Source organism: Paenibacillus eucommiae, from assembly GCF_017874215.1.
Taxonomy (GTDB): Bacteria; Bacillota; Bacilli; order Paenibacillales; family NBRC-103111; genus Paenibacillus_AI; species Paenibacillus_AI eucommiae.
The window spans coordinates 1-49,258 of record NZ_JAGGLB010000053.1 but is presented as its reverse complement, the minus strand read 5'-3'; the positions used below and the strand labels follow the sequence as shown (position 1 = coordinate 49,258).

Genomic DNA, 49,258 nt, shown 5'->3' with positions numbered 1-49,258 from the left:
CTCTTGTGGATCTGGACAATTCCGAGAGTATACCCTACCATTTTTGTCTTGGAAACACTCCAATTTTTGGTACACAGACTATTTTACGCCACCGGACCCAGTGCTTTTAACGATGAAAAACATCGTTAAAGTAGCAGGCAGGGGACTCTTCCCCCTTCTTTATTTCTTCTTCGTTCCTAGCGCTGCGTTCGCTAGGAAATCCCCTTCTAATCAAGAGAAAAACCCTTGCTGGCTGTTCGTTTGAGCTTGATGTTCGTGTGATTCGTGCGATTGTAACTAAAGAGAGGGGATGGCTGTGGGCGGAAGAGCGGTAGCGTCCGCATTTAAAGATTTGTTCCACCCTTCACATCCATTACAATCAAAGGAACAAATCTTTAACAGCGGCTGGAGCCCACAGCCATTTCCTCCGCAACGCACCAAAGCCATGAACACGCTCATCAATGGACGCCGCAAGGCGTTTTTCACATTATAAATAATCATCATTGGCAATGCTTAAATTGAACTTCACCCGATCCCCAAGCCATATGGTAGACGAGTATTCCAGAGGTGTCTGATCGGCCAGGAAAGATGTGCTTTTAATCAGCATGGCTGGAGATAAGTAGTTAATGTTCAATGTCTTCATATCGGAAGCATCGGGAATAATGGCTTGAATGGAATTCTCCATGCTTTTTGGTTTAAGGCTATACACATTGGCAAGAGTCAGGCTTAGCCGATTTTCTATTAAAAGATTTTCCGTAATTCTCGGCACTTTCGAATTTGCAAGCCAAGAGCGGTTGAGGCCAATGGGCTTATTGTTGAAAATAAAAACTCGTTTGATGTAAGCCAGCTGTTCTTTGTCATCCAATTTCAAAATCTTGTTAATGTAGGGAATGGGCTCGGATAGATGAGAGGAAAGGATCAGCGGCGTGATATTGATGCCGTTCTCCTGCATACGGCTGCTGAGTGTGGATGGCAGACTAAAGTCATGGAGCACTGGCTGCGGATTTTTTTGAACAAATACTCCCCGTCCTTGCTCCTTCTTGATAATCCCCTCAGCATGCAAAGCATCTAAAGATTTTCTTAAGGTGACCCTGCTAATGCCGTATTCTTCGGTTAATTGGTTTTCGGATGGAATCTTCTCATTAACTTCCCACTCATTATTCGTAATTCTCTCTCTAATACTTGAGGCTACTTGATAATATATCGGAATGGGTGAGTCTTTATCAATGTTTATCGTAATGGAATGATTATTCATCGGGAATCATCGCCTGCTTTCTGAACAGCTTGTATCTATATATATACAATACATTTTTAAATGAAAAAAGTAAAACAAAAAAATCATCAAGTGTTTCGATTCGATATCAAGCAGGTATAGGATTTCAACTACTGTTGGACTGCTGTTTGAATAAGACCTGAAGAAAAATGATTGCGTTAACATGTATGGTTGTGTTATTCTCAATACAAGTTAGCGAAGACAAACTAAAGGGGGGAATCATCTTTGGGGAATTACGATCATGCAATGAGGAGACAAGTATTTAGTCTGCCAGAGCTGATGAAGCAGCAATATGAGGATCTGGAGCCTAAAACAAGAAAAGTTTTATCCACACCTGAAATTTTTTCCATTCAAAGAATCATATTAACGGGTTGTGGCGATTCCTATGCCGCAGGATTGGCAACGAAGCATATTTTTGAATTATTGACAGGCATTCCGACAGAGGTAGTAACTTCCATTGAATTGGCCAGGCTTTATGATAAGAAGCAATTGGGTTTTTCGCCCAACAATCCATTAGTTATCGCTGTGAGTCATTCGGGAAGTGTGGCAAGAGTAGGCGAGTCTGTAGAACGGGCCAATAAATACGGCGCTTTAACGTTAGGTGTAACCTCCAATCGGGAATCCTATCTGGGCCGATCGAGCCAAAAAATATTGGATGTGGACATTCCAGCATTTGAACCGTCGCCTGGTGTGAGAAGCTATATGGTTTCTGTACTCGCGCTATTGCTGCTGGCTATCAGATTTGGTGAGGTTCGCGGCAGCTACACGATGGATACGGCGATGAGTTACCGGGCTGATATTGCAGCTCAAGCGGAGGCATTGGAGAAGATGCTGCCTTCCATCGATCAGTCTATAGCAGCTTTAGCAGCGGAATGGTCACAGCTGGAAGCTTTTGATTTTACCGGAGTGGGCTTTGATTATGCAGCAGCTTGGTATGGACATGCGAAGATGTTCGAAGCAGCCGGTAAATACGCCATGCACGTGAATACGGAGGAATGGCTTCACTTGAATTTCTTTATGAGGAACTTCGACAAAATCGGAACCGTGATGTTTGCAAATGCCTCCAATCCGGGATTATCCCGGGCAAAAGAAGCGATCGCTCACGCCGCAGATGATTTGGGACGTCCTACCTTGGTGGTTTCAGATATAGCTGCCTCGGAATTCTCAGAAAAATGTACAGTAGTCGCTACGCCAACAACCCGATTCCCAATAACAATACCGCTCACTCAGTTCGTACCAGCTGCGCTTTTAAGCGGGTATATTGCCACAATTATTGGTGAAGATGATGGAAGAGGTACGAAGGATAATTGGTCTTTTGCGCAGAATGGTCATGCCGTGAAAAACAGTGAAATTATTATAGATTAATAGGGAGAAACTATGCTGAGAAATTTTAAATTAAAGACGAAAGAAAAAGATGTGGTCAAGCTCAATGAGGAGATCGTTCAGTTCGTGAAGGAAAGTGGCGTGGAAAGCGGAACATGCACCATTTATACACCGCATACAACAGCCGGACTAACGATTACATCGTTCTGGGATCCAAGAGGTCTGGAAGATCTGCAGGATGAAATTTGCCGGATCGTTCCGACAAGGATTGATTTCAAGCATCAGCATGATACCCCGCAGGACGCAGCCGGACATATCAAATCCTCGTTAATTGGAGTCACAATGACTTTAATTATTCATCAGGGAGAGCTGCTGGTCGGGCATTCACAAGGGATTTATTTTATGGAATTCGACGGACCTAGAACTAGAGAATATTATGTGAAAATACAAGCTGATTAATGATGCTGGAGGGAAAATGAAATGAAACATAAATGGCAGATCGTTGTTGGATTGCTGATGGTCATCATGCTTGCTGCTTGTTCTTCGTCGAATGGTGAAACGGAAAAAGGAAAAGAAAAGCTGACATTATGGTTCTGGGGAGCAGCCCCTGAATATCAGGCAACGATGAATAAAGTGTTGGTGGACAAGTATAATCAGTCCCAGGACAAATATGAATTAGTGGTTGAATTCAGAAACTCTGTGGATAAAGATATATCCGTTGCCTTATCAGCTGGCCAAGGTCCTGATATTGTGTACGGCTCAGGCCCTTCATTTGTCATTCCTTATGCAGAAGCGGGAAAAATTGAACCTTTGGATACCTACGCTGAGAAGTATGGCTGGAAAGATCGGATTATCGACTCCGTATATGAATCCGGGACGGTTAATGGCAAGCTGTACAGCTTGGGCAACTCCCTGAATACAGAAGGAATCTTTTACAATAAAAAAGTACTAAAGGATAACAACTGGGAAGTTCCTAAAACGGTAGAAGATATTGAAAAAATCATGGACGAAGCGATGAAAAAAGGCATGTATGGCTCTGTAACGGGCAATAAAGGATGGAAGCCGGTAAACGAAAACTATACGTCTATTTTCCTGACCCATTTTGCGGGTAGAAACACGGTGTATGAGGCATTGACTGGCAGTAAGAAATGGACAGATCCCGCGATAGTTGGCGCACTTGATAAATCTAAAGAATGGTACAAAAAAGGATACCTTGCCGGTAACGACTACACGAATTTAACATTTAATGAAGCTATTCAACTGCTGGCTGATGAGAAGTCACCTTTCTTCTTTGGACCTTCTCTTGTGTTTCAATTTGCAGCGCAATCTTTCACAGATGATATTGTAGATAATCTAGGATTTATGCCATTCCCGACAATGGGCGGTTCTCCGGATGAGCCTGACTATACGTTAGGAGTTACAGCATCGCTATCTATTAATGCAAATTCCAAGCATAAAGAGGGTGCGGCAGAAGTCCTCGATATGATGATGACCAATGCATTTATGAATGAAATGACCATAAGCTGGCCTGGATATTGGGGAGTTCCGTTAAAAGACCTGAAGATCGAGACGGACAAAATGTCTGCGCTTTCAAAGCTTTATGCAGAAAGTATTTACGATATGATCGATGGAGTAAATAAAGGCCATTTTGGCTACTATGCAGGTGTGTTTCTACCGCCAGCAGCCAAGCAGGTTTTCCTCGATATTGATTCTGTCTGGCAGGATCAAACGACAAGTCAGGCGTTAATGGAGAAGGCGCAGACCGAGTTTGATAAAGATGTGCAAAAAGGCCTGCTGCCGCCAATTCCAAAACCAGCAAAATAAATTTCTGCAGCAGGGGATTTCATTAGAGCTTGCCAGGATCCCCTGCTCTTTCTTTAAGTCCTGTAAGAAGAGGGGAAGAGTTGCAGATGAGAAAAGCAATTAATTATGTCTTAATAGCTCCAGCTCTATTAATTAGTCTCTTAGTCGTTTTTATACCTGGAGTATTAACGATGCTTGCCGCATTTACAGATTGGAATGGAGTATCCACTTCTCCAAAATTTATTGGTTTACAGAACTTTATAGAAATTTTCGATGATAAAATCTTTTGGAAAGCGATATTCAACAACGCCCAATGGACCGTCTTGTTTATTACAATTCCAGTAGTCATAGGGCTATTAACCGCGATGCTGTTATTGAAACGTAAAAATAGCCGAAGCGCATATCAGTTGGTTTTCTTGTTTCCCTATGTGCTGGCACCAGCGACGAATGCGATGCTCTGGTTGAACATTATTTTCAATCCGGTATCCGGTGTTGTTGGATATTTGAAAAATAACTTGGGATTGCCTATAACTTCACCGCTCTCCTCTGTAAACTCAGCGCTCTATGCTGTTGCAGCCGTTGATATATGGCATTACTGGGGGTTTCTAACGGTGGTCTATCTCGCAGCACTTCGCCAAACTCCGAAGGAACAGCTTGAAGCTGCGGAACTGGAAGGGTGTAACGGCTGGCAGCTATTCAGATATGTATACTTCCCATCTATTAAACCGACATTTAGTATTATGCTTGTCATGATCATTATCTTCTCATTTTTGACTTTCGACTATGTGTATTTATTAACAGGCGGTGGTCCGGCTCACTCCACTGAAATGCTGAGCACTTATGCTTATACGTTTGCATTCTCTACATTTCAGGTAGGCAAGGCAGCATCTGTAGCCCTGTTCATGAGTGTATTGGGTCTGCTTGCTTCATGCCTGTATATTTGGTTGAGTAAGAACGAGTTGAAAGGCTGAGGGAGTGCTTCAATGAGTATAAACCTAAAAAAGAAAAAAAATGCTGTTGTATCGCATACCATATTAATTTTGTTTGCTTTAACGGCTTTGCTGCCGCTTGCCTTAGTACTGCTGAATAGCTTTAAGGACCAAAGATCGATCGTGAAAAATCCCTTATCCTGGCCGCAAATGTGGCAGTTCTCTAACTATGTGGATGCTTGGAAGGCTGCGCATTTTAGCACTGGATTTGTGAATAGTCTCTTATTGACGGGTACGACCATTATTATTGTACTGCTCGCTGCATCGTTAGCCGGCTACGTGTTGGCAGGAAATAGAATAAAAGGTACAATGCTTGTCACTATTTATTTTATGGTAGCCATGACGGTTCCGATTCAATTGTTTTTATTTCCGCTTTATTTTGTTATGGCGAAGTTGGGATTATTGGGTAACGTATTTGCTGTCGGGTTTATTTTGGCTGCTGTTAATATGCCGCTTTCGATTTTTCTGATGCGGACGTTCTTTGTTAATATTCCTGTTGAATTGGAAGAAGCAGCGCGGATGGACGGGGCAACAACGATGCAGCTCATTTCGAAGGTCATGATCCCGCTTGTGCGTCCCGGTTTGTTAACCGTCAGTATCATTGTGGGTATATCTGCGTGGAACGAGTTTCTTATTACATCTACCTTTTTGCAAGGGCAGGATAGTTTCACAGCAACGCTTGGATTTCTTTCATTGAATAATACGTACAACACGAACCAGGGCTTAATGATGGCGGCATCCGTGATCATGATCGGTCCATTAATCATTTTCTTTCTTGGGGTTCAGAAATACTTTATTGACGGATTGGTCAGTGGTTCTGTTAAAGGGTGAGGTGAAAAATGACTGTTGCACAATATAAAAATCAAATCTATGCAGGCGTACTGGGGAAAATCATTGGTGTTTATTTAGGACGGCCCATTGAAGGCTGGACGTATGAGGCGATACGGGATTCCTTTTGTGATGTTAATTATTTTGTGAACAAAAAGGTGGGTGTCCCGCTGATTGTCCCGGATGACGATATTTCTGGCACCTTCGTTTTCTTCAGATCCCTGGAGGACAATCACTTTCCGGCGGATTTATCTGCTGCGCAAATCGGCGATACGTGGCTGAATTATATTATTGAAAACAAAACGGTCCTCTGGTGGGGAGGCCTCTCACGATCAACGGAACATACGGCGTTCTTACGATTGAAGAATGGCATCAAAGCTCCTGAAAGCGGCTCAAGCCTGCTCAACGGAAGAAGCATTTCCGAGCAAATCGGGGCGCAGATCTTTATTGATGCCTGGGCGCTGGCTTGTCCGAATCAGCCTGAACGGGCCATAACACTGGCTCGTCATGCAGCAAGTGTCAGCCATGACGGAATTGCTGTTGACGCGGCCTGCTTCCTGGCGTATATGGAAGCAAGTGCTTTTGAAGAAAAGAGCCTTCATAAGCTTATAGATAGGGGACTCTCAAGAGTCAATAATCCCTTACTCACGGAGCTTGTTAACGATCTAAGAAGAGAGTGTGAGCAAACGGATGATTGGCGCATTGTCAGGGAATGGATAGCGGTCAATCATGGATACGACAAATATCCTGGCAGCTGCCCTATGGTCACCAATCATTTAGCGGTTATGATGGCCTTGCTTATGGCCGGAGATGATTTTCAGAAATCCATCATGATCGCTTCCTCAGCCGGATGGGATACCGATTGCAATGCCGGAAATGTCGGCTGTTTAAATGGCATTCGCCTCGGCTTGGAGGGAATCGGCCAAGGGCCTGATTTCAGGAAAGCGATTAGCGACCGGATTTATGTGGTGTCTGCGGATGGAGGCAGCTGCATCACAGATGCTGTTATCGAAACCCGCAAAATCGTCAAAGCAGCGGCTGCATGGATGGGAGAAGAGAGTCCGGCTGAATCAAGCCGCTTTGCTTTCGAATATCCCGGCTCAACGCAAGGGTTCATTCCTTATACAGATACACTTGAAGAACAGGCGGACACCACCCTGTATAACTTAAATCTGATTGAACAAGAGAATGGACTGGTCATCGAATACCATCATCTGGCTAAAGGCAATTCTTCCATGGTTGCTGTCGATACATTTGTTGAGCTGCAGTCAAGAGGAAAAGAAGGAACGAGCTATTTTGAGGTCTTGGCTTCCCCTAGTCTATATGCCACACAAACCGTAAATATGGAAGTGCTATTCAGAGAGGAACAAGCCCCACAATTCAAAATGTTCATCGATGTGTATGGGAAAGAAGATGTGATTTATAAAATCTACAGCCCGGAGTTTTCCCTCAACAAAGCTATCAATCATTTAAGTTGGGAGCTGCCCAATACAAACGGTCATGCCATATACAGATTCGGGATCGAGTTAACGAGCGATAAGCGTCTCGATGGGAGTGTAATTATCAAGAGTATTGACTGGAAAGGTGCTCCCAAGCATTTTGAAATGAAAAGAGCAATTGACTTAACGCCAAGCTTATCACCTTGGACAACCAATACAACCTGGATTAAATCTTTTATGAGCTCCATAGATAACTTTAACCCGGACTTCGCGGAAACCTTTTCGATCTCTCATCCTACAACCAATGGTGTTGCAACGATCGGTGGAACGGATTGGGACAATTACTGCGTATCTTCACAGTTGATATGTACCAATCAGGAATCAGCCGGACTTATAGCAAGGGCCAAGGGGCATCGAAGATATTATGCCGCCAAGTTCACGAAGGATAAATTGCAGATTTGCAAAAATAAAGATGATTGCTCCATACAATTGGCGGCTGTAGATTTCGATTTGCAGTTGGATAGAAGATATGAGGTTTCCTTTTATGTAAAGAAAGAGCTGCTAAGCGTCGCGGTAGACGGAGAGGTCATTATCTCCATCGAAGATCATGAATATACATCCGGAGGAGCCGGGTTCCTGGTTGAATCGGGTGCCATATTGGCAAATGGATTTAAAGTTGAAGCCATTGTTTGATAAGCGATTGAGGAATTCAGGAGGGAGATCCATGACTGTTAAAGATTATTCGGAAGCTATCTACGCAGGTGTGCTGGGTAAAATAATTGGGGTTTATCTCGGACGGCCTGTTGAGGGTTGGGATTACAAAAAAATTCAAGAAGAGTTTGGTGAGCTTCATTATTATGTTCATGAACAATGCGGTGTTCCATTAATCGTTTCAGATGATGATATTTCAGGGACTTTTGGATTTTTTAAAACGCTCAAAGATAATAATTACCAAAATTTAACATCCAAACAATTCGGGAACTCATGGTTAAATTATATTATTGAAGACAAAACCGTCCTCTGGTGGGGAGGTCTAGGACGTTCCACAGAGCATACCGCCTTTTTAAGATTGAAAAATGGGGTGGAGGCACCGCTGAGTGGTTCGATTGCCTATAACGGTACCACCTTGGCCGAGCAGATTGGGGCGCAGATTTTTATCGATGCTCTTGCCATGTCATGTCCGGATGATCCGGATCTGGCGGTCAAGCTGATTAAAGCATCGGCAAGTGTGAGTCATGATGGCATGGCCGTTGAAGCCGCGTGTTTCCTTGGTGCGATGCAGGCCATGGCTTTCTCCGAGAAGAATATGGATACGCTTATGGATAATGGGATGAAATATTTGTCCAGTGAGCTGCTGATTAAAGCGATCCAGGATGTAAGGGAGATTTGTTCCAAGGAAACGGATTGGCGCAAAGTAAGAGCTTATATGGAGCCCAAATATGGATATGAAGTTTATCCGGGCTGCTGTCACATCATTCCCAACCATCTCATGGTGATCGCTTCCTTATTACTGGGCGGGGATGATTTTCAAAAGTCGATTATGATTGCAGCTTCTGCTGGCTGGGATACGGACTGCAATGCAGGCAATGTCGGCTGTCTGAATGGCATTCGTCTCGGATTGGACGGCATAGATAAAGGCGCGAATTTCAGAAAGCCGGTTTCTGACCTGATGTATGTGGTAACCGCTGATGGGGGCTCGGTCGTCACAGATGCTGTGAAAGAAGCCCATAAAATTATTGAAGCCAGCTATCGGCTGAAGGGTCAGGATTATGAGGGACAGCCTAAGAAGTACACCTTCGATTTTAAAGGATCTACGCAAGGCTTTGAGCCCTGCCCGCATGCTGAGCCTAAATGGGATATCGTGCAATTATCAAATAGTAATGAAACACTGTCTCAGAATGGACTACTCATTTCTTTCCATCATCTGGCTAAGGGAATGGCCGGACGCATTTCGACGCCAACTTTTATTGATTTTGACAAGCTGGCAGCAAACTTCTCAACCGTTGCAAGTCCAACCCTCTATTCCACACAAAAAGTAGAAGCGACATTTATTAATCCCAATCATGAGTCTATTCAAGTAAGACAATACGCGCTTTATTATGATAAGGATGATACGGTCCATACAGCATATGGGGAATGGCAAAGTCTTGAGAGCGGAGAGTCTACGTATACTTGGTCGGTTCCGGATACAAAGGGAATGCCAATTTTTAGAATCGGGTATGAATTTGGCTCGGATCAGCGATTTAATAAGCAAATAATCTTGAAGGATATGGATTGGAAGGGGGCACCAAAGCTCTTCTATCAAACCGGCATGATGATGACCTCGATCTGGAAAACGAATCCTTTCTGGCTGCAGACCTGGACAAGCTCGGCCAAGCATTTTGCTGCTGATTTTAAATATACATTCTGCATCTCGCATCATGAGGCGAACGGAATTGCAACAATTGGCTCCAAGGATTGGGATCATTATTCGGTTGAATCCCGGTTAATTTTCAGTCTTCATGGCAGGGCGGGATTGGTAGCGAGAAGCAATGGTCATAGAAGGTATTATGCCGCTGTGTATGAAGGTGGCAATCAGGTTTCCATTATCGCAAGGAAAGACCATGAGGTGAAGGTGCTGGCTTCTGCCCCATTCTCCTATGAAGAAGATCGGCTGTACCATACCCGATTTAATGTAATTGGAAATCAGCTTTCATTAGTCGTTGAAGGCGAAGAGCTGATATCTGTAACAGATGATGACAATCTCTATTCCAGTGGAGCAGCGGGCTTCTTGATGGAAAAGGGAACCATGGTAGCAGATGGATTTATGATCAAAAGCTAAGGGTTAGGAGTCCTGCAGGATGAAGTATGTAATGGTTTCGACAGCCGTGACGGATCTGACTTATCCCTATGGCCATACCGATCCAACTGCCGCTCTTGGCGGGGCAGGCACTTATGCGCTTGCAGGGGCGAAGGTATGGACAGATGATGTTACGCTTGTGACAGGAGTAGGGGCAGATTTTGCTGGTGCGCATGGGCACTGGTTTGAGACGAATGAGATCAGCATGAATCATATTCTTGTAAAAGACGTCCATACGCCTACCACGTTAATTCATTATTTCAAAGATGGGGAAAGGAAAGAAACATCGGCCTTTGGAAGTGAGCATTATCGCCTGATGGAAGCTGGAACGGATGACATTCAGGCTGCCTTGGGCCCGGATGTGAAGGGTGTTTATATTTTCAAAGAAGCCATTTTGGAATATTGGCAGGCTGTCAGCTCGATGAAGCAGGCATATGGATGTACAGTGCTTTGGGAAATCAATGCCGATTCAGCGGCGTACAGCCAGATGGATCATGTAAGAAAAATTGCAGAAATGATTGATATTTTTTCGATTAATATGACGGAAGCCAGATCGCTCCTTAACCTGCATACGGTAGACGAGATCGTTGAACAGTTCCGTTCGTGGAAAACGCCGCTCGTATTTTTAAGGGATGGCGGAAGAGGGGCGTACATGATTGCCAGGGATGAATATGTTCATGTGCCACCCGTCCAAGATGTGAATGTTGTCGATGCAACTGGCGGGGGAAACAGCTCCTCAGCTGGAGTTTTATATGGCATATGTGAAGGCTATTCGCTCTATGATGCCGGTGTTATTGGAAGTATATCCGCTTCGATCTGCTTGGAACAACAGGGGGTACCAGAGTTCCTGGATGCAGATTTGAGAAAACGGGCTAACCGGCTATTAGAAAATATGAGGAGGAAGTAAAATGACTGTTAAAAAAGTAATTATTGATTGTGATCCAGGTATGGACGATTCATTGGCCCTGATTTTGGCTTGCAAGAGCAAGGAATTGGATGTTAAAGCTATCACTACAGTTTCTGGAAACTATCATGTAGATATTACTTCTGTCAATGCATTGAAAACGATGGAGTTAATTGACCGCACGGATATTCCGGTTGCGAGAGGGATGGCCAAGCCATTGGTTCGTCCGCTTGCTTCGGACCCGTTCACGCATGGCAGCGATGGTCAGGCAGAAGCCTTTCTGCCTGCACCAACCAAGCAGGTTGTAGATATGCATGCTGCGGACGTCATTATTGAAACCGTAAAGAAGTATCCGAATGAACTTTATTTGATTGCGCTGGCGCCATTATCGAATATCGCTTTGGCCTTAATGAAATGTCCGGAAATCAAAGATATGATTAAAGGGATTTACGCGATCGCAGGCGCCTATGGGTTAAACAAATATTCATCGGCCAACGCTACAGGAGATAACCCGCAAAGCGAATGGAACGTATATGTGGACCCCGAAGCCGCGGAAATCATATTTAGCTCTGGCATCCCGATAATGGCGATCGGACTTGATGTGGCAACTCATTTTGACGTTAATTTCTCCGAAGAGGATTTAGAATTGTTGAGAAAATCGGATAAGAAAGAAGCCAAGTTTCTACTCAACATGATTGAGTTTGTTACGAATCGCGGATTTGAATCCTATTGTGTTCTAATTGATTCCATGGCGGTTGCCGCGGCAATCGATGAGACACTCATTCAGACGATCAAAGGAAGAGTAGGCGTTGAAACGAAGGGGAATCTGACGCTGGGCATGACCATTTTGGACACAAGGCATCATCACACCTGGAACGACCTCCCTGAAATCCAAGTCGCTGCAGAAGCTGACTATAAAAGATTTAATGATTTAGTGCTGGAACGTATTCTGCTGTAATACTCAAGTGAAATCACAAAGTGAACCATTAAGGGTGATCAATTATGATGAAAAGTAAAATTCTGGTTATTGGCAGTATTAACATAGACTTCGTAATCAGAGTCCCTTACATTCCGATAATAGGGGAAACTATTATGGGACAATCTATCGAGAGAATAGCAGGTGGAAAAGGAGCGAATCAAGCCTTTACCGCTGCAAAGTTAGGTGCGAGTGTCACTATGCTGGGAAAGGTCGGAGGGGACGAATTCGGAGCTCCTTTAATTAAGAATTTGCAGCAGGTTGGCGTTCATACTGATTATATTCATACCGAAGCGGGAGCATCATCGGGACTTGCCATCATCAATGTGAATGATGAAGGTGACAATAGCATCGTTGTTTTATCTGGTGCAAATGAGCTTTGCGATACATCTTATATCAGGGCCCATGAACACTTATTTCAGGAAGCTGAAGTGGTTATTCTACAAATGGAGATACCTGAAGAGACTGTTTATCAGGCTATTGATCTTGCGCGAAAATACAATTCTGTTGTTATATTAAACCCAGCACCGGCTCCTGATTCTATTCATGCTGATGTGTGGAGTAAGATTGATTATTTGATCCCCAATGAGACTGAGCTTCAGAAATTATCGGGAATGGATGTTCATTCTATAGATACAGCGGAATTAGCTGCAAAAAAACTTTTATCCCAAGGTGTGAAACAAATTATTGTCACTCTCGGGAGCAAAGGGTCATTGTTCGTAAATGCGAATGAAACCATTCATTTTCCTGCTCCAATCGTCAAGGTTGTGGATACGACAGCAGCTGGCGACTCCTTTGTTGCTGCTTTTGCGGTAGGATTGACCGAAGGTAAAAGTGAGAAGGATGCGATTGCTTTTGCCATTCAAGTATCTTCGATGGTGGTCACCCGAGCAGGGGCACAACGATCCATACCAGATAGAAAAGAAGTGGATGCGGTAGACTGATATCCCTATCGGAAGGTGAGAGGTCGGAAGGTCGGAAGGAAGAGAGGAGCGTCAGCCTGGGATGAAGATAAGCGAGCCTAGCGGGACTAAATGGTCCCGAAAGATTGCTGCAGCCGCAAAAAGAGAGCTGGCCGATATTGTCATCATAAACGGACGGATCATCGATGTGTTTAATCAGACCATCATAAGCGGCGATGTTGCCATTACAGATGGCCTTATTGTAGGTATAGGCGAATATGAAGGACATGTTACGATTGATGCCAAGGACAGGTTCATCTGTCCAGGTTTTATTGATGGCCATGTGCATATAGAGTCAGCGATGCTTCCTCCAAACGAATTTGCGAAGGTTGTATTGCCGCATGGCGTTACCACCGTGATTGCCGATCCGCATGAAATTGCCAATGTTTGTGGTGAAGCGGGGCTTGATTATATGATTGCCTCATCTGAAGATATCCCGCTGGAGGTGTATTTCATGCTGCCCTCCTGTGTCCCGGCAACTCCGTTTGAGAATGCTGGAGCTAGGCTGGATGCGGAACAGTTGGCTCCCTATTACAAGCATGGGCGAGTGCTTGGTTTAGGAGAGGTTATGAATGCACCAGCAGTAATAAGCGGTGAAGCGGCGATGCTGGATAAGCTGATATCCGCATCATCACAAGGGAAATTGATTGATGGACATGCTGCTGGTTTACATGCGGATGCCATCAATGTTTACATGACCGCAGATATCCGGACAGATCATGAATGCACGGAGCCGGCGGAAGTTCTTGATCGTCTAAGCCGCGGGATGTATGTTATGCTCCGTGAAGGCTCGGCAGCGAAGAATCTTAAGCAGCTTAGCAAAGCAGTCAATTCGAAGAATGCCAGGCGCTGCCTGTTTGTTACGGATGATAGGCACTTGGATGACCTTATGGAAGAGGGAAGTATTGATCACTGTGTCCGTCTCGCCATAGCAGAGGGAATAGAGCCTTTGCTAGCGATTCAAATGGCTACGTTGAACGCAGCTGAATGCTTTGGTTTGAGGAATAAAGGAGCTATAGCCCCAGGTTATGCCGCGGACCTTATATTCCTGCACCAACTAGAGGAAGTAACGATATCCCAGGTGTATAAAGCAGGCAAGCTTGTTGCTGATGAGGGCGAGTTTCTGGAAAGCTGCACGCCATCTCCAGCGGTTCAAGCGCCTATGGGGCTGATGGATAGTATCAGGATGCTGCCGGTATCCGGGCAAGATCTGCAAATAACATTTCAGAATATCCCGGCTGTAGCGAATATCATCGAAATCATTCCGAACAGCATCCTGACCAGACATTTGGTTGAGGAAGTAGATATAGCAGATACAGCAGATACGGGTGGAGGGCGTCGTTTTCAGCCGTCTACAGTTAAAGACCAGCTGAAGATGATCGTCGTGGAACGGCATAAGGCTACGGGAAATGTGGGCGTAGGGATACTAAAAGGATTAGGCATCGCCTCCGGGGCCATTGTTTCCACGATTGCTCATGATTCACATAATGTTGTAGCGGCCGGGACCAATGACGCGGATTTACTATTGGGGCTTCACACCATCCAGGAAATAAAGGGTGGAATTGTAGTGATAGATAAGGGGAAGGTACTCGCTTCCCTTTCGCTACCTGTTGCCGGATTACTATCCGATCAGGATCATCGTTTGGTTTCCAAGCAGCTTACTGCCTTAAACGATGCCCTCCGCAGCATTGGATTCCAGGGGGATTTCAATCCTTTTCTTACCTTGTCGTTTCTGGCTTTGCCCGTAATTCCAGAAATTAAGCTGACGGATAGGGGTTTGTTTCATGTCAGGAATTTTGAGCCTATTGGTGTAGAGGTATAACTTTACGCTACTGTGTCTGCCATTTTAATATCCAAGGCCATATCCCATAGCTCTCGCACCGTCAACATGAGGAGAGCTATGCTGGATATGGCTTTTTTCCATTTTCTCATTCCAACGACCTTATGACCTTTACAAATTATTCATCCCAGGTTAACACTCGCGTAATAGTCAGTCCATATAATCAAAATGAACAATATCACGCAGAAACAAATAAATATGAACATTGATTGTTTGGAATTGCGCGCAAGGAAATGGATTGTTATCTATTCAAATGAACATAAGATGAGGTTGTGAAGTGTACCATGACAGAGAATATAGACGGCTTTGTGATTGATTTGGATGGCACTGTGTATAAGGGGAGGCAAGTAATTGAAGGTGCTGCTGATACTATTAATCGGTTGAAGCGTCTGGGGAAGCGGCTCGTATTTTTAAGCAATCGGGGGAATATTTCCAGAAAAATGTGCCATGCCAGGCTGACTGAAATGGGCCTGAACGTACAGGAAGATGAAATACTTCTTACCTCCACGGTATCTGCAAACTATTTAAAAAAGCATTATGAAAAAAGTCAGGTATGGGTGCTTGGTGAACAGGGGCTTAAAGATGAGTTGGCAGTAGCGGGTGTGATGCTGGCGGACAAGCCGGAGTCTGCTGACTGGCTATTGATTACTTTACATGAGTCGCTCACTTACAGGGAGTTGAATGATGCATTCCGTGCTGTTCGGCACGGCGCCCGGATTATGGCTACGAATGCGGATAAAACCTTCCCGGGAGACAACGGGGACTGCATAGACGTCGCGGGAATGATTGGTGCGATTACAGCATCAACCGGCAGGGAAGTGGATGTGGTGATAGGGAAGCCTTCCAAGCTTATGGCTGATGCTGCTTTGGAGGTTTTGGGACTTCCTCCTGAGCGCTGCATGGTTATTGGCGACAGCATGGAATCGGACATACAGCTCGGCAAAAATGCCGGGATGAGAACTGCCCTTGTTTTAACAGGCTCCATCAAACGGGCTGATGTTGAGGCCAGCAGTGTGAAGCCAGATTGGGTATGGGACTCAATCGCCATTTTGTGAGAAAAATGACTTGCGGCGTCCTTTGAGAAGTATGTTCGAAACTTGGGAGCGTTACGGAAGGGAATGGCTGTGGGCTCCAGCCGCTGTTAAAGATTTGTTCCTTGAATGGAATGGATGTCGGGGGTGGAACAAATCTTTAAAGGCGGACGCTATCGCTCTTCCACCCACAGCCATTCCCTCCTCCAGCTACAATTGCACGAATCACTTGAACACCCAGCTCAAACGGACTGCCAATGAGCATTTTCTCTTGGCTGAAGGAGATTTCCTAACGGGTGCGGGCGCTGGGGGTGAAGAAGGGAGAAGAAAGGGTGAGGAAGGGATGAGGAGCCCCCTGCCTGCTACTTTAGCGATGTTTTTCATCGTTAAAGGACTTGGTCGGCCTCACAACCTTACTTTAACGATGAAAAACATCGTTAAAACCCCCTTTAACCGCCATGAGAGGCCATTCGTACCCATTTAGCGATGAAAAACATCATTAAAGTGGCTGATTGACTGGGAAACACTTACTTTAACGATGAAAAACATCATTAAGTAGAAAGTACCACTCAATTTGTGGGTGTTGAGATATTACTTTTTCAGTTCTGGAAAAAAAGACGAGCGTGGGAGAAGGTCAAAACAGATGAAGACAACAATCACGGCTTTATTAGCTGAAATCAAACTCGCTGCAGCAGGCAGCAAGGACCATGCACGGAAAGCTATTGAGCTTGATTTGATCAAGATAGAACCGGGAGCCATCCAGAAGGTAGCCCCATACTTGGGGAGTAAAAGTTACCAAAAAATTAGTATTGTAGCCGATGTCACTACTTTTGACGTGGCAGGCAAGCAGCTGATGACGATTCTTGAAGGTTCAGCCTTTAGCGTATATGTAACGATCATCAAGCCTGATCGCCAAGGCGATGTGATGGCTGACGAAGCTTCATTGATCCAACTTATAACGGATATGAAGAAAAATGAGGCTGAGGTATTGATCGCGGTAGGCGGTGGTACGATTCATGATATTGCCAGGTACTCTGCATACATTTCCGGAGTTCCCTTTATCTCCGTGCCCACAGCTCCATCGGTAGATGGATTTAATTCCATGGGAGCGCCGGTCCTTCTGAGAGGAGAGAAGACAACAATCCCGGCGATGGGCCCGAGTGCTCTTTTTGCCGATCTTGACGTGCTTGTCAAAGCCCCGGCGGCTTTGGTGGCAGCGGGGTTTGGCGATATGCTGGGAAAATATACATCGCTGTTCGATTGGAAATTCGGGTCGATTACTGCAGGAGAGCCCTATATGCAAGCTGCTGCGGATATTACCAAATCTGCTCTGCTGCAATGCGTGGAGCAAGTGGATTTAATTGCCGAAAGGCAGGAAGAGGGTATCCGTACATTAATGAGCGCGTTAATTGAATCCGGCCTTGCCATGCTGTTGTTCGGCCAATCACATCCGGCCTCGGGGGCAGAGCATCATTTATCGCATTACTGGGAAATGGAGCACATTCGCCTTGGCAAAAGGCAGCTGCTGCATGGAGCTAAGGTAGGTGTGGCAAGTATCGAAATCTCCAGGCTGTATCACCGTATTGCCAAGGAGGGGGCTGGATATTGGAGGGGTGTACTTTCGAGGGGGGTACCTTCATCTATGGCAGGAGCAGGGACGGAATTCAATCTAATCGCAGCTCATTGGGAGGACATACAGCGGGAGATTTCTGAAATTCCCGACGAAGAGACGCTTAGCCGGCTTTTGCATAAATTAGGTGGCCCTGTAGCTGCTGAAGATCTGCAAATTAACCCTGAGCTGTTGAATCGAAGTCTGGAGGAAGCCTGGCGGGTTCGTCCTAACCGATTTACTCTTTTGCGTGCATACAACGAACGTGCCTTTACGTATTCTTCACGCTCATATAACACTGACGTAACGATTCATCCTTACAATCAATATGAACGGAAATAAACGAAAGCGGGCGTAAATCCGCAAATTTAAACAGCAAGTAAACATCAGAACACCACAACAGTACAATATGCAGCAAAGGCAGGGGTGGCATTGTTACCAGTTCAGAGAAAAATTCAGATTGTAGAATATGTAAGGCAGTACCGTACAGCAACGATTGCCGTGCTTGCGAAGGAGTTTAATGTTCACGAGGCGACAATCCGCAGGGATTTGACGGAAATTGAACAGGAAGGTCTGTTAAAGCGAACCCATGGCGGAGTGATTGTGGAGCAGTGGACGCATGATGAGCCTCCTTTTAACGAGAGGACGAATCAGTCGCTGGATCAAAAGATGAGAATCGGGAAGATGGCGGCAAGCCTGGTGGAGGATGGGGAGAACATTATCATCGACTCTGGGACGACAACGCTGCACATCGCGAGAAACCTGGTTCACCGGTCCAACATTACAGTGGTGACGAACGATATGAATGTGGCAGCCGAGCTGCGTGATGCTCCGCGAATTAAAGTTATATTGACAGGCGGCGAGCTGTATCCTTCCAGTTATATGCTCAACGGTATGTTTACAGATTATGTGCTCGGATCGCTGCATGTTGAAAAAGCATTTATCGGAACTCCGGCCCTGCATCCGCAGCACGGTTTAATGCATCCGGAAGCCCGGCTGGTGCCTGCCAAGCAGGGTATGATCAAAGTGGCGAGCGAAATTATTGTAGTTACGGATGACAGTAAAATCGGCAAGCTTTCCCTGCATTCGGTCGCGCCAAACACGTCGATTCATACGCTCATTACCGGGAAAGAGGCATCCGATTTCGACCTTAAACCTTTCCAGGATTGGGGCATTACGGTGATTACGGTTTGAATGCTGTAGAGAAAAGGAGGGATTCCTTATGGCATCCATTGAATTTGCAGGGGTTACAAAGTTGTTTGACAAGCATGCAGTCATTAAAAATTTGGGTTTAAAGATTGAGGACGGCAAATTTACCGTATTGGTAGGGCCATCAGGCTGCGGAAAAACTACGCTTCTGCGCATGATTGCAGGTATCGACCCCCAAACCTCCGGTTCCGTGCTGATCGATGGCAAGGATGTCACACGTATTGCGCCTGGGCAAAGAGGTGTAGCGATGGTTTTCCAAAATTATGCCCTTTACCCGACGATGTCTGTACGCGAAAACATTGAATTCGGCTTAAAAAACAATAAGGTCGGCAAAGAGGAAAGAACCCAGCTCGTAGAAAGCATCAGCGCTACGGTTGGCTTGAAGGATTATCTGGACCGCAAGCCGTCTACATTATCCGGCGGTCAACGCCAGCGTGTGGCTCTGGCCCGTGCCATGGTAAAAAAGCCGTCGGTGTTTCTGATGGACGAACCGCTTTCCAATCTGGATGCCAAGCTCAGAGCGCAGATGCGGATCGAATTGATTGAGCTGCACAAAAAGCTGGGCACTACCTTTGTCTATGTGACCCACGATCAAGTGGAAGCCATGTCGATGGCCGACACGATCGTTCTGATGAATCAAGGGCTGATTCAGCAAGAGGCTCCGCCGGATATCATCTATCGTCAGCCTAACAATCTGTTTGCTGCACAGTTTATCGGCGTTCCGCCGATGAATGTAGGCGATTTGGGGGTGGAAGGGGTGAAGTTCGGGTTTCGACCGGAGAGTGCTGTGTTATCTGGTGATCCTGTATTATCCGGTTATCCTGCAAGCCTGGAAAGTCTGGAAAGCCCAGACAACCAGGAGAAGCACCACTATTCGGTCCGGGGCGTGATTGCTACCAGGGAAATGCTCGGCTCTGAAACCCTTTATCAGGTGCGGGCCGGAAGTCATTCTTTTATGATCAAATGCACGGAAGATTTATATTTCGTTGATCAAGAGGTAAGGCTCGGTGTTTCTGCCGATAAGATGTATTTCTTTGGAGCAGACGAAAAGCGGATCGATAAGGATGATGTCCGTTTTCAGGATTATTTGCAGGTGTTGCGAGGACAGCAGCATGGATAGAACTACAATTTGGGAAAAGCTTCGATCCTACCTGATGATCGCTCCTGCTATGGCCGGCATTTTTCTTTTTGTGATTTATCCTGTCTTGTACTTAGTTTATTTAAGCTTCTTTAAATACAACCTGATGAATAAAGCCAAGAGCAAGTTTATCGGGCTGGATAATTTCAAACAAATTTTCACCCGTGATGATTTTTATCAGGCGCTTTCCAATACTTTGATTTATACGGTTGGTGTAGTCGTACTAACGATGTTGATCTCACTGCTTATGGCTCTATGGCTCAGCAAAAGGAAGCGGCTCAATGCTGTTGTACAAGCGGGCATGTTTACGCCTCATATCGTTTCTATTGTTTCTGTCTCACTAGTTTGGCTTTGGCTTATGGAACCGAATTATGGCTTGCTTAACTTTTTGCTGAAGCTTGCGGGTTTATCGCCATCCCAGTGGCTGCAAAGCTCCAGTACGGCCATGCTGTCAGTCATTATCGTATCCGTGTGGCAAAGTATCGGTTATTTCACTTTAATTATTGTAGCAGCGCTGCAAAGTGTCCCGCCAAGTCTATATGAAGCGGCTGCGCTCGACAATGCAAGCAAATTAAAAGTGTTCTACAAAATTACTTTGCCGTTTATTTCGCCGCAGCTGTTTTTCATCCTGATCATTATGACGATTGGTTCCTTTAAGGTATTTGATACAGTAAAAGTCATGACAGGTGGGGGGCCAAACGGTGCTACGAATACGCTGGTTTACTACATTTATGAATATCGGACAACGAATATTGGGTATTCGGCTGCTACCGGAGTTGTGTTGATGGCGATCATCGGACTGCTCACTTTCATCTATTTTCGGATCCTGTCCAAAAAGGTGCATTATCAATAAAAGGCCCATAGGACAGAGCCAAAAGGGGACTTCCTACTTGAACACATATCCATTCAAATATTTGCGGCTGACCTTGGAGTTTGTTTTGAAAGCAGCGGTTTTGATGATCTTTATTTTCCCTTTCCTATGGATGATTTCAACCTCACTCCAGACCTTTCGGGAGACCATGACATTTCCTCCGACGATGATTCCGGCATGGCCCCAATGGGTGAACTATGCAGATGCTATGAAGGCGGGTCCATTTCTGACCTATGCGAAAAATTCCGTTATCATCACACTTTCCATTATTGTGCTGCAGATGGTGGTGATGATCCCTGCCGCTTACGCCTTTGCCAAGTATAAATTTGCCGGAAAAACACTATTTTTTGGCCTGGTGCTGCTGGCATTTATGATACCAAACCAGATAACCTTTATTCCTGTGTATTTAATGCTGGCAGACTGGGGAATCAGCAAGACATTGCTGCCGCAAATCATTCCGTTCATGTCTAATGCATTTGGTATCTTCCTTCTGCGGCAATATTTCATGCAAATACCAGAGGAGATTATTGAAGCGGGCAGACTGGATAACGCCAGTGAGCTCAAGATTTTATGGCATATCATGCTCCCTATGTCGAAGGCGGCGCTGGCTACGATTGCGCTATTCAGCTTTGTCAGTCATTGGAACGACTACTTCTGGCCTTTGATTATGACCGATTCAGCTTCGCTTCGGCCGCTGACTGTTGGCATTGCGATGCTTAGGGAGACGGAGGGAATCAGCAACTGGCACATTATTATGGCAGGAAACGTCATCCTGGTCGTGCCTATTCTTATTGTTTATCTGTTTTGCTCCAAGCAAATCGTTAAGGCTTTTGTTTACTCGGGGATTAAATAACGATTAGTTCCCTTTCAAATAAAAAAATCAGACAAGCGGAGGCTATTACAAATGAGAAAAAAGTTGTTTAAGATGTTAGCTGTACCTATGGTGCTAGGTTTACTGGCAGGTTGTGCCGGAGGTACTACACAGCCGTCTTCATCAGAGCCAGCAAAGTCCACCACTGAGCCAGTGAATTCTACAGACCCTGCTAAAACCGACAAGGTTACCATTCAGTTCTGGCATTCCTTAGGCGGTAAGAACGGTGAATACACAGATGCTATGATCAAACGTTTTAATGAAAGCCACAAGGATATAGAGGTTGTAGGAACGTTCCAAGGAAACTATGACGAAACGGTAACCAAGCTTCAGCAAGCAATTGCTTCCAAGAATGTTCCGGATGTGGCCATGATAGAGCGGGCCTACGTGGAGCTGTTTGCGGACGCGGACGTATTGGAGGACTTGAATCCCCATCTTAAAGCTTCCGGACTGAGCACCGATTTATTTAATTCCGGTTTAATGGGACATTCGACCTTCCATGATAAACTGGTATCCTTACCTTTAAACCGCTCGACTCCGATTATGCATATTAATAAAACGATGCTGGATGAGAAAGGACTTGCAGTACCTACAACCTGGGATGAATTGAAGACAGCTGCCGAAGCTTTAACGATCAAAGAAAATGGTGCCTATACTCGCTATGGCATGACGATGCCTTATGACACCTGGTATCCTATTGCAATGATTACACAGGCTGAAGGCAAATTCTTTAGTGATGACAATAAGACGATTGGCTTTTATGATAATGGAGTAGGCGCGAAAGTATTTAACTACATGAAGGACCTTCAAAGCACAGGCGCTCTGTACTACCCTCCAGCTCAGGATTCCGGAAATATTACCTCGCAGATGTTTGCGGACGGTAAGGTTGGTATCATGTTCGGATCTACCGGCAGCATTGGCGGTCTTGCGAACTCCGTTCAGTTCGATTATGTCACTGCCTATCTGCCAAAAGATAAAGTGCATGCGAACCCTACCGGAGGTGCCAACGTGGCCATGCTTGCTGATTCTAAGAATAAAGAAGCCGCTTGGGAATTCTTGCGTTGGATGGAAACCGATCCTCAAGGTGCTCTGCCTTTCATTTTGCAAACAGGTTACCTGCCGTTTACGAAGGCAATGACGGAGTCCAAGGACATGCAGGAGCTGTGGGCGAAAGAGCCTAACCGCAAGGTAGCTTATGACCAGCTTCAATATGCTGTCGATACGAATAAGGATTTAGCTTGGCCAGAGGTTATGAAGGAATTTTTCAAGGCTATAGAGGCTATTATGTATGACAGTGAAAATGTACAGACAACACTAGATACCTTCAAGAAGGAAGCGGATAGAATATTGAAGAAATAAGCTGATAACCTGGATAATCTGAATGATGCACTTCGAAATAAGAAGCGTATGATTAAAAAGGCTCGGAGGAGAGGGTAAAATGTCAGTTGAGGATAATAAAGGAGTGAATCGTAAGGTTCATTGGCAGTCCCATCAAAGCTCAAATGCTGAAATGCCAGAAAATACGCTAGCCGCCATACTGGATGCCTGGGAACTGGGAGGCATTCCGGAGGTCGATATCAGGCAAACCATGGATGGTGTCATCATTGGCATGCATGACGAAACGCCGAAGCGAACGACTTCGGCTCCCGCTGCAGACCAGGACCGGCTTATTTCCGAATGTACCTTTGAGCAGGTTCAGACTTGGGATGCAGGCGTGAAATTCAGCGCAAAGTACCGAGGAGAAAGGGTACCTTCACTGGAGGAGGTCTTGGTTATTTTAACCAGGCATCCTGAACGTGAGCTCTATCTGGATTACAAGCAAGTCGATTTGGAGAAGCTGGCTGAGCTTGTTCAACAATATGGCGTCGGGAAGCAGATTATTTTCTGCCACAAGGATCATGAGAACTGCAAAGCAATAAAACGGCTAGCTCCGGAAATCCGGACCATGCTTTGGATTCCTGATGGAGAGACTGCACGCAGCTTTGAAGCAGCACGGGCGAGCGGATTCGAAGCGCTGGATATCATCCAGCTTCATCTCAAGGATGCCGAGGGTGACGAGGGTTGGAGATATAAGCTAGGGAAGGATTATCTGCAACATGTACAGGAGCAGTTAACTGAAGCGGGCTTGGAGCTTGAAGTTTTGCCTTTTTATTTTGATCAAAGCTCCATGTTTCGTTTGCTGGATATCGGTATCCGCCGCTTCGCTGTTGATGAGCCAAGAGTATTTGTAGCAACCTTAAACGATTATGATTTTGACAAGGCATCTTTTATATAACATTTCTTTCCCTTGACATTCATTAGAATGATTATGTAATATCTATAGCATAAACAAAACCATAACTAAACAATCAGGCATTGACCAAAGATATGATTTCCTGCACGGACTGTCCAGAGAGAGGAGTTTAGGCTGAAAGCTTCTCCAGAAACCGGTTGTGAAATTACCCCTTTGCAGCTGTGGCGTTGAACCCATCGATCTTTTTTTCGCGGCAGTACGCGGCACCGTCTTATCCACGATACTGGATACCAATGAGGTCCTTGCATGTGTTACTTAGGCTAACAGCCCAAGTAAGGCATTCTGCAGGTCGAATTAGGGTGGAACCACGAGCTGAACGCACTCGTCCCTTTGTGGGGGAGATGCGTTTTTTTGCGTTCAAAAATATTGGAAAAAGTAGGAATGGAGGAATAATCATGGGAATTCAAGTAACATTGCCCGATGGAACAATTAGGAGGTACCCGCAGGGTACGACAATCGAACAAGTGGCCGAATCCATTAGCTCAGGCTTGAAGAAAAATGCGGTAGCCGGCAAAATAAACGGTAAATCCGTCGATATTCACCAGCCTATTGAACAGGATAGCCATATTGAAATTGTAACTCTGGACAGCAGAGATGGTCTGGAGATCTATAGGCACAGCACAGCGCATTTGATGGCTCAAGCGATTAAACGTATTTATGGGGATAGAGCCGTCAAGCTCGGCATTGGACCGGTTATTGAAGACGGGTTTTATTATGACATCGATATCGAAAAGCCACTATCCAGTGAAGACCTTGCCGCAATTGAAAAAGAGATGGAGAACATCACAAAGGAGAACCTGCCTATTGTGCGTCGGGTCGTCAGTCGGGAAGATGCGATACAAACTTTCGAGGGGCTTGAGGAGCCGTTAAAGCTGGAGCTTATTCGCGATCTACCGGAGGATTCTGTTTTAACGATTTATGATCAGGGTGAGTTTTTTGACCTGTGCCGGGGGCCGCATCTTCCGTCTACAGGCAGGATCAAGGCGTTTAAGCTGCTCAGCGTAGCGGGTGCTTACTGGCGGGGAGACTCTAATAACAAGATGCTGCAGCGTATTTATGGGACTTCATTTCCGAAGAAAGCTCAGCTGGAAGAGCATTTACATTTTCTTGAGGAAGCCAAGAAGCGTGATCACCGCAAGCTCGGCAAAGAACTTGAATTGTTTATGTTTTCAGAAGAAGCACCAGGAATGCCTTTCTATCTCCCGAAGGGAATGACAATTCGTACAGAGCTTGAGAACTTCGCGCGTGAATTACAGCGGCAGCGGGAGTACGATGAAGTACGTACACCGCTTATGATGAATAATCGGCTTTGGGAGCAATCCGGACATTGGGACCATTACAAAGACAATATGTACTTCACTAATGTGGACGAAACGAAATTCGCGCTTAAGCCTATGAACTGCCCGGGACACATGCTCATTTTCAAAAACAGCTTGCATTCCTATCGGGAATTACCTATCCGAATTGCGGAATTTGGTCAAGTGCACCGCCATGAATTTTCCGGAGCTCTTAACGGGATGATGCGGGTCCGCACATTTTGTCAGGATGATGCTCACCTGTTCGTATTGCCTGAACAAATTGAGGATGAAATTAGCCGCGTTATTGAACTGATTGACCATATTTACCAAGTATTCGGGTTCGAATACAAGATCGAGCTGTCCACACGCCCGGAAGATTATATGGGTTCAGAGGAGTTATGGGATCAGGCAGAAGCGTCTTTGCAAAATGTTCTGGATAAACGCGGCATCAAGTACCGTGTCAATGAAGGCGATGGAGCCTTCTACGGTCCTAAGATTGATTTTCATATTCTAGATGCGCTTAAACGAAGCTGGCAGTGCGGCACAATACAACTTGATTTCCAAATGCCCGAAAAATTTGATCTCTCTTACATCGGCGAGGACAACCAAAAGCACCGTCCAGTCGTTATCCATCGCGCTGTTTATGGATCGATTGATCGCTTTATGGGGATTTTAACCGAGCATTATACAGGTGCTTTCCCATTATGGCTCGCACCCGTCCAGGTGAAGCTGTTACCTGTTTCAGAAAATTATGTAGACTATGCTTATGAGGTTAAGAAATCTTTAAAAGAGGCGGGTATACGAGTCGAAGTAGATGGACGTAATGAAAAGCTCGGATACAAAATTCGTGAAGCCCAGCTGGAAAAAGTCCCCTACATGCTTGTACTCGGCGAGAACGAGAAAAATTCAGGTAGTGTGTCGGTGAGAAAACGCGGCGAAGGCGATCTTGGGTCCAAAAGTATTGCGGAAATTATTGGGGAGATTTGTGCGGGAATTGACGCTAAAAAATAAGATGAACAACTAATTTGTATCTTTGCCGCATAAACTGGATCATGCTCAGAAGCTTTGCTGGAAATAGTTCGGGGAATGTTAATACATTGTGTGGAAATAGCGTCGATTATAGCTTGTAACTAGCGTATAATAGTAAATAAATATTTTAATCTACAAATAATAGTGATACACTATGATTAGGTTATATTTGATCCAGAAAAGATGGGTGATTAGGTCGCGCCCTGCTTTGCTATGGCTCCTAGCAGGAGCACCTAAGCAGGAGCACCTACATTCTTTCTGCAAATCTTAGGGCATAAGGAAGGTTAAAATGAGCAACAGACAAACCAAAACAGACGTTATCTTAATTGGTGCTGGAATCATGAGTGCTACTTTGGGGTCACTGCTGAAAGAGTTAGTACCGGACTGGGAAATTACAGTGTTAGAGAGGCGCGGAAACGCAGGAGAGGAAAGCTCTAACGAATGGAATAATGCGGGAACAGGGCATTCTTCCCTGTGCGAGCTTAACTACACCGTTGAAAAACCGGACGGTTCCATAGATATTAGCAAAGCTATAAAAGTTAACGAAGAATACCAGGTTTCAAAGCAGTTCTGGTCTTATCTTGTAAACAGCAATCTGATACGTAATCCGCGGGATTTTATCGTGCCAGTGCCTCATATGAGTTTTGTACAAGGGGAACAAGATGTAACGTTTTTGAAAAAACGTTTTGCATCATTGTCTAACAATCCCTTATTTCAAGGCATGGAATTTTCGGATGATCCGGGAAAACTGAAGCAATGGATTCCGCTTATGATGAAAGACCGGACATTCGATAAGCCGATCGCGGCAACGAGAATCGAATCCGGAACGGATGTCAACTTTGGCGCTTTAACGCGCATATTGTTTGATCACTTAAAGAGTAAGAATGTTAATATAAAATTCAAACAAAATGTTGATGATATTAAACGTGCTAGCGACGGCTCGTGGGAGTTGAAAGTGCGGAATGTCGATAGTGGTACCGTCGAACACCATGCTGCCAAATTCGTCTTTATCGGCGGCGGGGGAGGAAGCCTGCATTTGCTGCAAAAATCAGGTATTCCTGAAGGAAAAGGTATCGGTGGATTTCCGGTAAGCGGACTATTCATGGTCTGTCAGAAACCGGATGTTGTAGCTCAGCATCGTGCCAAAGTATACGGCCAAGCTGCGATTGGAGCTCCTCCAATGTCCGTTCCGCATCTTGACACAAGATTTATCGACAAGAAAGAATCGTTGTTCTTTGGACCGTTTGCCGGCTTCTCACCAAAGTTTTTGAAGTTCGGTTCGATGTTTGATTTGGTAACTTCCATAAAAATGCATAATCTCGTAACTATGATGGCTGCAGGTGTGAAAAACATTCCATTAACAACTTACCTGATCAAGCAAGTTATGTTATCGAAAGATAAGCGAATGGAAGCTTTACGGGAATTTGTCCCGAACGCCAATAGCGATGATTGGGATTTAGTGGTAGCAGGCCAGCGTGTGCAAATTATCAAAGATACTGCTGCCGGTAAAGGAACGCTTCAATTTGGTACAGAAGTTATTAGTGCCGCTGATGGCTCGATAGCTGCATTGCTCGGTGCTTCTCCGGGTGCTTCTACTGCCGTTTCCGTTATGCTTGAAATCATAAAAAAATGTTTCCCGCAGCATATAAAAGCGTGGGAGCCTAAAATAAAAGAAATGATTCCTTCTTTCGGCGTGTCACTGTTGAATAACCCGGAACTTATCCAAGAAATTCATACTTCAACATCCCAGACGCTTGGCTTAGCCGATAAAAAACCAGCAAATCCGAAGAACCAAAAAAAACGTATGTTAAAGGAAGCATAATTTGCCGTCAGGCAAATTCTTGCTTCCTTTATTTTTTTTCATATCGCTACTATCCCTTTGCCTCAGGAAAGCAAGAACGCAAGAAAGTATCCACTGCTGGCAGGCCAGTTGAGCGTGGGCTTCACTTAACGATGTTTTTCGATGATTTTCATCGTTAAAAAAGGTCGGATGGCCCCCTCAGGGTGGATAACAGGGATTTAACGATGTTATTCATCGTTAAAGTGGGGGAGTGGAGAGGACCTGGTGCTTTTAATGATGAAAAACATCGTTAAAGTTCGTTGAAGTTCGTTGAAGTAGCAGATCCTCTCGGTTGTGCGTGCGTTGCGGGGCCGTTCTTCATCCCCAGTGCCTTTGCCCGCTGGGAAATCCCCTCCGATCCAGAGAAAACCCCTTGCTGGCAGTCCGTTTGAGCTTGGCGTTCGTGCGATTGTAGCTAAAGAGAGGGAATGGCTGTGGGAGGAAGAGCGGTAGCGTCCGCCTTTAAAGATTTGTTCCTACCTTCTCATCACTACCATTCAAGGGAACAAATCTTTAACAGCGGCTGGAGCCCACAGCCATTCCCTCCGTAATGCACCAACGCCATGAACACGCACCTCAAAGGACGCCGCAAGGTTGTTCAAATTTTGGAATCTGGATAAAATAAATGCTTGACTTTCGATTCTCGTTGTAACTATAATGATTACATCGAGAGGATGTTAGCGATGAAAATTAGCAGTCGATTCTCCATTGCCGTTCATATTTTATCTTTGCTGGATATTGCTAGGGAAGCCCATGGTACTTCTGAATGGATTGCCGGAAGCGTGAATACGAATCCTGTGATTATTAGAAGACTATTAGGTCAGCTGAAAAAAGCGGGGCTGGTGAATGTGCGCGCGGGGACTGGTGGTGCGTTTTTGCTAAAAGATTTAGCTGACGTTACTCTGTTGGATGTTTATCGGGCGGTAGAAGTGGTGGAAGAAGGCCGGCTTTTTCACATTCATGATGAACCTAATCCTGGGTGTCCCGTAGGTTCCAACATTCAGGCCGTATTGCAATTGATTTTAGGCCGCGTCCAAGATGGAATGGAGCAAATTCTCGCGGATATAACGATGAAAGAATTAGTTACCGAGTTGTCCAAAGGAGTACAAACAGGTAATTAATTTTTTTTGAACATGTTGTAACAAAGTAACTTACAACATTACAACCAATGACAACAAATGACTTAAACACGATGATATACCCCATTTTAGAATAAAATGCTTCATGGGTACTCATAATAAAAAAATCTTAGGAGGAAGTCAAATGAAAATCGGAATTATTGGAGCCACAGGAAAAGCTGGGAGTCTTATTACGAAAGAAGCCATTAGCAGGGGGCATGAAGTGACAGCGATTGTAAGAGATGCTTCCAAACTCACAGAACAGGCTGCAGCTGTACTTGAAAAGGACGTTTTTCAATTAACTTCTGATGATTTAAATTCGTTCGATGTGGTGGTTAATGCATTCGGGGGCTCACCAGGTAAAGAACATCTTCATGTGGAAGCGGGACGAATTCTGATCGAAGCACTAACCGGTGCTCCAAACACGAGGTTAATTGTCGTTGGAGGCGCAGGCAGTTTATTCGTTGATGAAGCCCAAACATTACGTGTATTGGACACTGCCGAATTTCCTAAAGAATATCTGGCTACAGCACAAAATCAAGGTGAAAACCTGAAGGATTTGCAAAAAGCAGACAATCTCAAGTGGACCTTTATTAGTCCTGCGGCATTTTTTGACCCACAAGGGAAGAGAACGGGCGCCTATCAAAAAGGTAAGGATAATCTGATGGTGAACTCCAAAGGACAAAGCTATGTAAGCTATGCTGATTATGCAATTGCTGTATTGGATGAAATCGAGAACCCGCAGCATATCAACGAGCGATTCACTTTAGTATCAGAATCAGAGTAATTTGGAGCAAGCATTTGAGGATAGGAATTGTTTTATGAAGGGCCTTCCAATTTGTGAGGGGCTCTTTTTTTTCTCCTTAGAAGTCCGTAAAGAATGGAAGCCTGAAATATGGTACACTAGTAATGGTAAATCCAGGAATGACAAGGGGGGCGCTGCGATGATACAGGCCTTGTATAGCAGTACATTTATCAGCGGTCAAGCAAGCAATAAGGTCAGATGTGTGCCAGGTTGGATGTGGAAGCCGTCCACTCCGTTATTCGATTATGATCTATGGTACGTGTTCGAAGGCTTTGGCCAAATCGTGCTTGCGGACACAACCTACATGTTGAAGCCGGGTACCTGCATGCTTGTGCGGCCTGATTCCCTTCCTGTGGCGACCCAGGACCCGGACCATCGTTTGATGGTTCTCTTTATTCATTTTTCCATTCACGCCCCGGATCTCAACCAGGTTGTCATTCCGCCTGAATGCTCATATATTAACGATATTTTCATGTTTGAAGGCATGCTGCATCGCCTGTTTGAGGTGGATGGAGGAAGCAGGCGATGGAAGGCGGATGAATTTGATTACCTTATGAAGCTGATCTTTATTTACCTCTACAACCTTGAGTATGAGCGGCAACATAATCATCCGACTCTAACAGCCAAACAAACCGGCAAAATCCGCGATGTTATCGATTATATTCAGCGTGAAAGCTATTCGGTCGGGTACGGGGATATTTACCGGTATGCCGGGCTGTCTCCGCGTTATCTAAACGCATTGTTTAAGCAGTTCACAGGCTCTTCTCTGAAAGAATATTTGACCCGGTCCAGACTCCGCAAGGCGCAGCATCTGCTCACGGAATCCTCGCTCAGCATCACCGAGATTGCGGAATTGCTGGGGTACGCCGATATTTATGCCTTCAGCAAGATGTTCAAGCAGCACACGGGAGTTTCTCCATCTCACTACCATAACACAAGCCAGAAGACGGAGCTGAATGGTTAGCACTCAGCATCCATAATTTCACCTGTAAACATCAGCTTGAATTGCTCCTTCGACATTAATTCGGAGGAAGCGGGTGCATAGCGAAATTGCAGCGCTCTCCGTTTCAAGGCAGAGAAATTGGCCGGCGTTCCATGCTGAAGCAAACCGGAGAAAAACAAAGCGCCGCCAGGCTGCAAACAAACAGCCATATCTTTCTCGACATCGACATGGGAGTCGCACATTTGCCAGTCCCGAACCAAAAAGTGTGGAACACCACCGGCAAGATGGGAGCGTGGAATGATATGCATGCAGCCATTGTCCAGATTCGCTTCGTCCAGGGCGATCCATACGGTTACAATTTGTTTTTTGTAGAATAATCCTCCATACGCCATATCCTGATGCCACGGCTTTTCACCTCCGCCATGAGGAGGCTTCAGCAAGCCTTGCTCCCCTACAAGAACCGCGTTATCCCCCAGAAGTTGTTCTACTATATGAAGAATAGCCGGGTGATAGGCAATAGCATTGAGTTTTGGGGCGAATTGTACATAATTATAAATTTTCCTCACGGCCAACTCGCGTTCCTCAGCTGTCCAATGTTCGTTCTCCGGTTTGAAAAATTGGATTTTCGGACCTGCCAGCTTTTTCTGAATAATATCACTTATTTCCTCCAGTGCACCATCCACTTCTGTTTGCGACAACAACTGATCCACGACCACGTAGCCTTGATCCTTGTAAAATGAAATATGCTTCTCAACAAAATTTTCACTCCTGTTTATTCGCTCTGTTGCCAAACGATCGTAACGGTAATAACGCCGGGCAATATCCTCCGCTATTTCCTGGGGAACTGGTTTTAAGTCCGGATTGCTTTCATAGTCATTATAAGACAAGTTTCTGGCCTTACGGGTTGTCATGATAGTCACCTCTGGTTTCATTTGTATATGGAATATGCGGCAAGAGGAAGTCATTCAGCGTGGTGCTCTTTTTCTTGCTTTTCGTTGCTTTTTGCTGCTTTCATTGCCGCTCGTGTGTTCATTGTACACAGATGTGTTGGCAGTGAGAATGGTCGGAGTGTCCATGCATTTGTAAGAAGTGTAGGAAAATGGCCGCCAAATTTTTTATGTCCAAGTAATGGATTGCCTTTTTGAGTGCGGCATTATAAGATGATTTTAACCATGCTGAGCGGGCTGCTGGAATTGCTCCAAATTCAGGATCATCATTTATTTATTGCCGTAAAGAAAAAAGGAGCTTGCATGCAATGTGGAATACACTTAAAGGGATGTTTGACTTATCTCCCGGTGTCCGGTGGTTTGTCATTACAGAGGCACTGCTTGGAATCGGGATAGGCATGTTTCAGCTGGTGCTTAACCTGCATCTTCTCGATATGAGGCTGGACGAAAAACAAATTGGAGAATTAACCTCGGTGGGAGCACTGATTATGGGGCTCGTTTCTATACCTGCTGGCTTGCTGGCCGGTTGGGCCGGACGCAAGAACCTGCTGGTCATAGGCATTATTTTGATGAGCTTTGGTTATATTGGCTTTGGTCTTGGTCACTCGATTCCGGTTTTCTATGCCGCTCAGATTGTGCTGACTATCGGCACAACGCTGCTCGTCACATCGGAGATCCAGCTGCTCTATCATTACAGCCGTTCGCACAAGGAAGAAATGCGGGCATTCAGTTTGTTGTTTGCTATTTTCACTTTGTTCGTTGGGCTCGGAACACTGCTGGGCGGTTATTTGCCAGAATGGCTGGGCGGCGATACATCGGTTTATCAGCGGACGATGTATGTAGCGGCTGGTATGGTGTTTGCTGGTGGTGTACTTCGCGGAATTCTATTGCCTCGCGAGCCAAAGCCTGCTGTGGACAAGCTGCTCCAACCTAAGCCCAAACCAGGCTCAGATTTAGCCTCAGAACCTGGAGTAAAAACAGGCTCAGAGACAGGGTCTGCGCTTGCCCCTGAAGTGCTGAAACGCAAACGCAAGCTGCCAAGCCGGACAGTGTGGGTGCTATCCTTATTCACACTGATGGGCGGCATGGCGTTTGGTTTCACAGGGCCTTACTTGAATGTGATTGTTAAATTCCAGCTGGGTTGGGCGGATACGTCGGTATCGCTGTTACTCACAGCTGCGGGGTTATTCGCTTTCGTTGGCTCGATGCTGATGCCTGTTTTATTGGAGCGGCTCGGCATCAATAGATCATTCCATTACGTGTACTTAACGAATATTATCCTTACAGCACTGCTGTTCGTGACATTTCCACCGTTTCTGTTTGGAGCCTTTATCTTGATGCGCAGTGGTGGCTTTACTCTCTTGACGAATATGACCGATAGCCAGGCCATGTCGTGCATTGGTGAAAGAGAACGCAACCTGTTCGCAGGGATGAGGACCGTCTTCAGGAGCGTCGGCTCAGCCATCGCCTCGTATGCTACAGGGATCATTCTCGCTGGCAAAAACTATACGCTGCCGTTTCTGCTCACGGCCCTTATCATCGTGGTCGGGTACGTGTTCTTTCTACTGTTGGTCCGCCCGCTGTTCCAAGCGCAAGCGAAGGAATCTCAATCCTATACTACATGAGGCTGAGTAACGGGTTTCCACTCTTCATCGAGTCCCAAGCCGCGCAGGTCTGCGATAATTCCTTGGCGTTCAGCTTCATACATACGCCAGATGACGCGCAGGCCTTGCAAGCTGGATGGTCCATCGGTTAGCGGACTTTCTCCATTTTGAATGCAATTCAGGAAGTGCCGGATTTCATGGAACGTATATTTGCCCCCGCCTTCTAATTCCATAATGACTTCCAGTCCAGGTTCTTGGGAATCAGGCCGATCTTCCTTTAATAAATTTTTGTGAATAACCAGCTTGTTTTCCCCATAATTAAATTCAATCATCCCATCTGTACAATGAGCATGGAAGCTCCAGCCAAGCTTTGTTCCTCTTGCGCCCCAAGTCCCGGCATGGTATCCGATCGCTCCTGATTCGAATTCAATCGTCACATGGCTCGTTCCCTCTTTTTCCATCCAAGGCGTTCCCTTGTTTGTTCCCATATGAACCCCTTTGACCGGTCTTCCCATGATCCACAATAGCAGATCCACATAATGACATCCATGACTGAAGAACTGTCCCCCACCAAGTCTGTCTGCAGAAAGCGCCCAATGTCCAGGCTCATAACGGGTAAACTGCTCCGTCCACATCGAGATTTGGAAGAGCTCTCCATAGACCTTGTTGTCAATCAATTCTTTCATTTTAACAACCAGGGGATGGAACCGCATAGGGTAAGCCGTCATAAGGACATTGCCCGTTTGTTTGGACGTGTCAATCAATTCCAGGCATTGCTGTTCGTTTAATGCAAGCGGCTTTTCTACTAATACATGCTTTCCTGCGTTTAAAAAATAGCTGCTCACTTCATAGTGCAAATCATGAGGAAGCGCGATAAGGACGGCGTCCACGTGATCCAGCAGATCCCGGTAGTCTGTCACGACCACTCCAACCTCACCGATCGAATCCGCCATATTTTGAGCACGCTCCAGAACAATATCTGCTGTTGCAGTAACGATCATCTGATCTGTTAGCTCCTGATAGCCCTTCGCATGATTTTCACTCATAATCCCACAACCGATAATTCCTAATCTTATTTTATTCATATATAATGCCTCCCTTTCTGTTATATGGTCATAGTACTTGGCCTTCCAAGGAAAGTCTTTATACGATTGCCTAATTTTTTTACACTTTAGGAACCCGGCACAGTTTTCTTTTTTTCCACATCAACAGCGTACAAAAAATAAATGTTTTTTACTAAAGAAACAAAAATAGATCCCCTCTATAATTGTTCTAGTAGGTGCAAAACAAGAAGTCTTTAAAAAAGGGGAGAGGTTAGCATGAGTAAACGGATCGTCAGTATGGTTGCTTTAGTGTTGATATTAGCCTTGGCCGTATCTCTGAGCGGTTGTGGATCGAAAGGGGAGAACACCCCAAAGGAGGGGACAGCTTCACCGAAGGCAGGGGAAACAACGAAGCCAGCGGGAGAGAAGCCGGCAGATGTGCCTGACAAGTATGATCCGCCGATTGAAATGTCTACGGTTACATTTAATTATTCCTACCCTAAATTCGACAAGGGAGATGACATCAACAATAATCCGTGGTCCCGGTATATGCTGGAAACTTATGGGATTAAGGTAAACACGTTATGGGATACTAGCACAGATTATGATCAAAAAGTGAACCTGATGATCGCTTCAGGAAACATACCCGACTTCTTTGCCGTATCCCCAACACAATTCAAGCAGCTTTATGATGCGGGTCTCATTGAAGATTTAACAGATTCTTATAATCAATATGCTTCTGAAGGCATTAAATCCATTATGAAGGATGCCGGGGCTGAGGTGATGGAATCTGCAACGCTGAATGGAAAGCTGATGGCTATACCATGGACTGGAGAAGCACAGGTAGGCGTGCCCGTTCTATGGATACGTCAAGATTGGTTCGATGCTCTGAAGCTGTCCGCCCCTAAATCGATGAATGATGTGTTGGAGATTGCCAAAGCATTCACGACTCAAGATCCTGACGGCAATAAAAAAGACGATACCTTTGGGCTCGCCATGGATAAAGATTTCAATTTAATGACCGGTTTCCTGAATGGCTATCATGCCTATAAAGATATATGGGTAGAAGACGGCGCGGGAGGCTTGGCTTTCAGCGGCTTGCAGCCCGAAATGAAAGAAGCTTTGGCAATTCTGCAAGATATGTTTAAAAACAAACAAATTGACCCTGAATTTGGTGTGAAGGACACTACTAAAGTTAATGAATCTATCGGATCGAATAAACTTGGCATGATCTTTGGAAATATTGAATTAGCTAATACGATGCAAAAAATTACACCGAATACAAGCTGGCTTCCTTTCCCTGTACCTTCAATAGATGCCGAGCCTGCATTAATGCAGCATCCTCTTAACGTTTATGGGCTGTACTGGGTAGTTAAAAAAGGAACCAAGAACCCGGAAGCGATTTATAAAATGCTTCAAGCTTGGGTGGACTTGTACTATGACAACACTTCAGAGGAAATTTATGCGAAATACAACGCTATTCAAGGTACTGGATATTGGATGAACGCCCCGATCAAAATATACAAAACCTTTAGTGATGTGGAAGTTTATCGTCAGATTAAGCCTTTGTTAGAAAGTAAAGACAGAGAGAATGCAGATTTAAGCAAGTTAACTCCAGCGGCGCGTTCAGCATACAAGCAAATTCTTGAATACGAGAAAGGCAACATGGAGTTCAGGGGAAGAAACGGTAAAACAGGTCTGAACGGCAGCGCATCTGTCATTGACAGCTATGTAGCCAACAATCAATATAAGCCGGAAGCTTTCACCACATTGCCAACACCAGCTATGCTGCTAAAAACGCCAAATCTGTTGAAAATGCAGTATCAAATGATTAGCAAAATTATTTTGGGTGCGCCATTAGATGAATTCGATAAATTTGTGGAGCAATACAAGAAGCTAGGCGGAGATGAAATTACGGCGGAAGTTAACGAATGGTATAAAAACAAATAGATCATAGAGGAGGGAGAATATCCCTCCTTGCCTTATTCACGTAAGTCTTCGCAAGTTTGCAAGTCAACTTAAGTTAACCTGAGAGTTACCCTAAGAGGTTACCCTAAGTCATCTAAAGTCACTACTGCATGTCATTGGAGGCGTCGATCTTGAATAAAAGCCTTAAATCGGAAATACCTTTGCATTTGATGATCCTGCCGGGCTTTATTATTATCTTTATTTATTCCTATGTGCCTATGGTTGGAATTGTTATGGCCTTTCAAAACTATATCCCCGTAAAAGGAATTTTAGGCTCTGACTGGGTCGGATTGGACAATTTCAAGTATATAATAAGCCTGCCGGATACGCTGCAAGTGTTGTGGAACACCGTGTATATTGCTATTTTGAAAATTATTATGGGGCTTATTGCTCCTATTTGTACAGCTTTATTACTGAATGAAGTCAGGAAGCAGTTATTTAAAAGAGCCATTCAGACTGTGGTGTATTTGCCTCATTTTTTGTCGTGGGTCATTTTGGGCGGCATTTTAATCGATCTTTTATCGCCTTCACAAGGGCTGGTGAACCAGTTTTTAATGTTTTTAGGCTTTGAACCTGTTTTTTTTCTTGGCGATAATAAGTGGTTTCCTTATACCCTGATGATATCGGATACCTGGAAGGAATTTGGCTTCAGCATGATTATATATTTGGCCGCTATATCGGGCATTAATCCATCCCTGTACGAAGCGGCGGTCATCGATGGGGCTAATCACTGGAGAAGGGCTTGGCATATCACCTTGCCTGGCATGAGACCGATTATTGTGCTTCTCGTGACACTAAGCTTGGGTTCCGTGCTGAATGCGGGATTTGAACAAGTATTTATTTTGTATAGTCCTCAGGTTTATGAGAGTGGAGATATTATTGATACCATGGTTTACCGTATAGGTTTGATTAATTCACAATATAGTATTGCCACAGCAGTTGGTTTGTTCAAGTCGGTGGTATCTTTGATTTTAGTAGGTACTTCCTATTGGTTGGCCTATCGTTTAGCGAACTACCGCATTTTCTAGGAGGTCTTTCACTTGGTCGAAAACACAACAATACCCCGTAAACTATTTCTTTATTTTAATTATACGTGGTTAACGCTAATAGCCTTTATTTGTCTGTTTCCTATCATCAATGTGCTTGCTATTTCCTTTAGCTCTGCCAATGCTGCATCGTCTGGCCTGGTGACTTTTTGGCCTGTTGAATTTACTACCAGCGCTTATGAATATGTCACCCGTAATGACGCTTTTATCACATCCTTGATCGTTTCTGTCAAAAGGGTTCTGCTGGGCGTCTCGCTGCAAATGCTGTTAATTGTGCTGCTCGCCTACCCGTTATCGAAAGAGACCGGATCGTTCAGGTTCCGCACCATTTATGTATGGTTCTTCTATATCACCATCCTGTTCGGCGGCGGTCTGATTCCAACTTATATGACGATCCAAAAAACAGGCCTGATCGATACGCTGGGTGCCTTGATTATCCCGGGAGCGGTGCCCGTATTTAGTGTGGTGCTGTTATTGAATTTCTTTCGCGGGCTGCCCAAAGAGCTGGAAGAAGCCGCCTTTATGGATGGCGCAGGGCATTTGACCACATTGTTTAAAATATTTATCCCCTTATCCAAACCAGCGCTGGCTACCTTGCTTCTGTTTGCTATCGTAGGGCATTGGAATGCGTGGTTTGACGGACTTATTTACATGAATCAGGCTAAAAATTATCCGCTGCAAAGCTATCTGCAATCCGTTGTTATTATGGGTAATGATACGGCTCTATCTGAAGTTGATGATGAAATTTTCACCACACTTTCGGATCGTACTTTGAATGCCGCACAGATTTTTCTGGGTGCATTGCCTATCTTACTCGTCTATCCATTTTTACAAAAGTATTTTATGGAAGGTATTGTTTTAGGAAGTGTTAAGGGTTAGGAGCACAGAAGGGTAGAGGGGAACAGGGATCCAAAAGACAAAGACAAGAGAAGAAATAAGGAGGATTTGCAGAAGATGAATTCCAATAATAGCGGCGGCTCTTTACGTGCAGGTGTTGCCAAGAGTGATATTACCACCAGTCAGGAGGGGGCATTAATCAATGACCCTCTATATGCAAAAGCACTGGTTTTAGATGATGGTACGAACAAGGTGGTCATCATTGCCATGGACGCTCTTGCGATTGGGGTTATAGGTGATATCAAGGAGGATTTTTTACCGAAGCTGCGCAGCCGAATTGAGCAAGAGCTGCAAATTCCCGGCTGCCATGTTCTGGTCAATGCCTCACATACCCACCCGCCAGGCCGGCTGTTATGTGATGACGACGAGCAGGTAGACAGAACGTTCGATGCAGTTCGCCGCGCCTTGCAGAATATGACCGAGGTCAAGGTAGGCTCTGGGGTTGGCTACGAAGACAGAATCATGATCAACCGGAACCTGACGCTGAAGAATGGCAAGCACTGGAGTATCCGCTACGCCAATCCTTGTCCTCCGGATGAAGAGGTTGCAGCTGTAGGTCCGACGGACCCTGATATCGGGGTCATCCGCATAGATCGAATGGATGGTCAGCCTTTTGCAGTGCTTTATAACTTCGCTTGCCATCCTTTGATCGGCGTACCACAGCGGGCGGTTACTGCGAATTATCCCGGCTTTGCTTCCAAAGTGATCGAAGAAACTCTCGGCAATGATGCGATGGCTTTGTTCCTGCAGGGAGCGGCCGGGGACGTTATCGAGGTGCTTTTTAAAGACGTTAATCGTTCCAGAGATTCCGAACCGATCGGCACGATGCTGGGTATAAGCACTTTGAATGCGATCCGAGATATAGAGACTAAAGATGCGAAGCTGAGTATTATTTCAGAAACGATAATGCTTCCACGAAGAACCGATATTCCTCAGCGGATTGAAGCGCTGCTTGAGGAGCAGACCAGGCTTTTGGAATCCTTAAGGACGACCTGCCTGAACATCAAAACCTTCCTTCCGCTATACATTAAATATGCGCTGAATCCTGAATATCCTTCGGATTATTCGTACAGGTATCTACAAGCTGAAAAGATAGGTGACGACGCCTTAACGACCCTGGATACTGAAAACAGGAACAACCTGAATAAATATTTGGAAAACATCCATACAATGGAAAGATTGACAAGAATTCAGGAAAATATTGTAACCTTGAACTTCCATAAAGCAATGAACGATAAAGCTGATAATGCCATGATGCCAGCAGAGGTAATCGGAATTAAAATTGGGGACTGCGTACTCATATCGGCTCCTGCGGAAGTGCTGGTAGAGGTGGGCTTGAATGTTAAAAAGGCTTCGCCTTATAAGCACACTTTTATGGCAGCCTATTCCAATGGCTTCTTAGACTATGCGCCTCCGGTTGCCCAGTACGACAAGGGCGGCTACGAAGTAGTGGAGTGCCACCTTGGACCGGAATGGCAGCAGCTTTATGAAGAGAAGGCTGATGAAATTATTCGCAAGCTGTAACAATGGCTAAACAAGTACGAGAGCACAAAAAAGGAGCTTGGAAATGGACAAGAAATGGGCAGCCTGCTGGATTATGGCCCGCGAGTTCGAGGCTTTGCCGCCGATTGACATTTACCATAAGGAATTAGCTGGGCAGGAGAGCCTGGAGACCGGGGAGAATGAGCACAAGGAAATGCTGGATCATATCCAGGAGCATAAGCAGGAACATAAACAGGAACATAAACAAGAGCATAAACAAGAGCTGAAAAATCACCATATGTTAGCAAGAAAGGTGTTCCTGCTAAGCGGGAGCCTTTCAGATGCGTATCTGGATATAACCGGAGATGATTATTATAAGGTTTACATCAATGGTCATTTTGTCGGCCAGGGCCCTGCGCAAGGTAATTATTTCCATTATTTTTATAACCGGTTTGATGTGACTCCTTTTTTAAATATAGGTGAGAACGTAATCGCGGTACATGTTTATTACCATGGAGTAATTTCTCATGCTTATAATAGTGGGGATTATCGCCAAGGCTTCATTGCCGAGTTAAGTATAGGTGGTCTGGTTGCTGCAAGAACGAATCATACATGGACATACAAAATAACTGAGGAGCATGGTTTGGGTGCTTCTATTGGCTATGACACTCAATATCTGGAACATATAGACGGCAGGATTAAAGTGCAAGGTTGGCGCGAAGCCGGCTTTGATGACTCGAATTGGGAATCAGCATTGGAGCATGCGAAGGATGACCATCAGTTATTTATACAGCCTACACCGCCGCTATCTGTGTATGATATGAATCCCATGCAAGTGGTTGAGCTGCCGGATGAGGGTTATTTAATTGATTTCGGGCAGGAAATTACCGGACAGTTTCGTTTAAGGGGGAAAGGCAGAGCTGGGCAAATGATCGAAATTCGCTGTGGTGAAGAGCTGCTTGCAAATGGCCGTGTTCGTTATGATATGAGGTGCAATTGCCTGTATCAGGAGTTTTGGACTTTGTCAGAACGTGACGATGATGAGCTTGAGCTGTTCGACTATAAAGCTTTCAGGTATGTGGAGGTGCTTGCGGAGCCTGGAATTGCTGTAGATACTGGGAGCTTCTCAGCAGTTGTCCGGCATTATCCGCTCGATGAAACAGCCTGCATGTTCATATCCTCTAACCCGCTGCTTAATGACATCTGGTCCATATGCAGAAATGGTGTGAAATTCGGCTCCCAGGAAAATTATGTGGATTGTCCTTCCAGGGAAAAGGGGCAGTACCTGGGAGATAATACGATCATTACCCATGCCCATGCGTATGTGTCAGGCGATTTGCGGCTGTTCCGAAAATCACTTAAGGATTTCGCCTTGTTGTCCTCTCATGTTTGTCCAGGTATGATGGCGGTAGCTTCCGGCAGTTATATGCAGGAAATTGCCGATTTTTCATTCCAGTGGCCGCTGCAGCTGCTGCAGTATTATAAGCAAAGTGGCGACCGGGATTTTCTTGAGGAGATGCATCCTACGGCCGAGAATATGCTGCGTCATTTTGCACAATTTCGTAGAGAAGATGGTCTGCTTGCCAAGGTGACTGATAAATGGAATCTTGTTGATTGGCCGCCAGATTTGCGTGACAATTATGATTTTATACTCAATAACCCGATAGAAGATGGCTGTCACAACGTTCTTAATGCCTTTTATTATGGGGCAATGGTTGCTGTGGCTGAGATCCAGGAAATATTGCAGGGCTCAAAGTCGGATGATGTACAACTAGCTTTACATAAGGTGAAAGCCGCTTTTCGCAAGGTGTTTTATAACGAGGAGACGAAGCTATTTGTGGATGCAGAAGGATCCGGTCATTCATCGCTGCATGCCAATGCGCTTCCACTTCTATTCGGTCTGGTTCCGGACGAGGCCAAAGAATCCGTAGTAGCATGCATTCGCGTGAAACGATTAAGCTGTGGAGTTTACATGGCCTATTTCGTTTTACAGGCTCTTGCCGAAGCAGGGGAATATGATTTGATTTATGAGCTGATCACTTCAAATGACCTGCATTCCTGGGGCAATATGGTTAAAGAAGGTGCAACCACTTGCTTTGAAGCCTGGTCCAAAGACTTGAAAGCAAATACAAGCTTATGTCATCCCTGGGCCAGCGCTCCCATTCCAGTGCTTATCGAGCACATCATTGGCTTGAAGCCAGCTCTCCCCGGATGGAGAAAAGTGTCCTTTTCTCCTCATCTGCCGGATTCTCTTCGTGAAGTGAGGCTCACGTTCCAGGTGCCGACAGGAAGCATAACCTTTGAATATTCTGATGGGCAAATGAAGCTCACTGTACCTGAGGGAGTCTCTGTTGTCCAAAGTTATTAATTTGGTTCTGATTCCGATTGGCATAAAATATGTTATTATAGTATTTAATATCATGTAATATTAATGCCATGATCAGGAGCCGATTGAATGAACAAAATTAACACGTTTGAAGATGCTGAAATGTTAGCCAAAGACGGAATCAAAGGGATTTTAAAAACTGCCTTAATGGCAGAAGAAGCAGCAGCAATGATTCAGCCTGAAGATACGCTTATGAAGCAAGCCCGCGTTAGCATATTTGCCAATGAAGGAAGGACTAGATCCGACAATGTTGTGCTGGAATACCAATCGTCTAACGGAGCCTCTTATATCCTTTGCATTGGAGTAGGTAACGGAACCGTAATGAATTATTCTAGTGATGAATGGATTTCCTTCAGGGAAGAGTGCGAAGAGTATGATATCCTTCTGGAACGTGGCAAGCCGTTATTCACCTATTCGTTTCGGGGTATTTCGCTTGTGGGGCCGGATGTTATGACCTTTTAAATGATAGAGATGGATTTCAGAGTCTGGCAAAAATGTATATTGGAATTGAAGGATTTGAAACATTTACCTGAATCTATTTTTTAGGAGGATTTGAATGGCTATACTCGCAGTTGTTCTTACACTTTTTGGTTTGTTGCTGTTAATTAAGCCTTCAGTGATCTGGACAATAACTGAGAGTTGGAAATCAAATGACGCTACAGAGCCTTCTGATCTATATATTTGGTCCACTCGTTTTGGGGGGATTATGTGTACTCTCGCAGGAGTCGCGGGTATTATCGCTCTGTTGCTGTAGTTAAGATACAAAGAATAAGTAAAGTGAATACGGGTATTTAGATTTGTATATCCGATCCAGAAAAATAAAAGGGCGATCCGTCATGGATCGTCCTTACTTGACATATAAGAAAGTTTAAGTACTTTATAGTGATAAGGTGTAAAAGAGGGGTTAACCTTTCTCACTGAACTAAAAGTAAGTTTTTAGGGAAAAGTATACCCCGAAGCAGCTTGCCACCCCCAATTGAGCGTGTGTTCCACTTAACGATGTTTTTCATCGTTAAAACATGTGTTCCAGGTCAATCCGTCACGTTAACGATGTTTTTCATCGCTAAAAGAGGAAAGAGGGCCTCTCCGGGTGGTAAAAAGGGATTTTAACGATGTTTTTCATTGTTAAAGTAAGGTTGTGGAAACGGCCCAGTGCTTTTAGCGATGAAAAACATCGTTAAAAGCACAGAGGCGTCTCCAGCCTCGGCTAGGAAATCTCCTCGATGCACCCAAGTCACGAACACGCTCCGGAAAAGACGCCCAAGGAGGATATTTCTTAAGTGATAACAGCCGAATCACTTTACAGCGGTGAAGCGTTCGTGCTATAACGTGATATAAAAATGTGAGCTCATGTGAGTCTCATATTTCTCATATGGGTACTATCCCCATAGCTCAGGGAGGGAGGTCGACCCTTTTCTGGCTGTCTGGTTGGAGGAGTGGGTGTCCATGTGCAAAGCAGATGGTCAGGGAATAGGTAGGGGGCTGAAAAATGTTCGGAGCCCCAAATCCATTCCCTGACCATGCACTCGCGTATTGCTTACCCTTTTTTAAGGATGCAGAAAGGCAATTTCTAAATTACTTTAATTACTTTGCGTTCAATAAAGAGAGGATAAGAGTCACTGCTTCTGCCCGGGTTGCTGTTTCATTCGGAGCAAAACGGTTATTGCCGACTCCTTCGATGAGTCCTGCTTTTACAGCGGCTGCAATTGATGGAATCGCCCACTGCGGCGTGGCAGCAGCATCATCGAAAGATAGGGATGCATTCGTATCTACTTTAATGTTTAAAGCACGAATAACGATGGCTACTAATTCAGCTCGGGTGATAGGCTTACCAGGACGGAAGGTATTGTCGTCATAGCCGTCTATCATACCAGCTTCTAGGGCAGCCGCGAGAGCGGAAGTACCCCAGTCCGGAATTTGATCCTGATCCTTGAATTTTATAGCTGTAGTTGCTGCTGTAGTTCCGGCTGGTAGCTGCAGAGCTCTGGACAGCATAGTTATAAATTCAATGCGGTTTATTTTTTTATCCGGCCGGAAGGTTTCGTCTTCATATCCATTTACAAATCCGAGCTTAATCGCTTTTTCAATGGCAGCTTCAGCCCAATGCTTAGCCGTATCGCTGAACTGGACAGATGGCGTCGGCGTTGGGTCCGGATTTGGGCTCGGACTTGGACTTGGACTTGGACTTGGACTTGGACTCGGGCTCGGGCTCGGTTTCGGGCTTGGGTTCGGATTTGGGTTTGAACCTGGACCTGGACCTGGACCTGGACCTGGACCTGGACCTGGATCCGGATTCGGGTTTCCGCCGTTTGGATATACGGCAATTGCTTCATCCGAGTTATTTCGGCCGCTTACTGCTTTGATAACGAAACGATATTTATGTTCTTTGTTGGCGTTGTCGATGACGTAACTGTAGTTGTTCGTTCCTTCGACATGCTTAACGATTGTGTTCCAGTTCGCTCCGAGTGCGTCGTTTTGCTCATAAATCCGGTAGCTGTCGACCTTTTCTCCTGCATTGGGAGTCGTCCAGCTAATAGTGAGATTATTGTCCGCTCCAAGGACCACTTTGGGGTCTTGAACGGGATTTGGATTGACGTCGGTTTTCTTGATGCTGTACTTGTCGTAGTTGGCTGATACTCCGATTGCCTCCAAAGTAGATGCCTCTAGCGAAAGTGTGTCTTTCGTGATTTTAATGCCTGTGAACATAGGTTTGTTAGGTTGTCCGTATTTAGCTGTATAAGTGTAGGGACGGTCATTTGGAGGGTAAACCTTGTCACCAGCTGCGTTGGTAACCAAGTAAAGCGTACCCTTTGGGTTGACCGCATAGGCATCCTCATCGATGATTACACTCTGAGGTTCATTTCCTAGCATTTGATAGCTTCTTGCATATGAATGGTCATGGCCAGCAAGCACCAGATCAATGCCCAGCTCATCATAGACAGCCGTCAGCTTCTCTCTGAAAAACATAACATCGCCGTCCATGGAATGCTTGGCTACAGAGTAGATCGCTTTATGCATAATCACGATTTTCCACTTTTTATCCGTCTTGGCCGTTTCGCTGTAAAGCCATTCGACTTGCTTATCGAAAATTTCCTGATTGCCGCCTTCATTCCAGTATTCAGTATTAATGACCATGAAATGCGCATCGCCATAATCAAATGAATAAACGGAACCGTCAGGCTTTGCGCCAGTCTCGGACTTATTAGGCAGATTGAAATGGTAGGCGTAGTTGCTGAATTTGTTGCCTTCATGGTTTCCGACAGCAGGAACTAACGGATATTCGCTTAGTGTATTTTTTGCTTTGTTGAAAAACCAGAACCATTGCTCCTCCAAGCCGCCGTCATTCACTAGGTCACCAGAATTGATTATGAACGCTGACTCAGGGAAAGCACGTATTCCTTCTTCTACAGTGTAGTTCCACGTTTCAAAATCGGCTTCCGAAGATCCCTGCGAATCTGTTGTGAATAGGAAGGTGAAGGCATCCTTAGACGAATCGTCTTCCGTGGTAAACGTACGGATTTCGCTCGCATTAAATTCGCTGCCATCTCCAAGGCGATAAGCATAAGTTGTCCCTGGTTTTAGACCAGATGCGGTAGCTTTGTGGCTTACGAAAGGGTTTGTTGTGGAATTGTCTTTGTCTTCATGATCGATAAAGACATTCACTTCCTCTGAAGTGCCAATAAAGGAAACAACGCCGCTTACGGGAAATTTTCCGTTTACTAGCTGATTTGCTTCTATTATGTCTACCTGGGATCCTGTCGTTTCGATTGATGTATACCAGGAAAACCCTAAGCTTGTACGCGGGTCGCCATTAAAGGTAAGGGCAATCGTTGTAGGAATGTCGGGTGCAAACGAAGCTACTGCTTCGCCAGAGTAATTTTTGCCGCTTACGGCTTTAATTACGAACTGATACGATTTCTTCATATCGACATCTTTAATGCTATAGCTGTATTTGTTCACAGCATTAACATGATTTACAGCTGCGCTCCAGGTAGCTCCCAAGCGGTTGTCCTTCTCATAAATGCGATAGCTGTCGGCTGCTGCTCCCGTACTCGCGGCTGTCCAGTTGATCTCGATGTTCCCATCTTCTGAGAAATGGGCTTTCGCGTCTTGTACGGGGGCCGGTCTGTCTTCGGTTCTCTTTATAGCATATTGATCAAAGAGTGCAGTTGTTCCGTCAGTCTCTGTCGTATATGTTTGGAATGACAGTTTGTTTTCTGTCACAGTAATGCCGGTAAACATCGGCTTGTTGGGTTGTCCGTATTTATCGGCATAAGCAGGGGGCGCTAATGGTGTGTACATTTTGTTGCCCGCGGCGTTAGTGATCAAATAAAGCGTACCTTTCGGATTTACCGCGTTGGCTTCCGCATCGCTTGTCACAGGTTGAATTTCATTGCCATACATCTGGTAGCTTCTCGTATAGGAATGATCATGGCCTCCGATGACCAGATCTGCGCCAATTTCATCGAATACCTTCGTTAATTTCTCGCGAAAGAAAAGAACGTCGCTGTCACTCGAATGGTTGGCTATGGAATAAATAGATTTATGCATGATGACGATTTTCCACTTTTTATCGGTCTTAGCCGCTTCGTTTCGCAGCCATTCCACTTGCTTCTGATAGACGGCATCGGTACCTGCTTGTTCTGAGTATTCGGTGTTTATGACCATGAAATGAGCATTGCCATAATCAAAAGAATAGACGGATCCATCCGGTTTCGCGCCGGTCTGCGATGCATTTGGCAAATTGAAATGGTAGGCGTAGTTATTATAATTTTTGCTTTCATGGTTGCCTACGGCAGGGACTAACGGATAATCTTTTAGAATATTGTTCGCTTTATTTAAGAACCAGAACCATTGTTCCTCCAAATCGCCATTATCGACCAGGTCGCCAGAGTTAACGATAAACGCCGACTCCGGAAATTCGCCTATTCCTGCTTCTAACGTATGATTCCATGTGTCAAAATCGGCTTCAGTCTTTCCTTGTGAATCCGTTGTGTAAAGAAAGCTGAAAGACTCATCGGCTGAATCGCCTTCTGTCGTGAAGGTGCCGATAGCACTCCAGTTCATTTCGTTGCCGTCTCCAACCCGATAAGCATAAGTCGTACCCGGCGTTAAATCTTTGGCCGCTGTTTTATGACTCCTGTAATTTGTTAGGGTTCCCGCAGTTTTGTCCGCCTTGGACATGTAGACACTTACTTCTTCAGAGGTGCCATTGAAGGAGACGATGCCAGTCTCGGGAAATTGTCCGTTTACTAATTGATCTGCTTTTACTACGTCTAGCTGTGAGTCCGCTGTTGCGCTCGTTGTATACCAGGCAAAGCCTAAGCTTGTACGTGGATCACCGTTATATGTAAGGGCAATCGAGGTTGGAATATCCTGATTTATTCCTGAAATAGCGACCAGGCTCATATCAAAATAAACATCGGAGCTGCTGCCGCTTTCTTGGTGTACCTCAACGGAAACCAGGTTTTCACCATCATGAAGCTTGCCTGCAAGCAGGCTGGTCAGGTCAACTTCAAATTCTTTTGTAGTTGCTATTGGTGTTCTTGTATCATAAGCGATCTCGCCTTCAGGCAAATTCTCGCGCCATATTTCCTGGCCATTGACGTATAGAATAAAGCCGTCATCCATGGCAAACTTGGCAATGATTTTATCGTAATCGGCAGTATGAGACAATTCAATTTTCTTTTGAAGGTAAGTAGTAATATATTTTTGCGAGGAGCTAGGGCCAAAGCTTACGGTTGTCTTAATTTGACCAAAGCTGCTGGTTGTCTTGGCGGACGGGTATCCCAGTGGTGCTGCCCCGGTCGCCCAGCTTTCCTTATAAACCGATCGCCAGACGGTACCCATGTCTTCGCCGGTATCCAGATAGCTCCACGTTGAACCTCCATCCACAAGAACGGTCGTTTGTGGTGCGTTAGGTACGGCATGGACAGGCAGACCCCCTGGCAGAATACCGACTAATAAGAGAAAAGTGAGTAAGCCAGGTAATAATTTTTTGAATATTTTCAAAATGAGGAACACTCCTTTGAGAGAATATGGAAGACTGATTATAGGCAGCTTCTGCTTAATCATATAGAGGAACTGTTAATGGGGTGTTTGTTGCATGTAAAGATTTTATTAACTTTGAATTTACGGGAGTAGGCAGAATAAACCAGCAGGTGTTTAGCGTCTGGCATCTGGCGTCTTGCTTCTGAGGGAAGGGGATAGTGACGACGAAACAAATAGTGGCTTCACATCTGAATTCATGAAAGAAATTATGGGGGACTGGGGGGCATTCAGACCATGACAGAGCAAATCCAAAGCAGCTTACGGACATGAGATGCGCTATTTATGACAATTAAGGTCCTTTTGGGATCGCTGCGGACATCAGATCCCTTATTTGCCTCGGCTGGGAGGGTTTGGGCTCCTTTTTATTGAAATAGCGGAACTGATGTCCGTAAGCTTCACTAAAAAGGGGAATTTGCTATAAATAGTGTCTCTCATGTCCGTAACGATTAAATTTCCAACTAAGCTCTTAAACTTGCTTATCTTGCAAAAAAAGACGCCCACTTGGCGTCTCTCTCAATGTTTTAGGTATCTAGTAGATCGATTCTGAAATAACGTTTGTTTCAAGCATCATTCCTGCATACCATATGTCCATCGAAATGGAATAGGATTTTTATTGACTTCTTG

General features: G+C 45.1%; 37 protein-coding genes. 33 read left to right on the top strand and 4 right to left on the bottom strand.

All coding sequences use genetic code 11. The features are described from left to right. Positions 1-466: 466 nt before the first annotated feature. Positions 467-1,234 carry a GntR family transcriptional regulator gene (locus J2Z66_RS39965; protein ID WP_209979290.1) on the bottom strand — a complete coding sequence of 256 codons (768 nt, stop codon included), beginning with the start codon at positions 1,232-1,234 and terminating at the stop codon, positions 467-469. 243 nt (positions 1,235-1,477) lie between these two features. On the opposite strand from J2Z66_RS39965, the gene J2Z66_RS39960 reads away from it, so the two are divergent. The 25 genes from J2Z66_RS39960 to J2Z66_RS39840 all read left to right on the top strand — a co-directional run bounded on the left by J2Z66_RS39960 (position 1,478) and on the right by J2Z66_RS39840 (position 31,231). Continuing rightward, a complete protein-coding gene (locus J2Z66_RS39960) occupies positions 1,478-2,617 on the top strand; it encodes an SIS domain-containing protein (protein ID WP_209979288.1) in 1,140 nt (379 codons plus the stop codon). Between the two features lie 12 nt (positions 2,618-2,629). Continuing rightward, positions 2,630-3,034 (top strand): secondary thiamine-phosphate synthase enzyme YjbQ, encoded by a 405-nt coding sequence (locus J2Z66_RS39955; RefSeq protein ID WP_209979286.1) that lies wholly within the window; start codon positions 2,630-2,632, stop codon positions 3,032-3,034. 21 nt (positions 3,035-3,055) lie between these two features. Beyond that, the gene (locus J2Z66_RS39950; RefSeq protein ID WP_209979284.1) at positions 3,056-4,399 is read left to right on the top strand and encodes an ABC transporter substrate-binding protein; all 1,344 of its coding nucleotides are present in this window, start codon (positions 3,056-3,058) and stop codon (positions 4,397-4,399) included. 86 nt (positions 4,400-4,485) lie between these two features. Further along, positions 4,486-5,349 carry a carbohydrate ABC transporter permease gene (locus tag J2Z66_RS39945; RefSeq protein ID WP_209979282.1) on the top strand — a complete coding sequence of 288 codons (864 nt, stop codon included), beginning with the start codon at positions 4,486-4,488 and terminating at the stop codon, positions 5,347-5,349. A 12-nt stretch (positions 5,350-5,361) separates the two neighbouring features. After that, positions 5,362-6,198 carry a carbohydrate ABC transporter permease gene (locus tag J2Z66_RS39940; protein WP_209979280.1) on the top strand — a complete coding sequence of 279 codons (837 nt, stop codon included), beginning with the start codon at positions 5,362-5,364 and terminating at the stop codon, positions 6,196-6,198. 8 nt (positions 6,199-6,206) lie between these two features. Next, positions 6,207-8,327: an ADP-ribosylglycohydrolase family protein gene (locus tag J2Z66_RS39935; RefSeq protein ID WP_209979278.1), complete on the top strand. Its 2,121-nt coding sequence runs from the start codon at positions 6,207-6,209 to the stop codon at positions 8,325-8,327. A gap of 31 nt (positions 8,328-8,358) precedes the next feature. Continuing rightward, entirely contained in the window at positions 8,359-10,455 is a 2,097-nt protein-coding gene (locus J2Z66_RS39930; protein WP_209979276.1) for an ADP-ribosylglycohydrolase family protein, read from the top strand. Between the two features lie 19 nt (positions 10,456-10,474). Beyond that, positions 10,475-11,380, top strand: a complete 906-nt coding sequence (locus tag J2Z66_RS39925) for a carbohydrate kinase family protein (RefSeq protein WP_209979274.1) — start codon at positions 10,475-10,477, stop codon at positions 11,378-11,380. Between the two features lies 1 nt (position 11,381). Then, entirely contained in the window at positions 11,382-12,335 is a 954-nt protein-coding gene (locus J2Z66_RS39920; protein ID WP_209979272.1) for a nucleoside hydrolase, read from the top strand. A gap of 44 nt (positions 12,336-12,379) precedes the next feature. Further along, positions 12,380-13,297 (top strand): ribokinase, encoded by a 918-nt coding sequence (rbsK, locus tag J2Z66_RS39915; RefSeq protein WP_209979270.1) that lies wholly within the window; start codon positions 12,380-12,382, stop codon positions 13,295-13,297. Positions 13,298-13,358: 61 nt separating this feature from the next. After that, the gene (ade, locus tag J2Z66_RS39910) at positions 13,359-15,137 is read left to right on the top strand and encodes an adenine deaminase (protein ID WP_209979268.1); all 1,779 of its coding nucleotides are present in this window, start codon (positions 13,359-13,361) and stop codon (positions 15,135-15,137) included. A gap of 302 nt (positions 15,138-15,439) precedes the next feature. Beyond that, positions 15,440-16,210, top strand: a complete 771-nt coding sequence (locus J2Z66_RS39905; RefSeq protein ID WP_209979266.1) for an HAD-IIA family hydrolase — start codon at positions 15,440-15,442, stop codon at positions 16,208-16,210. A 10-nt stretch (positions 16,211-16,220) separates the two neighbouring features. Then, positions 16,221-16,670, top strand: coding sequence for a hypothetical protein (locus tag J2Z66_RS39900; RefSeq protein WP_209979264.1), 450 nt, complete (start codon positions 16,221-16,223; stop codon positions 16,668-16,670). Positions 16,671-16,829: 159 nt separating this feature from the next. Continuing rightward, positions 16,830-18,137 carry a sn-glycerol-1-phosphate dehydrogenase gene (locus J2Z66_RS39895; protein WP_209979262.1) on the top strand — a complete coding sequence of 436 codons (1,308 nt, stop codon included), beginning with the start codon at positions 16,830-16,832 and terminating at the stop codon, positions 18,135-18,137. 90 nt (positions 18,138-18,227) lie between these two features. Then, entirely contained in the window at positions 18,228-18,989 is a 762-nt protein-coding gene (locus J2Z66_RS39890) for a DeoR/GlpR family DNA-binding transcription regulator (RefSeq protein ID WP_209979260.1), read from the top strand. Between the two features lie 28 nt (positions 18,990-19,017). Then, positions 19,018-20,124 carry an ABC transporter ATP-binding protein gene (locus J2Z66_RS39885; RefSeq protein ID WP_209979257.1) on the top strand — a complete coding sequence of 369 codons (1,107 nt, stop codon included), beginning with the start codon at positions 19,018-19,020 and terminating at the stop codon, positions 20,122-20,124. Further along, the gene (locus tag J2Z66_RS39880) at positions 20,117-20,995 is read left to right on the top strand and encodes a carbohydrate ABC transporter permease (RefSeq protein WP_209979256.1); all 879 of its coding nucleotides are present in this window, start codon (positions 20,117-20,119) and stop codon (positions 20,993-20,995) included. Before J2Z66_RS39885 ends, J2Z66_RS39880 begins: the two co-directional genes overlap by 8 nt. Positions 20,996-21,098: 103 nt before the next feature. Then, entirely contained in the window at positions 21,099-21,866 is a 768-nt protein-coding gene (locus J2Z66_RS39875; protein WP_209979294.1) for a carbohydrate ABC transporter permease, read from the top strand. Positions 21,867-21,917: 51 nt separating this feature from the next. Further along, positions 21,918-23,243: an ABC transporter substrate-binding protein gene (locus J2Z66_RS39870; RefSeq protein WP_209979254.1), complete on the top strand. Its 1,326-nt coding sequence runs from the start codon at positions 21,918-21,920 to the stop codon at positions 23,241-23,243. Positions 23,244-23,322: 79 nt separating this feature from the next. Then, positions 23,323-24,159, top strand: coding sequence for a glycerophosphodiester phosphodiesterase (locus J2Z66_RS39865; RefSeq protein WP_209979252.1), 837 nt, complete (start codon positions 23,323-23,325; stop codon positions 24,157-24,159). A 413-nt stretch (positions 24,160-24,572) separates the two neighbouring features. Next, positions 24,573-26,486 (top strand): threonine--tRNA ligase, encoded by a 1,914-nt coding sequence (thrS, locus tag J2Z66_RS39860; RefSeq protein ID WP_209979250.1) that lies wholly within the window; start codon positions 24,573-24,575, stop codon positions 26,484-26,486. A gap of 307 nt (positions 26,487-26,793) precedes the next feature. Next, entirely contained in the window at positions 26,794-28,326 is a 1,533-nt protein-coding gene (mqo, locus tag J2Z66_RS39855) for a malate dehydrogenase (quinone) (protein ID WP_209979248.1), read from the top strand. A 701-nt stretch (positions 28,327-29,027) separates the two neighbouring features. Then, positions 29,028-29,465 carry an Rrf2 family transcriptional regulator gene (locus tag J2Z66_RS39850; protein ID WP_209979246.1) on the top strand — a complete coding sequence of 146 codons (438 nt, stop codon included), beginning with the start codon at positions 29,028-29,030 and terminating at the stop codon, positions 29,463-29,465. 142 nt (positions 29,466-29,607) lie between these two features. Then, positions 29,608-30,249, top strand: coding sequence for an NAD(P)-dependent oxidoreductase (locus J2Z66_RS39845; RefSeq protein ID WP_209979244.1), 642 nt, complete (start codon positions 29,608-29,610; stop codon positions 30,247-30,249). Between the two features lie 157 nt (positions 30,250-30,406). Further along, complete coding sequence (locus J2Z66_RS39840; protein ID WP_209979242.1) at positions 30,407-31,231, top strand: helix-turn-helix transcriptional regulator; 825 nt, start codon at positions 30,407-30,409, stop codon at positions 31,229-31,231. On the opposite strand, the gene J2Z66_RS39835 is transcribed toward J2Z66_RS39840, so the two are convergent. Next, positions 31,228-32,121 carry a phytanoyl-CoA dioxygenase family protein gene (locus J2Z66_RS39835; RefSeq protein ID WP_209979240.1) on the bottom strand — a complete coding sequence of 298 codons (894 nt, stop codon included), beginning with the start codon at positions 32,119-32,121 and terminating at the stop codon, positions 31,228-31,230. The two genes, J2Z66_RS39840 and J2Z66_RS39835, sit on opposite strands and share 4 nt — an antisense overlap. Before the next feature lie 344 nt (positions 32,122-32,465). Here J2Z66_RS39835 and J2Z66_RS39830 point away from each other — a divergent pair, with 344 nt between their 5' ends. Further along, on the top strand, positions 32,466-33,782 hold the full coding sequence (locus tag J2Z66_RS39830; protein ID WP_209979238.1) for an MFS transporter: 1,317 nt from the start codon (positions 32,466-32,468) through the stop codon (positions 33,780-33,782). Here the strand turns inward: J2Z66_RS39830 and J2Z66_RS39825 are convergent. Then, positions 33,770-34,846: a Gfo/Idh/MocA family protein gene (locus tag J2Z66_RS39825; RefSeq protein WP_209979236.1), complete on the bottom strand. Its 1,077-nt coding sequence runs from the start codon at positions 34,844-34,846 to the stop codon at positions 33,770-33,772. The two genes, J2Z66_RS39830 and J2Z66_RS39825, sit on opposite strands and share 13 nt — an antisense overlap. Positions 34,847-35,080: 234 nt before the next feature. On the opposite strand from J2Z66_RS39825, the gene J2Z66_RS39820 reads away from it, so the two are divergent. The 7 genes from J2Z66_RS39820 to J2Z66_RS44245 all read left to right on the top strand — a co-directional run bounded on the left by J2Z66_RS39820 (position 35,081) and on the right by J2Z66_RS44245 (position 43,337). Next, the gene (locus tag J2Z66_RS39820; RefSeq protein ID WP_209979234.1) at positions 35,081-36,754 is read left to right on the top strand and encodes an extracellular solute-binding protein; all 1,674 of its coding nucleotides are present in this window, start codon (positions 35,081-35,083) and stop codon (positions 36,752-36,754) included. A 128-nt stretch (positions 36,755-36,882) separates the two neighbouring features. Continuing rightward, entirely contained in the window at positions 36,883-37,800 is a 918-nt protein-coding gene (locus tag J2Z66_RS39815) for an ABC transporter permease (protein WP_209979232.1), read from the top strand. A gap of 12 nt (positions 37,801-37,812) precedes the next feature. After that, positions 37,813-38,697, top strand: coding sequence for a carbohydrate ABC transporter permease (locus J2Z66_RS39810; protein ID WP_209979231.1), 885 nt, complete (start codon positions 37,813-37,815; stop codon positions 38,695-38,697). 75 nt (positions 38,698-38,772) lie between these two features. Beyond that, on the top strand, positions 38,773-40,239 hold the full coding sequence (locus J2Z66_RS39805) for a neutral/alkaline ceramidase family protein (protein WP_209979229.1): 1,467 nt from the start codon (positions 38,773-38,775) through the stop codon (positions 40,237-40,239). Positions 40,240-40,282: 43 nt separating this feature from the next. Then, a complete protein-coding gene (locus J2Z66_RS39800) occupies positions 40,283-42,565 on the top strand; it encodes a family 78 glycoside hydrolase catalytic domain (protein WP_245376197.1) in 2,283 nt (760 codons plus the stop codon). 87 nt (positions 42,566-42,652) lie between these two features. After that, positions 42,653-43,045, top strand: coding sequence for a hypothetical protein (locus J2Z66_RS39795; protein WP_209979227.1), 393 nt, complete (start codon positions 42,653-42,655; stop codon positions 43,043-43,045). A gap of 94 nt (positions 43,046-43,139) precedes the next feature. Then, a complete protein-coding gene (locus J2Z66_RS44245; RefSeq protein ID WP_376774560.1) occupies positions 43,140-43,337 on the top strand; it encodes a DUF6199 family natural product biosynthesis protein in 198 nt (65 codons plus the stop codon). 830 nt (positions 43,338-44,167) lie between these two features. Here the strand turns inward: J2Z66_RS44245 and J2Z66_RS39790 are convergent. Continuing rightward, entirely contained in the window at positions 44,168-48,595 is a 4,428-nt protein-coding gene (locus tag J2Z66_RS39790) for an S-layer homology domain-containing protein (RefSeq protein WP_209979225.1), read from the bottom strand. Between the last annotated feature and the right edge of the window lie 663 nt (positions 48,596-49,258).

Excerpts from the sequence above, each read along its gene's own strand:
- J2Z66_RS39965 (WP_209979290.1), bottom strand. The coding sequence starts at position 1,234 with ATGAATAATCATTCCATTACGATAAACATTGATAAAGACTCACCCATT.
- J2Z66_RS39955 (WP_209979286.1), top strand. The coding sequence starts at position 2,630 with ATGCTGAGAAATTTTAAATTAAAGACGAAAGAAAAAGATGTGGTCAAG.
- J2Z66_RS39950 (WP_209979284.1), top strand. The coding sequence starts at position 3,056 with ATGAAACATAAATGGCAGATCGTTGTTGGATTGCTGATGGTCATCATG.
- J2Z66_RS39945 (WP_209979282.1), top strand. The coding sequence starts at position 4,486 with ATGAGAAAAGCAATTAATTATGTCTTAATAGCTCCAGCTCTATTAATT.
- J2Z66_RS39940 (WP_209979280.1), top strand. The coding sequence starts at position 5,362 with ATGAGTATAAACCTAAAAAAGAAAAAAAATGCTGTTGTATCGCATACC.
- J2Z66_RS39935 (WP_209979278.1), top strand. The coding sequence starts at position 6,207 with ATGACTGTTGCACAATATAAAAATCAAATCTATGCAGGCGTACTGGGG.
- J2Z66_RS39930 (WP_209979276.1), top strand. The coding sequence starts at position 8,359 with ATGACTGTTAAAGATTATTCGGAAGCTATCTACGCAGGTGTGCTGGGT.
- J2Z66_RS39925 (WP_209979274.1), top strand. The coding sequence starts at position 10,475 with ATGAAGTATGTAATGGTTTCGACAGCCGTGACGGATCTGACTTATCCC.
- J2Z66_RS39920 (WP_209979272.1), top strand. The coding sequence starts at position 11,382 with ATGACTGTTAAAAAAGTAATTATTGATTGTGATCCAGGTATGGACGAT.
- rbsK (WP_209979270.1), top strand. The coding sequence starts at position 12,380 with ATGATGAAAAGTAAAATTCTGGTTATTGGCAGTATTAACATAGACTTC.
- ade (WP_209979268.1), top strand. The coding sequence starts at position 13,359 with ATGAAGATAAGCGAGCCTAGCGGGACTAAATGGTCCCGAAAGATTGCT.
- J2Z66_RS39905 (WP_209979266.1), top strand. The coding sequence starts at position 15,440 with ATGACAGAGAATATAGACGGCTTTGTGATTGATTTGGATGGCACTGTG.
- J2Z66_RS39895 (WP_209979262.1), top strand. The coding sequence starts at position 16,830 with ATGAAGACAACAATCACGGCTTTATTAGCTGAAATCAAACTCGCTGCA.
- J2Z66_RS39885 (WP_209979257.1), top strand. The coding sequence starts at position 19,018 with ATGGCATCCATTGAATTTGCAGGGGTTACAAAGTTGTTTGACAAGCAT.
- J2Z66_RS39880 (WP_209979256.1), top strand. The coding sequence starts at position 20,117 with ATGGATAGAACTACAATTTGGGAAAAGCTTCGATCCTACCTGATGATC.
- J2Z66_RS39875 (WP_209979294.1), top strand. The coding sequence starts at position 21,099 with ATGATCTTTATTTTCCCTTTCCTATGGATGATTTCAACCTCACTCCAG.
- J2Z66_RS39870 (WP_209979254.1), top strand. The coding sequence starts at position 21,918 with ATGAGAAAAAAGTTGTTTAAGATGTTAGCTGTACCTATGGTGCTAGGT.
- J2Z66_RS39865 (WP_209979252.1), top strand. The coding sequence starts at position 23,323 with ATGTCAGTTGAGGATAATAAAGGAGTGAATCGTAAGGTTCATTGGCAG.
- thrS (WP_209979250.1), top strand. The coding sequence starts at position 24,573 with ATGGGAATTCAAGTAACATTGCCCGATGGAACAATTAGGAGGTACCCG.
- mqo (WP_209979248.1), top strand. The coding sequence starts at position 26,794 with ATGAGCAACAGACAAACCAAAACAGACGTTATCTTAATTGGTGCTGGA.
- J2Z66_RS39850 (WP_209979246.1), top strand. The coding sequence starts at position 29,028 with ATGAAAATTAGCAGTCGATTCTCCATTGCCGTTCATATTTTATCTTTG.
- J2Z66_RS39845 (WP_209979244.1), top strand. The coding sequence starts at position 29,608 with ATGAAAATCGGAATTATTGGAGCCACAGGAAAAGCTGGGAGTCTTATT.
- J2Z66_RS39840 (WP_209979242.1), top strand. The coding sequence starts at position 30,407 with ATGATACAGGCCTTGTATAGCAGTACATTTATCAGCGGTCAAGCAAGC.
- J2Z66_RS39835 (WP_209979240.1), bottom strand. The coding sequence starts at position 32,121 with ATGACAACCCGTAAGGCCAGAAACTTGTCTTATAATGACTATGAAAGC.
- J2Z66_RS39830 (WP_209979238.1), top strand. The coding sequence starts at position 32,466 with ATGTGGAATACACTTAAAGGGATGTTTGACTTATCTCCCGGTGTCCGG.
- J2Z66_RS39825 (WP_209979236.1), bottom strand. The coding sequence starts at position 34,846 with ATGAATAAAATAAGATTAGGAATTATCGGTTGTGGGATTATGAGTGAA.
- J2Z66_RS39820 (WP_209979234.1), top strand. The coding sequence starts at position 35,081 with ATGAGTAAACGGATCGTCAGTATGGTTGCTTTAGTGTTGATATTAGCC.
- J2Z66_RS39815 (WP_209979232.1), top strand. The coding sequence starts at position 36,883 with ATGTCATTGGAGGCGTCGATCTTGAATAAAAGCCTTAAATCGGAAATA.
- J2Z66_RS39805 (WP_209979229.1), top strand. The coding sequence starts at position 38,773 with ATGAATTCCAATAATAGCGGCGGCTCTTTACGTGCAGGTGTTGCCAAG.
- J2Z66_RS39800 (WP_245376197.1), top strand. The coding sequence starts at position 40,283 with ATGGACAAGAAATGGGCAGCCTGCTGGATTATGGCCCGCGAGTTCGAG.
- J2Z66_RS39795 (WP_209979227.1), top strand. The coding sequence starts at position 42,653 with ATGAACAAAATTAACACGTTTGAAGATGCTGAAATGTTAGCCAAAGAC.
- J2Z66_RS44245 (WP_376774560.1), top strand. The coding sequence starts at position 43,140 with ATGGCTATACTCGCAGTTGTTCTTACACTTTTTGGTTTGTTGCTGTTA.